The following is a 57,671-nucleotide window of genomic DNA, read 5'->3' as shown; positions in this document are numbered from 1 at the left end:
CTTTCGTAAACATAGGGTACATTAATTTTTTTATCAAATTCTTTTTCGTTATACCATTTTTGGGTTTCACCTACATTTATATCGTCAAAAGCAAAATTCCATATTCCATTTAAATTATCCCAAGCATCCCGTGCAAACTGTGGTCTTGGATATTCATCTAATACATATTTTTTATTTTCCATTATATTCTCCTTAATTTATGTCTTTTAACCTTTTATGCCCGACATTGTTACACCCTTAATTATCTGTTTTTCAAATAGGATAAACACAATGATTACGGGGATTGAGGCAATTGAATTTACCGTCATCGGAAGAACATATCCATTTGTGTAATTTGAATTAAAAATCGGTATTCCAAGTGGGATTGTATAAAGTTTTTCAGATGTTACACATAAGAACGGCCATAAGAAATTATTCCAGCTTCCTATGAAAGTCAATATTGCAATTGAGGCAAGGGCTGGTTTTGCAAGAGGAAGTACTATACTTGTAAAACTTCTAAATAAACCACAACCATCAATTGAGGCACTATCTAAAATTTCCGATGGAACTCCATCAAAAAAACCCTTTAATATTATAACGGCCATTGGAGATGCAAGACCAGGTAGTATTATGCCTGCATATGAGTCGAGTAGATTAAAATTTTTGATAATCTGGTAAAGTGGTATAATTGTAGCCTCACCAGGTAACATAAGTCCAAACAAAATGAATAACATAATGTATTTGTTATATTTACCTTTGATTACTTTAGAAAGAGCATAGGCAGCCATTGAAGATACAGTAACTGTTGCTATTGTGGATACAACTGAAATAAATAGACTATTAAATATCCAGGTTGTCATTCCAGAAGTACGCAAAACCTTTGGATAAGTCATTAGAGAATAAGGCGGTTTAAACCAACTTAATACATTATTAATTATATCGCCTTCATGTCTTAAGGACACAAACACCATCCATATTAGTGGGATTACGAAAACAAATGCCAATATTAATGAGAATATTGTAATAACAACACCAGAATAATTTCTCTTTGATTTCATAAGTCTAAACCTCCTTTTCTCTAGTTACTCTAAATTGGATTAAGGTTACAACAACTAGAATTAAAAACAAACCATAGGATAGAGCTGAAGCGTAGCCTAAACTAGATTTAGTAAAGCCTGTTTCATATATATATTGAATGATTGGCCTTGTTGAAGATCCTGGACCACCATTAGTAATAAGCAATATCTGTGAAAATACTTTAAACGAAGATAAAACTTGAAGCATTACTATGATTTTTGTTATTGGTTTAAGATGTGGTAGTGTTATACTAAAAAAGATCTGGGACTTAGTAGCACCGTCAAGGGACGCCGCTTCATATATTTCTTCAGAAACATCTTGCAGTGCCGATAAGTATAAGATCATATTAAAACCGACTGTCCACCATATTGTTGTAAGAATTATAGAAACCCATGCAAGATGTTGATTTGCAAGCCAAAAGGGCTCTCCTTTAATACCACAAAGATGTAAAAACGAATTTAACAAACCGGTATATGGTTGGAGAACAAAGATTGCTAAATAAGAAATCACTGATACAGTTAATACACTAGGTATAAAAAAGGTTACTCTAAATAATTTCATAAATTTTGATTTACGATTAGAAATTAATGCTAATAGTAATGCAATAATAACCATTGTAGGTGTTGATACTACAACAAAAAATGTTGTGTTTTGTAAAGCTCCCCAGAAATCACTATCACCTAGCATTTTCTGATAGTTTTGTAACCCTACAAAATCAATTTTTCTAATAATACTCCATTTGTAAAAACTCATATATAACCCTTGAAGCATAGGGTATATAGTAAATACTAAATACAATATTGAAAAAGGTAGTAGAAACAATGTACTGACAATTACGACCTTATGTTTTTTATTCAAATTGTAAAACCCCCTATAATTTATTTAATGGAAATATTCATTAGAATAAAAACCTTGCCGTGATTGATTAGCTCAACCATGGCAAAGGCTTTTACAATTAAATCTAATCTATTTTACAAGGTTGTCTATATCTGATGCCATTTTTGTAAGTGCAGTTTTTGAATCTTTGCTTCCATTCCATATAGTATCGAGGTCTTTTTTAATTACATCAAACATTGCCCAGTTAGTAGTACTTTTAGAGAAGAATACTACATGTTTAGCTGCCTCTGCGTAATCTTGTATATAAGGTAATTTTTTGAATTCTTCACTGGCAACAACTTTATCTGAAGCTGGAATATGACCAGCCTGAGCCCAAATTGGAGCACTATCTGCAACGAAACTAGCAAATTTCATTGCTGCTTCTTGTTTTTCTTTATCTTCATCTTTTTGAACTGGAATAATAATAGTATGTGAATCTCCCCAGGTAGCAGCTTTACCCATTAGTGTTGGAAGTTCACAAGCTCCAAACGATAAACCCTTAATTCCCTCAAATACAGGAGTACACCAACCACCAGTGAAGGTTATAGCTGCTTTTCCTGATGAAAAAGTTTTAACGAAGTCAGCAAGATTCTTTTGAACATATCCTTTTGTAAATAAGCTCTTAACAAAGTCAGCTGATTTAACTGCTTTCTCCATATCAATGCTAGATTTCTTGAAATCTTCACTTAAAAGTGTTGTTGGACCTTGTTGAACGTAAAGTGAATACCATAGCCTGTATATATCATCGCCGGAATTTGACTCTGCCAAAGGATACACACCTGCTGGTAGTTTTGATTTTAATGTTGATAAGAATTTCTCGAATCCTTCAACTCCAGGTTCCATAATAGGTTTTCCGTCAGCACTAAGTAATCCTGCGTTTTTTAACAATGTTTTATTATAAAACATTACGAAGGGATGGGTATCTAGTGGAACTGCATAATGTTCATCATCATAGACGGTTGATGATAAAATATTCTTATTGAATTTACCCCAATCCATTTTAATATCCGTCGCATATTTATCTAGTGGATAGACTGTTCCGCTTTCAACAAGTGCTGGAAGTTGTGAAATGTGTGCTGCGCCTATATCAGGTCCTTTTCCAGCAGCAACTGCTGCCGTAAGTTTTGTATAATATGGAGTACCCCAAGCTTGAATAACATTTTTAACTACTATATCTGATTGTGATTTGTTGTAATTATCAACAATAGTTTGCATGTAAGTACCTTCTCCACCACCAAAAAATGACCAGTAGGTAAGTTGAATCTTGGTACCTGCTGTTTTCTTAGTTGAAGCCGGTTCTGCTGTATTTTTAGCGGTAGAACATGAAATTGTTGTTAAAGACAGCATAAGACATATTACTGTGGCTAAAACTTTTCTTTTCATTAATTAATCCCCCATTAAATTTATTTATAATTTCATCAGCATATAACTGAATTAATTATCAAAGTTATAACTTAATTGTTTTGTTACAATAATCTTGTTTGAATACGATTTCATTATATTCCTAATTATATAACCAGTCAATAGCATTTTTGGATTATATTATACTTTGTTTATAATTAGATCTAAGTTAAATTAACAAATGGATAGTAGATATGAGTGGAGATTACTGAATTTTGAACATAATTATGCTATAATAATGAAAAGAACTAAAATAAAATAAGAGGTAATATTTTATGCCACTAATAAGACCAATAAAAGATTTGAGAAATACAAGTGAAATATCTGAGATGTGTCATAAAAAACGAGAACCTATTTTTATTACTAAAAACGGTTATGGAGATTTGGTTGTAATGAGTATGGAAACTTATGAATCACAACTTGCCATAGTAGGAGTCTACAAAAAACTAGCTGAAGCTGAAGCCCAGATTTCAGAGGGAGTGACTTTACTAGATGGCGAAGATGTTTTCAAGAAGTTGAGGAAAAAACATGCAAATAAATGAATACAAAGTAAAATTCACACCAGTTGCTGAGGATGACTTAGATCAGATTTATGAGTATATAGTTAATAAATTATTTGCAGAAACTGCCGCAAGTCGTTTGATGGAAAAAATAGAAACTGGGATAATGAGGTTAGGTCAGTTCCCTTTTTCTTGTAGTCATGTTTTAGACGAAGCATTAAAAATAAGAGGTTATCGTAAGTTCATAGTAGATAATTATATTGTATTTAACCTAGTGAATGAAACTGAAAAACAAGTGGTAATAATGCGGATTCTTTATGGAGCTAGAGATTATGAGAATTTAATGTAATAATATTATATAATATGCATAAAATAAACATGAAATACCATTGGGATTATGGAGGGTTTTATGCTGACTAAATTAATAGTTGGTGGATTATTTTGTATAACATTTGTTATGCATATATTATTCACTAAAATTGAATACAATAAGGGGAGATATTTTACTAAACCATTTTTAATGCCGCTATTATTAATTTATTATATATTAAGTGTAGCAGAAGTTAACAAATTGATTATAGTTGCATTAGTATTTGGATTCATGGGTGATGTGTTTTTAATGGGGCCAAAAGGGAAAAATAATTTTATTCTTGGTCTAGGGTCTTTCCTTATCGGAAATGTTTGTTATGTTTTGCTTTTTTTACAAGGGGTTTCTTTTGAAAGAGATGTACCAGAGTGGTTTTACATTATTATACTAGTATACGTTATAGGAGCCTACACTGTTTTAAAAAAATTAACAAGGTATTTAGGGGATATGAAAATACCTACTTATATATATACAGTAGTTATTTTATTAATGAGTTTTGCTAGTTTAACACGTATTTGGAGTGTGGGGATGAGCATATCGTTCTTTCTTCCTTTTATTGGCTCATTATCGTTTTTATGCTCAGACTATATGTTAGGATTTTACACTTTTAAAGGCAGATTTAAAAACGGGAATATATATATTATGTTGACATATGTTTTGGCTCAAGTTTTAATTGTTAGTGGATATGTTTAAATAAGGGTAACTACAGAACGTGATGCCAAATCACTTAAATATAATATAGCTCTGTTTCGATGTAGCTTAATTGAAACAGAGTTATATTATAAGAAATAGTAGAAGAATTATTCAATTTTTTTATTGATATCCCCAACAACATCAAGCATAGTAACTTTGCTTAGAACATTTTCCATTGATTCTTGAGCATCAAACAAAGTGCCTTCGATAACAGATTGAATGTTTGCGCCTATGGGGCAGTTGGGGTTGGGATTTGGATGAATTTGAAACAAACCACCATCTTCAACTACCTCTACTGCTTTATATACTTCTAGTAAAGTTATATCTTCAATATGCTTAGTAAGATATGAACCGCCTGTTCCACGTTTCATATCAACAAGCCCAGCATTTTTAAGCATTCCAAGTATTCTTCTAATTACTACTGGGTTGGTATTCACACTCCCTGCAATATAATCTGAAGTGGGCAATGGATTGGCGTAAATGGATAGAATCGATAGTATGTGGACTGCTACTGTGAATCGACTACTTATTTTCATGACCAAAACCCCTTTTATCTAAAGTCTGCTTTTTAATACTATAACATAGACTTTATTCATTTAGTAGAATATTATCAAGTTCATCAAAATTGGTATAGCCTTGAGCTATGATTGTTCTTTTATTTTCTTTTTCAAGAATAAGTGTTGGAAAACTTTCTACTCCTAGTTTTTGGCCTTTGTTAAAGTATTCGAAGACCTCTTCTTGCAATTCCTGTGAAAGAAATCTTTTCTCAAAGTCTTCTTTAGAAATACCAAAACTTTCGGCAATTTTAGTATAGACAGCAATATCATTCATATCGTCCCCGTTTACAAAAAAAGCTTCTTGTATTTTTTTTAGGAAGTTAAAGGACATATCTCTGTTTATTTTTTGAAATAGAGCCACTGCTTTTGCACCTGGCATACTATCGAGAACTCTACCGCTTCCATCTAATACGTTTTTATTAAAAGATTCACCGAAACGAATATTAGTTAAAGCTTCCACTCTAATATTGCTAGTTTTTATAAATTCACCTAAATGAGGGTCCATTTTTTTAACCTCATCGCCTACCCACATACCACCAGGTATGATTTCGAAGTCATATTTATCTTTATGTTTTTGATGGATTTTAGTAATAACATCACTAAAACCATAACACCAGCCACACATTGTATCCATAACATAATATATTTTGTTTTTCATATTTTTAAACCTCCTAAAATATTAGTATCCGATAGTAAATCTTTCACGAGAAAATTTTGGATTTGCAACTTCATCAAGAAGTGCAATTGCATAATCCTCAAAAGAAATTTTACTTGAACCTTGATCATCTACAATTAAATTATCTTTGCCAAGTTTGTATTTTTCAGTTTTATTTCCAGATTCAAATAGGGCTGCCGGACTTAAAACTGTCCAGTCTAGTTCAGTTTCATTTTTATAGAGTTCTAAGGCATCAGCATGTGCTGAACTTATTGGTTTCCAATCAGTAGGAAAGCTTGCTGAATCACTCAATTTCAATCCGGGAGCCACGTAAAGACTTCCTGCTCCGCCTATAGAGATAAGTCGATGTACTAGAGCTTTCTTTGTTGCATTTATTAGATTTTTAGTAACAGAAAGTAAACTATCTTCTGCGCCTAACTTAGGACCAAAGGCACTAATAACAACGTCATTTCCTTTTATCGCATTTATTAAACTTTTTTCATCAAATGCATCTGCCTGAGTTATTTTTAGTTTCTTGTGCCCATTTACATAGTTAGATTTATTATGGACAACTGCTGTAACGTCATAATTTCTTGATAGAGCTTCATTTAAAATCACTTTACCTACATTCCCATTTGCACCTATTATTACTATTTTCATATATATCATCCTTCCGATTTTAATTTTAAGCATTAAGTTATTAGAGTATACTTGTTGATGTAACTGTGTCGATTACAATTGCTGTTGTACTCATTATAGTTACAACGATAAAGTTTGTCAATAGTTTTTTTGATTTAATTTGGTGATAATAAAATAAGGTAGACGACATTAAGGCGGATATTTATCTTTAACAATAAGATAACCATACCTTAACCCAATCTAAATTAAATTTACATTAATTTGAGTTAAAATATAAGCATAGGGAGGTGTAATTCTATGATAGTTGATACCCACTTATTTATATCTCAAATCTTATACAAGCACATTTCAAAGCAAACGAATTTTAAACTAAACAGGTTAGCATTTGCATATGGCAATATAAAACCGGATTTCACTAATAAGGACATTAATATGGAACACACATTAGATGAAAGCTTAAACATTCTTAATAAATATTCAGAATTATTAATGAGTAAAAGTATTTCAAACAGGGAATTTTCAATAGCCTTAGGAGTAACATGCCACTTTGCATGCGATTATTTTTGTATATATCACAGAGATGGGAATGATAAGAAAGGTGCATTTGAACATTTGTTTTATGAATTAATCTTACATGTAAAGTTAATAATGCTATTTACTCGCGGTAAGATAAATCTTAACAATATTTATATGGATGGAAATAGTGTAGAAGAATTAGCGCTTACGTTACAAAAAAAATACAATTCAGAGCCAAAGAGCTTAACGAGAGACATAACTAATGCATTAATTGCCTCATCTCAAATATCAAAACTAATAGTATGTTCAAGTCAATTGCTTATCCAGCAAAAGAGAATTAATATTCCTGAAAAATTACTAAAATATACTTTATAATAGAAGACTGTTATTACAAAGCTTAGCAATGTAATAACAGTTTTTTTTATACGTTTTAACATAAACATATAGAAAACTTAACCTAATGTTAATTATTAAATTATATAGTAGATATAGGTCAAAATTTTAAGGAAGGCTATTTTCTGCTAATGAAGGAGGAATTAATTAATGAAAGAAGTACAAATAATTGGGACAGGAAGTTATGCTCCTCTAAACATAATGACTAATCATCAATTATCAGAAATTGTAGATACTTCTGATGAGTGGATTGTATCTATGACGGGCATTAAGGAAAGACACATATCACAAGGCGAAAATACTTCAGATTTAGCAACAAAGGCTGCTATTTGGGCTTTAAAAGATGCCAAGGTTAAAGCCACAGATATAGATTTAATAATTCTTGCAAGTACATCACCAGACCAGTTTGTACCAGCAACTGCGTGTATTGTTCAAGGGAACATCGGAGCAGTTAATGCTATGGCATTTGACATATCAGCAGCATGTACAGGGTTTATATTTGCCCTTAATATTGCAACGCAGTTTCTTAGAACGGGTAAGTGCAAAAGAGCTTTAATAATAGGGGCTGAAGTGTTATCAAAGATCGTTGATTGGACAGATAGAAATACTTGCATACTGTTTGGAGATGGTGCTGGAGCGGCAGTGCTTGAGTCAGGAAACACTCGAGGGATTATTTCTATTAATTCAGCTTCAGAAGGGTATAAAGGAGAGGTTTTAACTTGTCCAACTGTAGATGTGAAAAATACTTTTACTAAAGGACATGACAATTTTAAAGCTACAATAAGTATGGATGGTAAAGAGATTTTTAAATTTGCAGTAAAAACTATTGCCAGTAGCATAAGTGAAATTTTAGATGAAAATAATTGTACGCTGGATGATATTAAGTATGTTGTTTGCCATCAGGCGAATTTCAGAATAATAGAGTTTGTTGTTAGGAAACTTACGGCTGATAAAGATAAATTCTTTGTGAATCTAGATAGATATGGAAATACTTCAGCAGCAAGTATTGCTATAGCACTTGATGAAATGAACAAAAATAATTTAATTACAACTGGAGATAAAATTATACTTGTAGGATTTGGTGGTGGATTAACCTATGGAGCTTCATTAATAGAATGGACAATTAATAAATAAAATTTTAGGAGGAATTATTAATGGTATTTAAAAAAGTTAGAAGTGTAATAGTTGAACAATTAGGAATAGATGCAGCAGAGGTTAAAATGGAGGCAAAATTTGCAGAAGATTTAGGTGTAGATTCTCTTGAAATATTTGAAATAGTAATGTCACTTGAAGAAGCATTTGAAATAGAAATACCTAATGAAGATATAGAAAACATTAAGGATATAAAAGGAATAGTAAAATACATAGAAGGAAAATTATCAAATGTTTAATTCCATATTTTTTAAAGATTTAGGTGTAAAATATCCAATAATTCAAGGTGGCATGGCTTGGGTTGCAGATAGTAGCTTAGCATCGGCGGTATCTAATGCAGGTGGACTTGGTATTATAGCTGCAGCCAATGCACCAGTTGATTATATAAGAGATGAAATTAGAAAAGCAAAGAAATTAACAGATAAACCGTTTGGTGTTAACATAATGCTTTTAAGTGAGAATGCAGAAGGAATTGCACATCTTGTATGTGAAGAAGGTATTAAAGTGGTTACTACAGGTGCAGGAAATCCTGGAAAATATATGGATCTTTGGAAGTCTCATGGGATTAAAGTAATACCAGTAGTAGCTTCTGTTGCGCTGGCTAAGCGTATGGAAAGAGCAGGGGCAGATGCGGTTATTGCAGAAGGTTGTGAATCAGGAGGACATATTGGCGAACTTACAACTATGGCACTTGTTCCTCAAGTAGTTGATGGAGTTAATATCCCAGTAATTGCAGCAGGTGGTATAGGTGATGGACGTGGGGTTGCTGCTGTATTTATGCTTGGAGTACATGGAGTTCAAGTAGGAACAAGGTTTTTAGTAGCAAATGAATGTACAATACATGAAAATTACAAAAATAAGATACTTACTGCCAAGGATATAGATTCAGTTGTTACAGCAAGATCTACTGGTCATCCTATTAGGGTTTTAAAAAATAGGTTATCAAGGCAATTCCAAAAGCTGGAGAAGGAAAACGCCTCATTAGCAGCCTTAGAAGAACTCGGACGCGGATGTCTACCAAAAGCGGTAAAAGAAGGCGATATAGAAATGGGATCTATTATGGCAGGACAAATCGCAGGACTTGTAAAGAAAGAGCAGAGTTGCAAAGAAATTATAGAAGAAATGTTTAATGAGGCAAAAGAAACTATTAATAAATTTATATAGCAACTTAATATGTTATGTCAAATTCCTTTGGATTTGGTGGGCACAATGCTACTATAATATTAAAAAAATGGGATGGTAGATAATTATGGATTATAAAAATATTCAAGAGTTAATAAAGAGCGTTAGTGATTCGCAAATTACTTCTTTTGAAATCGACACAGAGGGTATTACAATAAAGATGGAGAAAAAGGAGCAACAGGTGGTGCTAGAAAGAATTCCGTTACATACTCCACCTGTAGAGCAAGTTATTAATGAAACATTAACATTGAGGAATATAGAAGCTCCTGAAATGTATATAGGAAAACTACAAAATGCTGCGCTGATTATACCCGAAGAAAATATATTTATAGTTAAATCGCCTATTGTGGGAACTATGTATTCTTCGCCTAGTGCTGAATCTAAGAATTTTGTAAAAGTTGGCTCTAAGATTAAAATTGGAGACACACTTTGCATTCTAGAAGCTATGAAGCTTATGAATCAAATTGAAAGTGAAGTAGATGGGGAAGTTGTAGAAGTGTTAGTTTCTAATGAAGATATTATTGAGTATGGACAACCATTATTTAAAATAATGCTTAAGTAAATAATTTAAGTGCAGGGAAGGTAAATAATATGTTTAAGAAGATATTAATTGCTAATAGAGGTGAGATAGCAGTAAGAATAATTCGGGCATGTAATGAAATGGGTATTCAAACTGTGGCAGTATACTCTGATATTGATAAAGATGCCCTCCATACCCAAATGGCAGATGAGGCTATATGTATAGGACCGGCTAAATCTAAGGATAGTTATCTAAATATGCAAAACATCTTAAGTGCTACAGTGCTTACAGGTGCAGAGGCAATTCATCCTGGTTATGGGTTTTTATCTGAAAATAGTAAATTCGCTCAAATGTGTGAGGAATGTAATATAAAATATATAGGACCAAGTTCTGAAAATATTGACAATATGGGCAATAAGTTAAAGGCGAGAGAGATTATGATAAAGGCTTGGGTTCCAGTCGTTCCTGGTTCTGATGGAGAGATTGCCACGCAAGAAGATGCAATAAGTTCTGCCGAGAAAATTGGGTACCCTGTTATGATAAAAGCTTCGGCAGGTGGTGGAGGACGAGGTATAAGAGTTGTTAAAAAAGTAGAAGATCTTATACTCGCGTACAATACTGCTAAAGCAGAGTCAAAAACTGCTTTTGGTGATGACACAATGTACATGGAGAAATTCATTGAAGAACCAAGACATATAGAATTTCAAATACTAGCAGATGAACACGGAAATGTTATTCATCTTGGTGAGCGTGATTGTTCCGTCCAAAGGCGAAATCAGAAGGTTATAGAAGAGGCTCCGGGATACTCTATGACGCAGGAACTTAGAAAACAAATGGGTGAGGTTGCAGTTAAAGCCGCAAGCTCTATTAATTATAAAAATGCTGGCACTATAGAGTTTTTATTAGATAAGTATGGAAAATATTATTTCATGGAGATGAATACACGCATTCAAGTGGAGCATCCAATAACTGAGATGATCACTGGAGTAGATTTGGTTAAAGCTCAAATAAGAATTGCATCAGGTGAATTACTTTCTTATAAACAAGAGGATATAAAAATTGAGGGTCATGCTATTGAATGTAGAATTAATGCAGAAAATCCCAATAAAAATTTCATGCCTTGCCCTGGAGTTATAAAATCAATTCATCTTCCAGGAGGATACGGAATCAGAATCGATAGTGCTGCCTATCAAGGTTACAAAATTCCACATACATATGACTCTATGATAGGAAAACTTATTGTGTTTGGAAAAGATAGAGAAGAAGCAATACGAAAAATGAGAAGGGCCCTCAGAGAATTTATAATAGAAGGCGTCGATACAAATATAGATTTTCAATTTAAAATATTAAATAACCAAAATTTTATAAATGGAAACTTTGATACTAGTTTCATTAATAAAGAGTTCCAAAATCTTTAAGAAATATATATTTTTCATTCCATAAATTATATTATAGGTATGTCTTTAGAAAGGGGTAGCAATATGTTTGAGTTTAAACGTATATTTCAAAGGAGCAAATACATTGAGGTTAAGAATTTAGGGAATGATGGTGAGAAAAAACCTAATATCCCATCAGGAATGTGGATTAAATGCGAAACTTGTGGAGAAATACTTTATATTAAGGATTTAGAGAGTAGTATAATGACCTGTGAAAATTGTAGAAATCACTTCAGAATTGGGTCTAGAGATAGAATAGATTATACAATAGATAAGGGTACTTTTATAGAATACGATGAATTCATGGTTTCAGATAACCCTATAGATTTTGAAGGGTACCCGGATAAACTCCAAAATCAACGTGTTAAAACTTTACTAAATGAAGCTGTAATAACTGGAGAAGGAAAGATAGGTGGTCGTGATATCGTAATTGCAGTAATGGATAGTAATTTTATGATGGGAAGCATGGGATCTGTTGTTGGAGAGAAAATTACAAGGGCTATAGAAATAGCAACAGAAGATGAAAAACCTATTATTATATTTACGGCCTCAGGAGGGGCTAGGATGCAAGAGGGTATTTTCTCACTAATGCAAATGGCTAAAGTAAGTGCGGCAATTGCAAGGCATAATGAGAGCGGATACCTTTATATAACTGTTCTTACAGATCCAACTACGGGTGGAGTTACAGCAAGTTTTGCTATGCTTGGAGATATAATTCTAGCAGAGCCTAATGCATTAATAGGTTTTGCAGGTAAAAGAGTTATAGAGCAGACATTAAAGCAGGAATTACCCGCTAATTTCCAGAGGGCTGAGTTTCTGCTCCAAAAGGGTTTCATAGACAAGATAGTGGATAGAAAAGATATGAGGGATACTTTAACAACAATATTAAAAATTCATTCGCAAATACCAGAGGAAGACAAAAGCAACGTATAGGGAGTGAGGTTTTATGGCAACTTTACCTTTTGAAAAGTACATTAGTGAACTTAAAAGTAAAATAGATGAACTAAAAAAATTAGCTGCGGAGCAAGATATGGACTTAGAAAAAGAAATAAATCAGATGGAAGATAAACTCTATAATATGCAAAAAGAATCTTATAAAAATCTAACTGCATGGGATAAGGTATGCATTGCAAGACTTGTAGAACGTCCAACCGCACTTGATTATATTAATCGAATATTTAGTTCATTTATGGAACTACATGGGGATAGGTATTATGGAGATGATGCAGCTATTGTTGGTGGAATCGCAGAATTCAACGGTATGTCTGTAACGATTATAGCTCAGCAAAAGGGAAATAACACAATTGAAAACATAGAGAGAAATTTTGGTATGCCTAGTCCTGAAGGATATAGAAAGGCTTTAAGACTTATGAAACAGGCAGAAAAATTTAAGAGGCCTGTTATTTGTATTGTAGATACTCCAGGAGCATATTGTGGCCTAGGAGCAGAAGAACGAGGTCAAGGCGAGGCAATTGCTAGAAATCTTATGGCCATGTCAAATTTAAAAACACCAGTAATTTCAATTGTTATAGGAGAAGGTGGAAGTGGAGGAGCTTTAGCTATGGCGATAGCTGATGAGGTTTGGATGCTTGAGCATGCAGTTTATTCTATTTTATCGCCAGAGGGTTTTGCCAGTATATTATTTAAGGATGCTAGCCTAGCTAAGCAAGCAGCTATTACAATGAAAATAACAGCGCAGGATTTAATTACCTTTGGAATAATAGATAGAATCATAAAGGAACCACTAGGTGGAGCTCACACTAATGTAGATGAGATGGCGTTATGCATAAAACGTAATCTAGAAGAGGCTATTAATAGGTTAACTCGGGAACCTATAGAATCTCTACTCACCAAGAGATATTATAAATTCAGGAAAATCGGTAAGGTAGTAGAATAATGTTTAATAATTCTTAACATAAACATATTGAAACCTTAACGTAAAATTAATTATTGAATTATATACTATAACTAGAAAAACATTCATTTTTACAGGAAACAAACAACTTACATTAAACGCCACCTCACAATTTTTAAGAATTTTTTAAATTACTTAATTTATGAAAGGGGAATATAAAATGTATACTAGAAAGATTAACCCTATTGATATCAAAATACAAGTATATGAGCTTATTTCTAATGTAACTGGACATAAAACAATAGATCTTGATTGCGAAATGTATCTTGAAAGTGACTTAGGAATTGATTCAATAAAAATGGTAACATTAATGAATCAGCTAATGAAAATTGTACCAGAGGAGTTACTAGAGGATTTTACATCTAGGTATCCTATAACATATTTAATGGCTCTTCAAACTATAGGTGAAATTGTTATTATGTTTGAGAGTTTTTACAATGTGGAGACATTGAGTAAAAATGAAAAAGAAGATCTAGTTATTTTGAATTCTCAATATCCATTTCTGGTATCTTATTGGTCTGTGGGAACATTGACTATTTGCTCTGGTGTAAAAATCGAAGGTCCTCTACATTTAAATTTCTTACAGGAGAGCTATCTTGAACTAGTAAAAAGACACCCTAGTTTATGTTCTGAGTTTAAAGCGGAGGGTGAAGCAAAAAGTTTTAAAGACTATAAACTCACTGTATATAGTAACCCTATATTGCCTGATATTGAGGTAGTTGATATAAGAGATTTTGCGAAGGAAGTTATAAATAAAACAATAAAGGAAACTATTGAAGAAATTTTGAATAAACCTTTTAATATTTTTGAATTCCCACTACATAAGTTTATGGTTATTCAAGTAAGTAATACCCAATATGAGTTAATATTTGCAAATAATCACTTGGTTTCAGATGGCCTTGGTAATCAGCAGATAATTAGAGAGATGCTAGAAATTTACTCGTCAAAGTTGAGGGGTGTTAGTGTTAAGCTACCTAAAATATTACAAGTGCCCGATTATAATCAAGTGGTTTCAGAAATAAATAGTTGGAATAATCCTAAAGAAAATGAAAGTCTAGAGAATTATATAAAAACTTATGGTAAAACAAAATACAAATTCAATCCTTTTAACGATGATAATGCTATAAATGAGATTGCAAGGGTTAAAACACAAAAATATTGGATAAGTAAGTCTGTTACTAGTCTCCTAATAGATAAATCAAAAGAACTTAGAGTTTCTTTATTTACGCTTTTAGTTAGTTCATATCTAAAATCCTTATCACAACTGGATGAGTCAAGTAGCAAAGCAATCTTAAATTTGCCTACTGGTGGTAAGGTATATCCTAGTATTGATGCAACAGGACTTATAGGTTGCTTTGCACAGAATATGTCATTATGTTTTAATTTGGAAGATACTAATGAGAACTGGGATACATTTGTAATGAAGGTAGATGCAGAAATTAAAGAAAAAATATCTTCAGGAATAGATAAAGCTCAAACCTATGTTACAGCCAAAATGGCAAAAGAGCAGGATATGCTTCAAAATGGAAAAATGCCTAAAACGACAGCGGCTATTGTGCGTTCAACTTTAAAATCAAATTTATATCTTTCTTTCGTTGGTAATACTAGAATTAATGAAAAATATGGTGATTTAAATATAATTGATTATGAAGCATATACATCTACTAATGTAGGTACTATAGATAATCTTATCGAACTATTTCAAAATCAAATTCTTATTACATCAAATTATGATAGTCTACACTTCAAAAAAGACAATATCGATCTATTAATCCATAAATTTATTGATAATCTTAATTCCCTTGCAAATCATAAAACAGAATCCAAGGATAAAAATCTAAAAACAAATAGTTTAAAAAATATAGCGTTACTCCAAGAAATTCTGAAAACAACTCAAGAAGTTTGTTGTACAACTATAAGTCAAGATGATGTAAATAGGGATTTGGAGTCAGATTTTGGCGTCGATTCACTGCAGCTTATCCGTATAATAACAAGAGTTTGTAAGGCACATGGAGGAGCCAATAAAAATTCTCTTTTTGGATGCAGAACAATAAATGAAATGGCATCATTAATTGAATTAGGTAACGACGTTCGATGGGAGAATGAAGCTATAATAAAAATTAATAAAGAAGAAGATATAGATCAAATTTCATACAAGCAAATTCCATACAAGCAAATCATGAAACAATGCATGCTTACGCCCAGTGCCCCAGCTATTATATACCAAGGTGAAATAATAACATACAAAGAGCTCGATAACTCATCAAACAGGATTGCTAATTATTTGAGAAATCAAGGTGTTAAAAGAGGATCTCTAGTTGGAATAATGGCACTTCCTGGTCCTATTATGATTATTGGTATGATTGGTATTATGAAATCTGGTGCGGCTTATGTACCGGTTGATCCTGCTTATCCAACTGAACGTGTTGAATATATACTTAAAAGCGCAGGTATAGAAGTTATGCTTACTGAGCATGCGTTAAAAGATAAGTTAAAAGATCTATTAAAGGAAAATGCTACTATAAATACCCTGACATACTTGGATTATGGCACTCCTATGGATTCAATATATAATTATAAGCAAGTTTTAAAGGAAGAATGGGAAAATACGGCTGATAGTGAACCTGAATTTATAAATTTACCTGATGATTTAATGGTGGTCCTATATACTTCAGGGTCAACAGGAAATCCTAAGGGAGTTATGCTTGGGCACAAAGGTTATATGAATAGGTTAAAATGGCATCAAGATACATTTAAGCTAAAACCAGGAGAACGTGTAGCGCAAAAAACATCATGTTGTTTTGATATATCTGTTTGGGAACTATTCTGGCCTTTAATGTATGGTGGAACTGTATGTCCAGTGCGCTCTGATGTCGTAAAAAATCCATGGGGCCTTGCGGAGTGGTTAATAGATTCAAAGATAAACATAATGCATTTTGTACCATCATTATTTGGTGAATTTGTGAATGCTTTAGAAGATGATAATTATAATTTTGTGGATTTAAGATGGCTAATTTTTAGTGGAGAGGCTCTTCCAATGTCAATAATGCAAAAATGGGTAGACAAACATAGTATGTCTATAGGTCTAGCAAACCTTTATGGACCTACAGAGGCATCTATTGACGTAACCTGCCACATAATTGAAAAGAGACCTGGAGCAGATGGAGAAAACAGCATTCCAATAGGTAAGCCAATTTCTAATGTCTTTATAAAAAATCTAGACGCAAATATGAAAGAACTTTCTGATGGAGATATAGGGGAACTTTGGATTGGCGGTATTCAAATTGCCAAGGGATATAAAAATAATAAACAAAAAACAGATGAAGCATTTAAATCTAATCCATTTAGTGATGTTCCAGGAGAATTTTTATATCGAACTGGTGATTTAACCACAAGGCGACAAGACGGAAGTTATGAATATCTTGGACGAATTGATAACCAGGTAAAAATAAGAGGATTTAGAGTTGAACTAGGGGAAATTGAATCAGTTCTTGGAGGTCACCCTAGCGTAAATGAGGCTGCGGTAATCGCGGTGGACTATATTGAGGGTCAGAAACAATTAATTGCGTGGGTTAGCGGAAATAAAGTAAATGATAACGAACTAAAAGAATGTATATCAAAGAAACTACCTTATTATATGATTCCTCACCATTTTGAGTGGATAAACATTTTGCCAAAAACTCCTAACGGCAAGCTTAATAGAAAGGCTTTGAACGAATTATCTCAAAGAAAGCTAAAAGGCGGGAATGTTAATAACTTAGAAATAAATGAAATACCTCTAGCACCAGCACAAAACTGGTTAATGAATTATTTCGATCATCCATATCAGTGGACTGGATATACAAGATTTTTGTATAAACAGCCTCTAGATTATACACTCTTTAATAAGGCGCTTTCTATATTAACTAATAGTCAGGATGTTTTAAGAAGTGTATTGGTTAGTAGTGATAGAAAGTGGACACAGAAATTTTTACCTGGGGATCAAGTGGTACAAGCAGATTTCTATGAAGGTACTAATATGAATGAAGAGGAAAGAAATAATGAGGTAAAAGATTTAACTGATAAAATTATTTTAGGACTCGAAGTAGACAAATGGCCTCTTTGGAAAGTGATTGTTATAAAGATAAATAATTCTACTTATGATATTTCTATAATTGGACATCACCTTATTTCTGATCTTATAACAAATCAAATTTTGTTCAAGGACATTTGGAAAATCTATGGACAACTAATGCTCGGGGCTCAAGATGTTGAACTTGAAAATTCAAAATCATATAGAGATTTTGTTAAACATGTTGAAGTGGAGAAAAAGAATAATTGCTATCAATATGTGGATTACTACAAAAAACAATTCCCATCAGAAATGTATTCTTTTAAAATCCCTACAGATTTTAACTTAGGTAATAATACTGAGGAATCAACTAAAGCAGAGTGTTTTACTTTAGATAAATTTGAAACAAGGCAGCTACAGACAACAGCAAAAAGATATTTTGGGGCAAATGTATATCCCATCATACTTGCTCCACTCTATAAAATGTTACAAAAGTTATATAACAAATCATGGGTTGTAGTTAGCCACAGAGTGAGTGGACGAGACCTAGGTGGCGATAACACTTTCTTTGAGACAGCAGGCAACTTTGCAGTTAACTATCCACTTGGAATTACCATTGGTCACAACGAAGAATGGACAGAGACGGTCCATAAGATAACAAAAGCAATAGATAGTGTCCCACTGAATGGTGTAAGTTATGATTTAGTTTCTGATAATTTACCTACCTATTTGTATCCTGATTTAAATATATCCTCTATACGGGCAAATTACTTAGGGAACAGAGATATTCCAAAGTATGATGTATTTGAGTTTTCTAAAGATGAGATTGATAAAAGGTATTCGCATCCTGAGCAAAAGAGAATTTCATCAATTGAGTTCTTTTTCTCTATATCAGGTGGTGAATTAAATTTAGAAATAGAATACTCTAAGAATATGTACAGTGAGGCTACTATTAATGCACTTGGTTGTGAATATATTAAATCTACCAAGGATATGATTTCTTATATTAATAAACAGGAAAAACCACAGGAACGTAGATCTTTAGAATCACTTTCAATAATTGACGAGAAACATGGTAGTTTATTTGGAAAAGTTGTGATTATAACTGGTGGAGGTAGAGGAATTGGAAGAACTATCGCTATTGAAATGGCTAAGGAAGATGCTCAAATAGCTATTATATCTAGAACGGGAAATGAGCTAAAAGAAACAGAACTAAAAATTCAAAAGATGGGCGGTAAAGTTATATCTATAACAGCGGATATTAGTGACTATAATCAAGTTCGCCAGGCTGTTAGTAAAGTTATTTCAGAGTTTGGGAAAATAGATATCCTCGTAAATAATGCAGGTATAACAAAGATGGAATCTTTTACTGAGGCTAATGAGGCTGAGTGGAAGAAAATAGTAGAAGTTAATTTATTTGGTACCTTTAATTTATGCCACTTGGTTGTTCCACACTTAGTTAAACAAAAGTCAGGGAAAATAATTAATTTAGGCTCTGATTCATCATTTATTGGATATCCACTAATGAGCGCCTATACTGCATCTAAGCATGCAATTATTGGACTAACCAAATCTCTTGCTGAAGAGCTTAAGCCAAGTAACATTCAGGTAAACTCAATATGTCCTGCTTTTGTGGATACTGATATGGCCCCAAGTGCATTTAGGAAGAAGGCTATGCCACCTGAGAAAGTTTCAGATCTAGTTATATTCTTAGCTTCGGGAAAATCTGACTATATTACTGGTGAAGCAATCAAGCTATTTGGCAAGCAAGATATGTATTGGTTTGGTTCAGGGCAGATAGAAGCAATTACAGCAGTACTTAAGAAAAGGTAAGGAGGTAATGCAGAATATTATGGAGTTAAGAGAGAAAATACATTTGGTGTTCGGAAATAATAAATGGGTTCTTTATATAGTAGGTTTATTAATTGGAACTGCACTGGGGATCATTAATCCCCTTGCGTCCACCCACTTAGAGAAGAACAACGTAGGGAATATATGGATTGGCACAATTTCTTCTTCTTTTTTTCTTTTCATGTCAATAGGTTCAATTATTATAAGTAAAAAAATGAAAGATAAGAATATTAAGGTATATATTTTAGTAGGTTCGTTAATTGCTGCTATGGCCTGTGGCATTTTTCCTCTAGTTTCAAATCTATATATACTGCTTTTACTTATGATAACTATGGGATTTGGGATAAGCTTCAATATAGTGGTAGTTCAAACAATGGTTCAGAATTTAGCCGAGGCTGGTACAAGAGGAATAGTAAGTGGATTATATTCATTCTATTTTGCTATAGGTTTTGTACTTAGTTCCATTATAGGTCCACAGCTGTATATATCTAAAAGTTGGATCCCTTTTATGATTCCTATAGTTACTCTCATATTATGTCCAATAATTTTAAATTATAATTTTAGTGAAGGGTTAATATTTCCTGAGAAATCAAAAGGAAATGTATTAAAAAAAGTATCTATTGGACTTCAGGGTGCCTTTGCATATGGATTTACAGAAACCACATTAATTACGTTATATCCTATTTTTCTTCTTCATCAAGAGTATAGCTTAACTAATCTTGGATATGCTTTGGGAATATTTGTAGTAGGAAGTATAGTCGGTACTATTCCTATGACTTATATTTCAGATAAGTATTCACGCGTGAATACTTTAATAATTATTATTTTTATATCGGTATTCACGATTTCAGGAATTATAATTTCTGATAGTTTTGTTATAAGATTAATTTTTTCGTTTTTATCTGGTCTTGTTATTGGACCTATATACCCACTATCGCTTGCAGTTACAGTCCAAAACCTTCGTAAAGAAGAGATACCGTATGGGACTTCATTATTTACTTCTTCATATGGAATTGGATCTACAGTGGGACCGCTAATTTCATCAACGGCTATGAGTTTGCTAGGAGATGGCTATATTTTTAGTGTATGTATATTAATTTTTGTTATATTTCTTTTTACAAGATATATGAAAAGAGGCAAATATGGATTAAAGGTAGCTGCCTAAATATTATTGTGGACTGAAAAACTATTATTAAGGAGATGCGCAAATGAATAATAAGAAAGTAAATAAAGCTAATAAGGATATGAAAATGTCAATTTCCAGTGGAAAACCTATTACGGGCGTGTATTGCGACAAAATGAACATTGGTAACTTACTAATAGAGGCCGCAACAAATCAAAAAGATAAGGGCATAATGTTTATCCAAAATAATGATGAAATCTTTATTACATATGAACAGTTATTAGAAAAATCTATATACTGTTTAGGAAAACTTCAAGAAAATGGGTTAAAACAAGATGATTATGCAATTCTGTCCTTTGAAAATAACATTGATTTTGCTGTTAGCTTTTGGGCTTGCATAATTGGAGGAATTATACCTGTACCAATTACACCTCCCTCATCATTTAAGGGTAAAAGTGCTTCCCTAGAAAAGATTATAAATGTATGGAATATACTAGAAAAACCACAAATAATAAGTGACGTAGCTATGATTAATGGTATGAAAAACAACAATGTATATTTAGACTGTGCAAGTATGTCAATACTCGATGTCGCAACTTTAAGACAAAGTTCGATTAAAGGAACAATCAATATGTCCTCCTCTGACACGCCAGCTTTGATACAGTTCAGCTCAGGGAGTACTAATACGCCTAAAGGAGTTATTTTAACACATAAAAACTTATTGACTAATATAGAAGCAATCATTGTAGCCGCTGATTTCACTACAGAGGATAGGTTTCTTTCATGGATGCCTTACTATCATGACATGGGTCTAATTGGTTGTCATTTAACATTAATTGCTTTAGGTATGTATCAGATAAATATGCATCCAGTAAGTTTTGTAAAAAGGCCAACCAGATGGTTTGATTTAATTTCAGAGCATAAAATTACTTTAACTTCTAGTCCTAATTTTGGATATAGATTACTTCTTAAAAAGTTAACAGATAAACATCTTAAAGCTTGGGATCTAAGCTCTTTGAAATTGATTTTTAATGGAGCGGAACCTATTTCTGTACCACTAGTTAAAGAATTTATGGAAAAATTAGCTGTATGTAATTTACATGAGACAAGTATGTATTTGGTGTATGGAATGGCAGAGGCATGTTTAGCAGTTACTTTTCCAATTGCTAGATCTATTCCTGAAAGTCATTGTATTAGCAGAAATAGTCTTATAAACAATTCAATAGCAGAGGAAATTGATGAGCTCGATATTGATTCTTATCAAGTGGCTAATGAGGGATATCCTGTTCCTGGGATGGAAGTTCGTATAGTAGATAAAAAAGGTAAAGTAGTAAAAGAGAAAAATTTAGGAGAAATACAAATAAAAGGTGACAATGTTACTTCTGGTTATATTAATAACCCAGAGGCAACCCTTAAATTCTTTCAAGACGGTTGGTTAAAAACTGGAGATATTGGTTTTATGATTGATAAGAAATTATGTGTAACAGGTCGTATTAAGGATATAATTTTTGTGAATGGACAAAATTTCTTTGCACATGATATCGAATCTAAACTAGAAGAAATTGATGGGGTAGAGCCTGGAAAAGTTGTGGTATGTGGATGGCATGATGAAAAGGAAGGACGAGAAAAGATTGCTATATTCTCTGCACTTCGCGTTAATAAGGATAATTTTATAAACTTTTACTCAAACATACTTAAGAAAATAAACGAAGCTTTTGGAATTGTTATTGAGTATGTTATTTTAACTAAAATTATTCCTAAGACTACAAGTGGTAAAGTTCAACGTTTTATGCTTGTAAAGTCATTTCTGAATAATGAGTATGAGGATGATACATTTACGAATGACGAATTATTATTTAATATAGAGGAAAAGGCTCAGGAAGATGAAACGTATAAACCTTTAATAAAAAGTGTTAATGCAGATAAAATACGTGAGATCTGGAGTGAAATATTAGATAAACCAGCAGTAAATATAGGATATAATCAACCTTTTTTAACACTGGGGGGAACATCAATAAAAGCAGTTCAAGTTTTAGGAATGCTGGAAGATGAGTTAGAAGTAACTTTAAGCCATGAACTACTTATTAATTGTAAAACTATAAATGATATGGATGAATATATTAGAAACTTGAATAATGTAAATATCTTAGAAAATAATATAACAAAACCATATCATGATTTAATGGACCAGGATGAGGATATAGCAGTAATAGAAATGTCTTGTCGTTTCCCTGATGCATCCAGTCCAGAAGAATTTTGGGATAATATAGTAAAAGGCAAGTGCAGTATTAGTGAAATACCAGAAGATAGATGGGATATAAATCAATACTACAGTCCTGATGTTGACCCTACAAAAACCAATTGTCGTACTGGTGCATTTCTAGATAATCCTTTTGAATTTGATGCACATTTTTTTAATATATCTGACGAGGAAGCGGCTGTTATGGATCCTCAACAACGGATTATCTTGGAATTAGCATTTGAAATACTCGAGAGAGCAGGATATTCTAAGCAAAAAATAAGTGGGAAGAGTTTAGCTCTATTTATTGGTGCTAGTACAAATGCATACTACGAATATCACTTAAATACTTTAAAAATGTTAAATTTAAAGAACTTTGATAGTATTACTTCACTTACTAATGAGCAACAAGAGTCCATACTTAAAGAATGGAAGAATAAATTTGGTGTAACTGATTTTCACCCTAATCTACTTGTAGATAATATTTTGAATATGATTGCAGCTAGAACTTCTCAAGAACTAAATTTAAAAGGACCTAGTATAGTGGTTGATACAGCTTGCTCATCTTCTATAGTAACTATTCATATGGCATGTGAATCTCTAAGGCGAGGCGAATGTGAGCTTGCGATAGCTGGAGGAATCAACCTTTTGCTTACGCCCACCCCATATATTTACCTTAGTAATGCTGGCGCTTTATCAACAAGCGGGGTATCAAGAGTTTTTGACGCTAAGGCTGATGGTCTTGTTCCTGGCGAAGGTGCAGGTTTAGTACTTCTAAAACCTCTTAAAAAAGCAATAGCTGATAATGATAAAGTTCTTGCTGTTATTAAAGCAAGTGCAATAAATAATGATGGACATTCTATAGGAGTTATGGCACCTAATCCTGATGGTCAGCGCGAAGTAATCGAATCTTTGTATGTAGATAATGGATTTGATCCTAAGGATATACAATATGTAGAAGCTCATGGTACTGGTACAAAAATTGGGGATCCAAGTGAAGTTAGAGCTCTAGACAGTGCTTTTAAAAGATGGAATCCTAAAGCTAATTCTATAGCCATAGGTTCAGTTAAAGCAAATATCGGACATCTTTTAAATAGTGCAGGTATAGCTAGTTTTATTAAGGTGGTACTTGCCTTAAACAATAAAATTATGCCTCCTAATGTGAATCTAAGTGAACTTAATCCATCCATTAAATTTGATAAAACTCCTTTTTATACTATTTTGGATGCAAAGAAATGGGATGTAGCACAGGGAGTTTCTAGAAGAGCGTCAATTAATTCCTTTGGCTTTGGTGGTACTAATTGTCATATGATTGTTGAAGAGGCAAAGGAGTTAGTTAAAACAAAGGTTGAAAATAAATTTGAAAGACCTAATAATGTTTTATGTCTTTCTGCAAATACAAAAAAGTCATTAGAACAAAAAATAGTTAATTTAGTCCAGTATCTTAAAATTAATAATGAAAAGAACCTAGGAGATATATGCTACGCTGAAAATCAATCAAGAAGTTTGTTCAAATACCGCGTTAGTATGGTTGCAGAGTCTTGCGATGATTTGTTAAATAAACTACAAGATGTGAATTTAGATAATACTAATGATAAGGCGCGTTGTATTGCATTGATGTTTACTGGGCAAGGTGCACAGTATGTTGGAATGGCAAGAGATTTATATGAGAACTTACCTATATTTAGAAGTTATATCCAAGAGTGTTCTAATGAATTTTACCCTTATCTTAACGAAAAGCTAACTGATTTAATTTATAGTGATAAAGCAGATAAAGACATTCTTGCTCAGACAAATATTACACAACCTGTAATTTTTGCTATTGACTATGCATTTGGAAAGCTTTTTATGGATCTAGGAGTAAGACCCGCATATATGATTGGTCATAGTGTTGGTGAATGGTCAGCCGCGTGTCTTTCAGGTGTAGTGAGTCTACATGACGCTGCAAAAATAGTAACTGCTAGAGGAAAACTTATGGATGAGTTAAAATCATCTGGTGGTATGTGTGCAGTATTTACAACAGGTGTCATTATTGAACAATTACTTAAAGATTTTGATGGTGATGTTTGGATCGCTGCTTACAATGGGACACATCAAGTAATATCAGGAGAACTTAATTCAATAGACAAATTTTGTGAATTGTTATTTAGTAAAGAAATAGGATTTAAAATACTAGATGTTTCTCAAGCTTTTCATACACCACTTATGAATCCAATTTTAGATGATTTTAGGAAAGTGCTTGAGACGATAACGTTTAATTCTCCTCAAATACCTATAGTGTCAAATATAACAGGAGAAATAATGGATAAACCTTTTGACGTAGATTACTGGATTAAACATATTCTTGCATCTGTAAAGTTCGAGCAAAGTATAAAATTTTTATCAGATAACTTAGTAGATGTTTTAATTGAATGTGGTCCTGGTAGTGTTCTCGCAGGAATGGCAAGAGGTATACAAACTAGCAATAATAAAACTATTTTGTTATCTTCGGATCGAAAGAAAGATGCTTTTGGTACATGTTTAGGAGCCCTAGGAACATTATTTTCTTTAGGAGTTAACATAAACTTTGAAAAATTGGAAACTGGTATTGGTTATGATAAAGTTCAATTACCATTATATCCATTCCAAAGGAAGACATATAAACCCGATTTCGGAACAGAAAGTGCTAAAGTTCCAAAAAATTGGTTTTATAATTGGAACTGGACATTAGAAACTGCAAAGCCTACTAACTCATTTCCTTTAGGAAATATAATAGTATTTGATGATGGAAACGGCTTTAGCGAAGAATTAACATCAATAATTGATTCGCAGGAAAACAGAATCTATGTTGTTAATTCGGGAGTTGAATATAGTTATGACTCTAATAGAAACTTTACAATTAATCCACTTCTAGAAAGTGACTATATTAAGCTTTTTAAAGATATACCTGGATCTATAGCTGCAGTAATACATCTTTGGAATTTAAAGAGGTTGAACTTCAATAAAGAATTTGTATTTGATGATATGGTAATGCAAGAAGATATTTATAGCGTATTAAACATTGGTAAGGAATTAGCAAAACTTGAGGCTAGCGATATTAAATTATTACTGGTTACAAACGGTGGTATACCAGTAAGTGAAAATTATAAAATGCTTAATCCTCATCAATCAGTTGCTGTAACTTTAGCACTTGCAATAGACGAGGAAAATACTTCTATAAATTCATATTGCATAGATATAGATAAAAAAGAGTATAAATCGAGTAAAGAACTTGCGTTAGCATTATTTAATGAGATGACATGTGAATTAAATAATGAAGGAATAGTAGTTATTAGAGATGGAGCTCGGTATATTAGAGATTTGATAAGCATAAAGCAATTAGATAAATTATCAAATATTGAATTTAACGATGGTGAAACTTACTTGATTACAGGGGGAGTTAGTCCTGTTGGTGGGGAAATTGCAAAAGCATTTGCAAAAAAAGCAAAAATCAATCTAGTTTTAACCGGACGCGAAATGTTACCACTCAGAGATGAGTGGGACAAAGAAGTATCTAATAATAGTAAATTCACGAAAAAGATAAATTTGATTTTAAAGCTTGAAGAAATTGGAGCAACTGTTACTTATGAAGCTGTAGATGTTACAAATATGGATGACATGGAAGCTCTTATAATAAGAGTAAATGATGTTTATGGACAAATTCATGGAGTTATTCATGCAGCGGGTACATGGGATTCTGTAACCTTTAAACTTATAGAAAAAGAAATGGATACTATAAATAAAGTGTTACAACCTAAAGTGCAGGGAACGGTAATAACCGATTTTGTTACAAGAAAAGAGCCACTTAAGTTCTTTGTTATGTTATCATCAGTGTCTTGCACGCGTAAGGCTTGGTCAGCGGGTCTTGGTGATTATGCTGCGGCAAATTCATTTATGCCAGCATACGGCTTTTATAGGGAATCCCAAAATGCTCCTGGAAGAACTTTAACATTAAATTATTCCTTATGGTCTAAAACCGGAATGGGATCGGGGCTTGGCGACATTGCATTAAATGCTATTAAAGCTCAAGGGTTAAATCCTCTTCCAAAAGAAAAAGCTGTGGAAGCTCTAATGATTGCACTATCAAATGAAAGCACGCGGGTGATACACATTATTGACAAGATTGAAATTGCAAAAGAGAATAAATACTCACATATTAAAGTTAATACAATTGAAGGTAATGTACTCAAAGTTAATACAATAGATTTTGAGAAAGTGAAAAATATTAAAGATACTGTTTATGGAGTTATTGCTAAGGAACTCGAAGTAGATATGGAAACCCTAGATATAGGACAGAATTTTGTTGATTTAGGTTTGAATTCACTTGGAGCGGTTAAAGTTATGGAAAGTCTAAGGAATTGTCTTGGGATAGAATTATATCCTACATTAATATTTGAATATCAGACTCCGGATTCATTAGCAGAGTACATTGAGAAAATCTATTCAGCAGGTTTTGAAGAAGTAGCAGCATCAAAAATAGATATTCTAGAAAAAAATAATCTTTCAGATGAAAAGATAAAGGATATAGCAATAATTGGTGCAAGCGTTAGAATACCAGGAGCGAATACTTTAAATGAATATTGGAACATTCTCGAGACTGGCAAATGTGTAATATCAGAAGTTCCAACTGGAAGATGGTCATCAAAAGATTATTTTAGCACCGATGTAAACTCTTCGCATACATCATATACAAAACATGGCGGATTTATTGATAAGCCATATGACTTTGATCCATTATTCTTTGGTATGTCCCCAAGTGAAGCTGAAGTTACTGATCCACAGCAGAGGATTTTCCTTGAAATTGCATGGGAGGCACTACAACAAGCTGGTTATGGAGGAAGATATAGATCAAAAGAGATTGGAGTTTTTGTAGGATGTGAACAAAGCACCTATGCAGAGCACTTTGCAAATTACAGAACTTATATGGAACTAAAAAAAGACTTATCGTTTAATACTAAGTTTAATAATATAAGCAGTGAAGAGAGAAATAGCATAATGAATAGCATTTTAAATGTTTTACAACCAGCAAAGATGGTGCCTGACGCAGTAGCCGGTAATAGTTTAAATGAGGTTGCAGCAAGGGTAAGTCATTGTCTTGATCTTACAGGTCCAAGTTTAACAATTAATTCAGCTTGTTCATCATCACTATCTGCATTACATTTAGCATGTGAAAGTATTAGATCAGGTAATAGTAAAATGGCCATAGTTGGAGGCGTAAACTTGAATCTTAGTCCTACTCCCTATGTGGGACTCAGCAGAATATCAGCCTTATCGAGTACAGGAATTTGTTACCCATTTGATAGTAAAGCTAATGGTATGGTACTCTCAGAAGGGGCAAGTGTTGTACTATTAAAGCCTCTGGCTGATGCGATTCGTGATAAGGATAACATAATGGCCGTAATTAAAGGTTCTGCAATTAATAATGATGGACATTCCCAGGGTATAACAGCTCCAAGACCTATGGGACAAGCAGAAGCAATACGGAAGGCATATCAAGATTCAAATATAAATCCAGAGACCATATCTTATGTGGAAACTCATGGTACTGGAACACCCTTGGGTGACCCTATTGAAATTGAAGGACTAACTCATGCTTTCCGCTCTTTTACAGCAGAAAAAGGATTTTGTGCTATTGGGTCAGTTAAATCGTCTATTGGGCATATGTTATCAGCATCTGGAATTACAAGTTTAATAAAAGTAGTTCTTGCACTTAAGAATAAAACTATACCACATACTATTAACTATGATAAGTCAAGCACTAACACTAACATAGATTTTGCAAATTCTCCTTTCTATGTTGCAAGTGGTAAGAAAGTGTTGTGGAAAGGTAGTGGCGATAATCCTTTAAGAGCAGGGGTAAATGCTTTTGGATTTGGAGGAACCAACGTTCATGTGGTCTTGGAAGAAGCTCCTATCCAAATGGAATATGAGGAGGAAAAGCCTCCATATATACTTCAGTTAACTGGTAGAAATAAAGATATTGTGAAACAGATAGCTATTAATTTAAGGAATCACGTTGAAGAAAATCAAGGCTTAAGTGTAGCTTCAATTTGCTTTACAATGAATAATTCACAAAAAGAATTAAGTACTAAGACAGCAGCAATAGTAAGATCCAGGAAGCATTTATTAGAGGTACTTACCTCAGTTGGAAACGGTGAAAATATAAATGGAACTTTTGAAGGACGATCGAATCCTAATCGTGAAACGAAGGCGTATCTTCTATTGGATGGTAATATAAAAATAGATGAAGATCATAAACATGACCTATGCTCGCGTTATGTTACCTTTAGAGATGCATACAAGGAATGTATGGATAAATACAAATCTTTTGAAAACAACAATGTTGAAGAGGCTGAGCGTATAAACTCTTTTGCAACTCAGTATGCACTCGGTGTTCTTTTAAGTGATTTTGATTTAAGAATTTATGGAATGATAACAAAAGGTACAGGTATCGCAGCTGCGGCAGTCCTAGCTGGGTTAATAAATCTAGACAAAGCTATGGAGCAAATTATCAGTAATAACATTACAGAGAATTTTACTAGCACTGATAAGAATAAAAATGCAGTTTATCTAAATTGTCCAATACTTACGCCTTCGGGAGTTATTGAAGAAAAGTTAGATATTCACGGTGTAGTTATTTACCCTGGTAACATTAAGCAAATCGAAAATAATGAATTGTGCGATGATAAATCATTTACCTTGGTTGAGATGAATATTAATGAAAATCCAGTGGAATCTATTATCACGGCATTAGCTAAGATTTATACACTTGGAAGCAGGTACAATCCGAACAAACTGTTTTCGAAGATGGAGAAAAAAGTTGCATTACCTACTTACCCTTTTGAAAATGAAACTTATAAAGTGTCTATTGAAGAAGAGGTAACTTTAGATAACTCTGATTTGGATAACACGAGTCAAAAGAAAATGTTAAAAATAGATATAAATCATACACTTTCTGATGTTGAAAGAAAATCAAGTAGTAATGAGTTAGCAAATGACTTAAAGATGTTTAGTTAGTTATATAAAAGGGAAGTTGTAATGGTGGCGGCTTCCCCTTTATTATTATTATTATTATTATATTATTGACATTTTAGACACAATGCATATACTTATAGTATACAAAGTAAACTTAAGGTTTATCTAGTGAAGTGGAGGAGTAGTTGCTATGAGTATTACACAACGTAAGGAAAAAGAACATTTAGTTCGTAAAAATGACATGATAAATGCAGCAGAAAGGGTTTTTTTCGAGAAGGGTTTTGAAAATTCAACAATGGATGATATAGCAAAGTCGGCTGGATTTACTAAAAAAACTATATATTCATATTTCAAAAGTAAAGAAGAATTATATTATGAAATTATGTTATTAGGGTTTAAAACATTAAATGATTTATATGATAAAACTATAAGCAAAAATACTGATAAAACTGAAATTGAAAATATAAAAGAATTAGGTCATACTTTTGTTAGTTTCAGTAGAGATTACCCCGGGTATTTTAAAGCAATTTCAGATTATGAAAACAAAGATTTTGATTTTCAGGTTAATGATAGCCATTCATTAATAAAAGACTGTTATATTGCAGGTGAGTATTCCTTTAATCTCTTAAATAATTGTATTATTAATGGAATAAAGAAGGGTGAGATATTAGCTAGTACAGATTCTAATTTAGTTTGTATTATGCTTTGGTCAACTATGTTAGGTCTTATTGGACTAATCAATAAAAAAGAAAAGTATATTAAAACTTATCATAATAAAGGAACTGAAGAATTAATGGATGATGGATTCGAACTTTTATTAAGAGCTATAAAAAAGTAGAGGAGAATTAATTATGTTGAATATAAAAAAAAATATAGGAGATATTGGTATGTCAAACAGGAAAAAAATAATCTTAGGTGTAGTTTGCGTAGTTATTTTAACTGCTGCCATATTTGGAGGGAAATATTTGATTTCTTTACAAAAGTATAAAAAAGTAACTAGTGAAATGAAAATTGGTAGTGTAGATTTGTCAAAAGTTGCAGATGGTAAATATCTAGGCTCTTGTGACGTTGTTTATGTAGGTGCAACAGTTTCAGTTACAGTTAAGGATAGCAAAATTATAGATATAGTCCTAGTTAAACATAAAACGGATAAAGGAAAACCAGGAGAAGCAGTTACAGCTGAGGTAATAAAGGAACAAAGTTTGCAAGTAGATATGATAACAGGTGCAACAAATAGCAGCAAAGTAATTCTAAAATCCATTGAAAATGCATTAAACTCTAGAAAATTATAAAGTGAAAAGAACAAATTAAAGAACCCTAGATCTTTTAGGGTTCTTTTTGTTTGTAAAAAACATGGGGTTGTTCTTTCTAATATCAGCATATTTTATGCCTTTATCTTATGATAAAAAAGGTGCTAAAAAGTTTTTAAAATCGAGATGTAATATGTATTTAATTCCAATGATATTGGGCTTGTTTTTTATTATCTTACCATTACATTATTTTTATAATGTGAATTTTAGACATAACAGCTACAATTTTTTAGAATATGCTAAATACATATTTTTTGGGCTTCGTGATAAACCACAGAACTGGTATGATAAGTGGCTTACAGTATGGCCTGATTTGAAATTTGCACATCTTTGGTTTTTAGAACACTTGTTAGTTTATTCCGTGGCTTATACTTTAATAAGAAAGATTGTAAAGAAAACAATTATTATAAGTAATCCAGACACAAAGCCACCAACTTTACCAATAATTTTATTGTGTGTAGCGTTATTGTCTATAGTTACATTCGTTGTTAGAATCTGGTATCATCTAGATTTTTGGGGAGCTCTTTTAGGATTTATACAGTTATAATATGCCAATGTTCCCAAATATTTAATGTTCATATGTATAGGTATGTTAGCGTATAGATTAGAATGGTTTTCTACTTTTTCGAAATCACAAGGTGAAAAGTGGTTAATTTTAGGAATTATCCTTCTTTTTCTTACATTTATAGGCAAAGGAAAGTTTGATTTTATATTAGCTAATGGGGGATTAAATTGGGAATCGTTTGTTTGGTCGTTCTGGGATTGTTTAATGTGTATGGCATTAAATATAGGTCTTATTGTGTATTTCCGTGAGTCACTTAACATTACATCCTCATTTATAAAGGTATTATCACAGAATACCTTTGGGGTCTATATTTTCCATGTTCCAGTTATTGCTATTATGCAATTTGAATTAGCTTCAATTAATTTACCTATTGGAATTAAGTTTGTTATAGAACTTATCCTGGATATTGTTCTGAGTTTTACAATATCTTATTTAGTAAGATGTTTATATTACTCAAATAGGTATTTTAATAGATTATTAGTTAAAAAAAGAACAGTGGATGTAGATGTAGATGTAGATGTAGAGTTAAGTGTGTAGGTATTTAAACAAGTATTAATGATTGGTTACACAATCAGTATACTTTATATACCTTTAGTATATATCATTTTGGAGTAATGTCAATATTAATATTTAATATTAAAGAGTATTTATATAAAAAGGGAGTTATGTAAACTGTAGCTGCCTTTTTAAGAATAGAAATATTGGGTTTTAACATAAACATATTGAAATCTTAACAGAGCGTTAACTATCCAATTATATAATATATTTAGAAAAACTTTATATATAAGGATAAAGTGAGGTAGTTAATGAAAATTTATGCAGTCAAAATATTGGATATTAACGAAGAGGAATTAGAAGATTTATGTTTATTCATTAGTCCAGATAAAAAACTTAAAATCAATAGATATATTAATAAACAAGATAAAATTAGAACCTTAATCGGTGAAATATTGATTAGAAGTATTATTGTAGAAAAACTCAAGATTAAAAATAAAAATATAGTATTTGGAACAAATAAATATGGAAAACCATATCTCAAAGATTACCCATTAATGAATTTTAATATATCTCATTCTAGTGAGTTTGTAGTATGTGTTATTGATGATAAATCAATAGGAATTGATATTGAAAAAGTTAAACATATTAAATATGATGATATAGCTAAAAATTTTTTCTCGTTAAGTGAATTCGAATATATTATTGGACAAACTTTAGATTTTCAGCTAAGTAAATTTTATGAGATATGGACGCTTAAGGAAAGTTATATAAAATGTTGTGGACAAGGTTTATCAATACCGTTACAATCATTTTCAATCAATATGAATCAATCTGAGAAGATTAAAGTAGTACATAACAATAAACATAATGAACATATATTTAAAATCTTTGATATACAGTTAGGTTATAAGATGGCAGTGTGTTCACTAAATAAAGATATTTCAAATAATATAATAACAATAGATCAGAATAGCTTAATAAATAACTATTCTAAACTTGATCTAGAGTAAAGGGAGTTATAGTAATGATATTATTTTGTTTACCATATGCAGGTGGGTCCGAAGCAATATATTATAAATGGAAAAAAGAATTAAATACCTCAATTAAATTAATACCTATATCATTAAAGGGAAGGGGAAAAAGATTTAATGAAGATTTTTATGAAAGTATAGAAGAAGCAGTAGATGATATATTTCTAAATATCAAAGATAAGATAGTAAATGAGGATTATGCTATTTATGGACACAGTATGGGTAGCCTTTTAGGCTATGAATTATATTATAAAATAAGCAAGTTAAAACTTAGAAAACCAACACATATATTTTTTTCAGGGTATAAAGCACCAAGTATTATAAGGAAAAGAGAAGATACATGTAATTTGTCTGATAGTGATTTCATGAAAAAAATAATGGAACTTGGTGGTACACCAGAAGAGTTAATGAACAATCAAGAAATATTTAAAATGTTTCTCCCTATAATTCGAAGTGATTTTAAAATGTTAGAAACCTATACATATAAAAAAAGAGAAGCAAAAATTGAATGTGATGTTTCAATTTTAAATGGGAAGCAAGACACTATTAATTTAAAAGAGATATTAGATTGGAAAAATCATGTATGTCGAGGGTTCAACATTTATAACTTTGAGGGGAATCATTTTTACATAAATAATAATATTGAAAATATAACAAATATTATAAATGATACTTTAGCTCTACAAATTAATACTAATGGATATATAAAGCATGTAGTGTAATGAGAAATAATTGTATAATTAACTAAAATAAGATCTAAAATGGATTTTCCATTTTAGATCTTATTTTAGTTACATGTTAGTTGTTTACTTTATTTTTTTTTTTTAGATTTCTTTTCTTTAATATCATTTTGAGGTTTTTCATCTAGATATACTTCACTTATGTTATTTGACACAACATAAATTGTTGGAGAAATTTCAAAAACTTGCTCAGTTTTAATTTTTTGAACCCAATCTTCTAATGTTCCCTCTACTTTAAACTTATTTTTGTTATTCATTAATATACATACTGACATATTAAATTCCTCCCTTAATTTTTGTATTATAGCATATTATAGCATAATATAAATAATTATGGTAAAATGCATTCCACATTTATAGGAATATTATATAACTGTATAAATAATTTAGATCTCTTTTTAACTTTTTTTGATATTATATTAGATGCATCTCCCTTAATTTGTATATTTAAGGTATGGTTCTTAATTTCTACTGTTTCAAGTGAGACACCAAGATTATGTTTATGATCAAGCGCATCTGCAATTCTAAGGATAGATAATAATTTTAAAGCAGTATCTTTTTCTTTTTGTGAATGAAAAACTAAAGTTTCATCAACAAATTTACCATGACCACTGGCAATAAATGCTAAATTGCGTCTAAGATCTTTAGGAATATCATCTAAAAGTGGTTCATTTAGAATAATATATTTGGTGTGGTTATGATGGCTTTCTTTATTAATAAAATATCCAATATCATGAAGAAGAGAAGTATAGTTAAGAAGATTTCTTTCTTCATCTCTAAAACCATAATAGGGATTCAATGAATTGAGTAAACGCAAGGCATAAATTGAGACCTTATGTTCATGGGTTGTTATGTCAAATACATTATATTTATTTAACACTTTAATAAGGTCATTTTCATTCAAATAGTTTACAATATTAAGCATGCTATTCTCCTTTATATATAAGGCATCTTGTTTCATACAATTAAACTTTATTAAATATATGAAAAGATTTTGAATAGCATGATTATATTTTATTAATTATATAATAATTAATTTTTTATTGAATGTTTTTTCAAATGAAGAGGCACAGTCTATTGCTGCACTTACTTCTAGAATAGGGTCAGCTATGGAATCAACTGTAATGGTTACAGTATCTATATCAATAATACAATTAATCATCTTTATATTGCCATTTAAGCATCTATCTAGGTTTTCACTAATACGCAATAATATGCTTAACTTATCAATAGTCTCCAAGTCTTGCTGCGTTATTAAATTCTGATATACTTTGAAGTTTATTTTAAATTCATTTTTTCTATGAAGTGCAGCTATATATGATGCCATTAATTGTTCTTTGTGAGTAAGTCCATTAATTTTAGAGTTTGCTATCATATAAGAGGAGTGTTTATGGTGGTCATAATAGCTAATTACAATGCCTATATCGTGAAGCATTGCAGCAGTTTTTAAAATTTTATAGGGATTTATAGTTATGTTAATAATCGGTTTAAGTTGGTTATACAAGGTTCGGGTTAGCATCCATACATGGTTTGGATGTTGAAGATCTATTTCGTAGTTAAGTAAATTATTTTTTAACGAAAAATCAAGAACATCGATTATAGGTTTTTTGTTTTTTAAAATATATTCGTATAAGAATCCATCTCTAAGTCCACTTCCACAAACATGAAGTTCTTTTATATTAAGGTATTCAATTAAGGTAACTAAAACGGTAGCTGCACCCACAAAAATATCTGATCTTTCTTTTGAAAGGCCCTTAAGTTTTTTTCTCTGAGATGCATCTTTGACCTTAACTTGATCATAGATAGCGATTACCTCATCTGTAGGAATTCTGTAATTATGGAGATTATCTATAGGATAACCAGTTTTTTTCTTATGGAGTTTACCAATATTTCTTATAGTACCTCCGATTCCGATTATTGGAACATTCTCGACTTCCTTAAGCCAAGGGATTTCTTTATACATTGAAGTTAGGAACTCTTTAATTGCAGTTTCACTTTTAATATTCATTGTTTTTTGAAGAGAAAATTTTTCAGTAAGATTTATGGCTCCATAAGGCAAACTTATTGAAGCTTTTAATTTACCTTGTTTTACAAAAATTAGTTCTGAACTACTTCCACCTATATCAATTATAAGTGCATCAGAAAAGTCCATGCTATTTATTGCTCCAAAATAATCATAATAAGCTTCTTCTATTCCAGTTAAAACACGAATTTCTATAGAAAGTTCTGATTGTACACGATTTAAGAATTCTATTTGATTAGATGCTTTGCGGACAGCTTCTGTAGCAACCGCTAAAATTTCAGTTATATTTTGAATAATACATAGTCGTTTAAAGAAAGCTAAAGTATAAATAGCGTTATTAATTCTGGTAGGATTTAATGCGCCATCTTCAGTCATATCTTTGCCTAATCGAACACTTTCCTTGATTTCATCTACTACTCTAAAAGAATTATCTTTGTTTATATGAACAATAACTAAACGTATTGAGTTTGATCCTATATCAATAATGCCTATTCTTTTCATTCTTATTATTCCCCTTTAAAATCAAAATTTTTATTCAACTTATGTCTATAATAGTTAATAGTTAAAACATTTGCAAGTGATAATAAATATGAATCTACCACAGAAATATTTTTTTGTTGTTAAAGTTTGGTTAAGGTTAAGTTTAAGTTAAATAAAATGTAGATTATTGTATAAAAACAAACATTATAGTAGTATAAATATATATGAATTTAGATATACAAAGGAGATTTTTTATGAGAATCGCACAAGCATGGAAAATAATTGCGGCTATTGATGTAGGTTCTAACTATTTAAAAATGACAATTGGCGAGATAAATCCGCAAGGGGAAGTAAATATATTAGAAGATGTAGTAAAAACCACAAAAATAGGTAAGGATACATATTCTAAAGCTAGAATTTCTGTGCAGACAATACATGAAACTTGTGACGATTTAAAAGGATTTGTTAGGCTTATGAAAGATTATAAAATTAAGTTTTATAAAGCAGTAGCAACTAGTGGTATTCGCGAAGCTGAAAACAAACAGTATGTTTTAGAACAAATAAGGCTCAGAACAGGGTTAATTATAGAATCAATAAACATTGCAGAAGAACAATTTTTTATGTTAAAGGCAGTTAGAAACCATGTAAACTCTATAGACATTAAAAAATCAGAACAATATTTAATTGTGAATATTACATCGGGAGCAGTTGAGACTTCGATTTATGAAGAAGGTATATTGAAGTTTACAGAGCATGTTAAGATTGGATCTCTAAGAATAAGAGAATCTTTATCCGATTTAGAGACAAAGACAATTGAATTTTCACGAACTATGGATCAGTATATAGAAAGTAAGATATATGCTCTAAAACCTCAAATTAAAAAGTTTGAAATTAATCACTTTCTAGGTCTAGGTGGAGAACTAAATGCAATTTGTGGAATTATAAGAAAAAAGAAAGGAATTAATAAGAAAGATTATTACATTAAAAAGGAAGCTCTATCAGCACTAATAGAAGAAATTAGTAAAATGGATAATTTTCAAATAAAAACAACCTTTGGACTTTCTAATAAAACAGCAGAACTTCTGTTACCTTCAATACTTATTTTTAATTGCTTTCTTAAAATGACTAAGGCAGAAGGAATCCAAGTTCCTAAGTTATCACTAAGACAAGGAATTCTATATGATTTATCTGACACAATACTAAATATTCCAAGAAGAAAAGAATTAATAAATGATATCATTAGTTCGGTCTGGTATATAGGAGAAAAATATCAAATTGATAAAGAACATGCTATTTTTGTTGAAAAATTTTCGCTTGAGATTTTTGATCATACTAAGAGATTACATAAACTAGGTGATAGAGAGAGGCTTTATTTGCAGGTTGCAGCTATACTTCATGATGTGGGTGGATTTATAAGTGCTAATGATCATAATCTTCATTCTTATAATATAATAAAAGCTCAGAGTATTATTGGATTTTCAGATATAGCACTTGAACTTATAGCAAGTGCAGCAATGTACCACTCGGATGATATTCCTATATCATCACATGAAAATTATAGGTACTTAAGTGATGGGGATAAAATGATTGTATCTACATTATCTGCAATATTAAAACTTTCAGAAGCTTTAGATATATCGCATATGCAAAAGATAAAAGAAATCAAATTAATAGGAACTAAAGATAGTATGTTTTTTAATATAAAATCTGAGGAAGATATTATCTTAGAAGAATGGAATTTTTTAAAGTATGTTGATTTTTTTGAAGAAGTAATTGGCGTAAAACCAATAATATAAAAGAGGGGATAAAAAAATGACCGACTATTCATTATCTGACTATACACTACCTGAGTATTTTATTAGTAGGGAATTAAGCTGGATACAGTTTAATGAACGTGTTCTTGAAGAAGCACAGGATAAAACTAATCCATTGCTAGAAAGGTTAAAATTTGCAGCAATTGTAAGCTCAAATTTAGATGAGTTTTTTATGGTTAGAGTCGGTTCTCTTTCTGATCAAATTACAGCTCAATTTGATAAAAAAGACCCGTCAGGACTTAAACCAACTGAGCAGATGAAGCAAATAGGAATATTAGTACATAAGCTTGTTCATAATCAGTTTAATTGTTATAACCGTTCATTAAAAAAAGGACTTGAAAAAGAAAAAATAAAGTTTTTAAAATTCTATGAATTAAGTCAAGAACAAATTAATTATGTTGAAAATTATTATTCGAAAACAATTTTCCCAGTACTAACACCTATGGTGGTTAACCAAAGTAGCCCATTCCCCTTGATTTCCAATAAAAGCTTAAATATAGCAGTTCTTCTTAAGGATGATAAGGGCGAAGATATATTCGCAACAATAAAGGCCCCTTCTGTTTTTGATAGACTTGTAAAAATTCCAGATGAAGAAGGAATTGCCTTTATCTTTTTAGAAGATATAATCAAGATGAACTTAAGTTCTCTTTTTAGTGGACATCAAATTATAGATGCATATTGTTATCGCATCACCAGAAATGCAGATATGGCATTAGATGAAGAAGGTGCAGAAGATTTGCTTGAAGCAATTGAAGAATCATTAAAGCAACGAAGATGGGGTAAGGCTGTTCGTCTTGAAATAGAGAAAGGTATGAATCTGAAACTCCTTGAAATTCTAGAGAGGGAGCTTGAAATCTCAAAGGAGCAGGAGTATACAATAAATGGACAAATTGATTTAACTTTTTTAATGAAACTGGGAAGAATTAAGGGGTATGAAAGACTAGAATATGAACCTATAAAACCACAGTTACCTAAACAATTTTTAAAATATGATAATATTTTTGAAGCAATAGCAGAGAAGGATATATTATTGCATCATCCTTATGAATCCTTTGACCCTATTATTGAGTTAGTTAAGCAAGCGGCTATTGATCCTAATGTTCTTGCAATAAAACATACATTATACCGTGTAAGCGGAAATTCACCTATTATAGAAGCATTGGTAAAGGCAGCAGAAATGGGAAAGCAAGTTACAGTACTTGTGGAACTTAAGGCAAGATTTGATGAAAGCAATAATATAGTTTGGGCAAAGCAATTAGAACAATCAGGCTGCCATGTAATCTATGGACTTGTTGGATTAAAAACACATTGTAAAATATTACTTGTAGTTCGAAGAGAAGAAGATGGAATTAAGCGTTACGTTCATATGGGTACAGGAAATTACAATGATGTAACTGCTAAACTTTATACGGATATAGGCTTATTTACATCAAATCCTTATTTTGGATCAGACGCATCAGCCCTATTTAATATGTTATCAGGTAATTCTAAGCCAACATCTTTATATAAGTTTAGTCTCGCTCCATTACAATTAAGAGACAGATTCTTAAACATGATATTTGAGGAAGCTGAGAATGCTAAAAAAGGTAAAAAATCTAGAATTATTGTAAAAATAAATTCATTAGTTGATATTGAAATTATTAAAGCTTTATATGTAGCATCATCTGCGGGAGTGAAAATAGATTTAATAATACGTGGTATTTGTTGTCTTAAGCCAGGAATACCAGGTGTAAGCGAAAATATTACTGTAAGAAGCATCGTGGGAAGATTTTTAGAACATAGTCGTATTTTTTATTTTTATAATGATGGTCAGGAAGGCATTTATTTATCAAGTGCAGATTGGATGACTAGAAACCTAGATCGAAGAGTAGAACTATTATTTCCAATTGAAGATAAAAAAGCACGAGAAAGAATAAAAGAAATTTTAGATATCTCTTTATTAGATACGAAAAAAGCTAGAAGTTTAAATAAAGATGGGATTTATACAAGGATTGATAGAAGAGGCAAAGAACAAATGAATAGTCAAGAGGCAAATTATGATCTTGTACTCCCAAAAGATAACAAAATCAAGAGAAAGAATTATCATATGAAGGAATACTGGGAAGAAAATGGTTTTGTACCAAGGGTATCAGAAAAAATATAAAAATATATTAATTATAAGTGATTATCAAAGACAAATACTAATGGAGAATAGATTTAAAAATCTATTCTCCATTAGTATTAGTCTTGTTTTAATTTTTTAATAAGTTTTTCTACACTATCAGCTGAGATAAATTCACCATGGTTTTTCGCAAATGGACCTTTATGGCACATACCGCATTTGCTTAAACATTTTTTATGCTTATATTCCATATTATTATCTTTTAAAGACTTACTTAACTCTTTGTAGTTATCACTTGATTTACAAATTTTAATCATTATATATCACATCCTTATAATCATTTGTTTTTACTGTTCACTAAGGTTTAACTTCATATTAATAGATTACCCTGTCTTGAACATTTTTACAAGTAATTAAGACATATTCGTGTATTATACCTTAAAGGATATTATAAGAAGTCTGTCGAATTATTAACATATTAGAAAAGATAATGAGGTGGAATTTATGACAAAGGAAGAGTTCAATAATCTAAATGTATTAGAGCAACTAGGATATATAAATGACTTACTTGAAGAAGGTAAAAGCTTAAGAAATATTAGTAGTAGTTTAGGTATGAGTAAGACAACATTTAGAGAGAGGTTTACCAAAATAGGGTATTTATATGATGCAAATACAGGCCAATATGCTAAATCTAATACTCTAGATATCCAAATACACCAAGATAATACTAAGGTGCCACAGAAATCTATTATGTCTAATAAAGGATATATTAGAGAGATTGAATTAAAAGAGTTACAAAAGTATAAATATGATTTAATTGAGTTAGTTAATCACAAGGATGATATTCTAGAAATGCTAGAAAATTATAAAAATAGTTCCAATGTAATAGCTTCACAATTTGACATTGATAATCTACCTAAAGACCTTCAGAAGGACATTATAAATAAATCTGTTAAGGTATATAAGCCAGTATATAAACTATTTAATGAACTATGTAAGAGTTACTCTGGATATAAAAAGCAAGATCTAGTTAGCGTAGCACTTTTAGAATTTTACAATAAATATAAAAAGTAATTTAAAGAAGGAATTTATAAAAACAAGGAATGCAGAAAAAGATGGCTAGACGGAGGGTAAAATGATAAATAAATTTACTATTAGTTCAAGTGACAAAAAGTTAAGTTTGAAAGAATTTAAACAAGATGATACTGATAAACTAACCAAAGATGATATAAAAGAAGAATACGCTAAGTTAAAAGAGAAATTCATTGAACTTCAAGAGAGGTTCTATGCCTCTAAAAAATATGGGTTACTAATTATACTTCAGGGTATGGATTGTAGTGGTAAGGATGGTACTGTTAAAAAGGCACTAATGGGCGTGAATCCTAATGGGTTTAATGTTGAGAATTTCAAAGTGCCAACTCAAGAAGAATTAGGTCATGACTATCTTTGGAGGATACATAAAAAAATTCCAATGAAAGGTAACATTACGGTTTTTAATAGGTCTTATTATGAAGATGTTCTTGTTACACGGGTTCATAAAACTATCGATGATGATACCGCTTTAAGTCGATTCCAGGAAATTAATGGATTTGAAAAATATCTTGTTAATAACAACACAATTGTATTAAAGTTTTTTTTACATATTTCAAAAGAATTCCAAAAAGAAAAACTGGAGAATAGATTAGAGTCCCCAGAAAAGAATTGGAAGTTTTCAGAAGCAGACCTAAACGAGAGAAAGCTTTGGGAGAGGTATCAAGAATGTTATTCCGATGTGATATCTAATTGTAGCACAAAAGAAGCCCCCTGGCATGTGATTCCTTCGAATCATAGATGGTTTAGGGACTATATTATATTGAAAATTATAGTAAAAACTATAGAGGATTTAAAATTGGAGTATCCAGGCTTAAAAGGTAATATGGAAGCATTAATACAGGAACTTAAAGAAAGTTAAATATAAACTTGTAGGCTTACCTACAAGTTTATATTTTTAATGTTGTAGTAAAAAGTTGTTGTTTTCTTTTATAAATTTTAGTATAACAGCTGCTATTAATGATTGACCTTCAATATTTGGATGTATCCCATCTTTGCATAAAAACTGACTGTAATCACTGTATTCTAAAAATGCTGTTCTTACATCTATAAGTACAGTTTCTGTTTCTTTAGCTACTTCAGTAATTATTTCACTATATGTATTCTGAAAGGTAAAAAGATTATCCTTTGTACCTAACCAATGCAAAAGATTCTCCTCAGCAAAAGAATCCTGTCTTGTAATCCATTTGAAATATTTTAAGTGATCTATTGGAGGTAAAGTCATAAGTACAGGGGTTATGTTATTAGTTTTCAATATATCTATCATTTTAAGTAGTGTTTCGCGAAAACTAGATATATTAGTATTTGGTTTGTAGTCCATGTCTGGATTTTTAGCTATGTCATCCCATTTATATGCACAGTCATTACCACCAAATTCTATTAAAACTATATCAGGAGATTTTTTAATAACATTATTGTACATTTTACGCATACCTCTCATAATTGTATTGCCAAATTGACCAGCATTGTATACTGATCCGTTTATTTTATTTTCAATGATGTAAGAAAAATTTTCTTTTAAAAATGCATATTTAGATTTTTCATTATCGTATATAACTCCTTTTGTAATAGAATCACCATAAGCTACTATAATATAGCTATTTTTTATTTTCATAATTTCCCTCCCTATAAATTAAAAATTGTATTTTTTATACAGTGCATTGTTCATTATTTATAAAAACCTAATTTGGTATACCGTGAGTGTTATTGGTATACTGCTAGTATACATTCAAACAGGAAATAGTCAAGGTCACATATTCTTATTAACTAAATGAAATCCCAGTTTTTCAATTTATGTTATTAATTTATGTCTAAATTTCATTTTTTATAATTTGAGTAATGTAGTGTTATTGGCGTCTTACAGAGCTTTTAGAGTGTAACTAATTATAGTTGTGTTACCTAGTGTTAGGTTTTGGTTATGTTTAAGATTCTTGCTTAAATTCATGATACAATGCAGGGAACTGGTTCTTATATTATAATAAGGGGTGTGTAATGTGGAAGATATAAAAGAAAATAAAAGCATAGTTAAGATAATCAATGATGATTTAAGACTAGAAATATTAGAGTCAAAATACAAAAATATGCTTTCTGATAAAGATGAGTATATTGCACAACAAAAACAAGAGCTGAAAAATGTTTACTGTGATTTAATTGCATTACAAAAGGTAAATGCGAAGAATATTGATGAATTAATAAATATTAAAATTGATAATAACAAACAAATGGCACAATTAGAGGGTAGAGTTTATTCCTTTTAAGAGTGCCTTTATTAAGAATCATAACAGTAATGTAAAGAGTAGGTTAAATTGACTGAATAAAATTAAGTCTATGATATAATTTAACTATACAGACATACATAATTATTAAGGAGGTGAAACTTTATTAAACAAGGACGCCTTTGCAACTTTGTTTAATGAGGCTACTAATGATTAAAAATTATATTATTGACACAAATGTAATGGTTCATGATCCTGATTTTATCTACAATTTTGAGGACAATAATATTATCATTCCAATAATATGTATAGAGGAGTTAGATAACCTTAAAAAAAGAGAAGGTATTGTAGGTTATCATGCAAGAAATGCAGCTAGAGAGATAAATAAACTTAGAGTGATTGGTAATTTGCATGAAGGCATCACGCTTGCCAATGGTGGAACAATAAGAATAGAGTTAAACAATAGTGACACAAGCTGTTTGCCAAACGGGTTTGATTTTAACAAAAATGATACTAAGATATTAGCAATAACAAAAAATATTTCTGAAAGTAATAAAGACATTTCTACAATACTGGTTACTAAAGATTTATACATGGCTATAAAAAGTGATGCATTAGGGATAGTAACGCAAGATTATAAAAATGATAAGGTTACTACTGAAGAATTATATAAAGGGCATAGGAAAATTACACTTTCATCAAAGGATATGGATGAAATACAAAAGGGTGGAATTGCAATGCCTAGTGATTTTGAATTTACTTTATATCCGAATGAATTTTTAGATATTACTAGTGAAGATGATGAACAATATAAGTTGATTGGTAAATTTAACGGTAAGGCAATAGTACCTTTAAAGTACGCGAATGATTTTGCTTTCGGATTAACTCCAATTAATAATGAGCAAAAGATGGCTTTTGAGTTATTAATGGACCCAGCAATACAATTTGTAACGATTTCTGGTGGAGCAGGATCGGGTAAGACAATTATTTCAACTGCAGTTGCTCTTAAAAAGGTAATAGAAGAAGGATCATTTAGAAGAGTTATTTTTGTTAAACCAGTTATTCCAGCAGGGGATGATATAGGTTTTTTACCTGGAACGGAGGAAGAGAAATTAAAACCTTGGATGGGAAGCTTTTATGATGCTGTAGAAAATTTAATGGATGCAAAAGATAAGGCTAAAAAGGACAAACTTAAAGAAAAAAAGGATAAAAAAGATAAAAAAATCGATACTCATGAGATTAAGAGAACCGAGGTGTCAGTAGATAACTTCATTGAAAGATTCCGCAAAAGTGGACAAATAGAAACTAAAACATTTGTTTACATGAGAGGTAGAACACTATCAGATGCATTGGTTATAGTTGATGAATCACAGCAGACGACTCCTCATCTAGCAAAACTTATGCTTACTAGAGCTGGATTTGGGTCTAAATTTGTATTTATAGGTGACCCATCAGATAATCAAATTGATAACACTTTAGTTGATGAAAAATCTAACGGATTAGTTTATACCATTGAAAAAATGAAGCCTTTTGACATCACAGGACATGTAACCCTTGAGCAAGTAGAAAGAAGTCCATTGTCTAAACTTGCAGAAAAATCTATGTAGGAAACCTTAATAATAAAGGGAGTAAGGTATGGAAAATCAAATAGAAAACATAATTATTGACAAACTTATTTCAGAAATTAATGACGATAAATATGAAATTCATGAAAAATTACCATCTGAAAATGTTATGGCAGACTTTTATAAGATCCCAAGAATTACTGCTAGAAAAGCTTATAAAAGATTAGAAGAGATGGGATATATATATTCAATACAAGGAAAGGGAAGATACCTTAAAGGGAAACAACAATATATTGAATTGCATTTAACGGGAGATAAAAGCTTTAGCCAAAAAATGTTAGAGACAGGTCGAGAGCTGGTAACTAAGAATATTATTTTCGGTAAAATTCAGTATGATAAAAAAATTTATGATGAATTAGGAATAAATAAAGATGATGAGGTCTATAAAGTAGGTAGGGTAAGAATTATAGATAAAAAACCTAGTGCAATTCACATGTCATATTTAGCAAAATCAGTATTTAAGAATATTGCAGAAGATGGGAAAAGTATAGAATCTATCTTTAGTTATTATGAATTAAATGGATATTTAGAGTTTACATCATCTAAAAGTATTATCAGCATTTCGTATCCAACAGCAGATGAACGAGACATTTTAGGCTGTCCTAGTTTAGTGCCACTTTTAATTCTAGAAACTAATTGTATTGACATTAAAAAGAAAAAGGTATTAGAGTATACGAAAATTATATATAGAGGTGATACATTTAAATATGTATTATCCACCAAAAGATAAGGTCACTATTTCTAAAAGAAATAGTGACCTTATCTTTTATTTAATGAGATTTATATGAAGGTGATTTAACTTACTTAACTTAACCTTAACTGTTACTAACTTGGCAACAAGATATACTTAAAATTGTAGAAGGGAGGAATACGATGTGAATAGGAAGAGAAGAACAGAAATATTAATTAAGGGATCTACTGAAATTGCAAAAAAAATATCTTCAGAAATAGAAGAGAACTATATAGTAAAAATCGTTGAAGAACCAAACTATGGATTAGTAATGGTTAAAATTCGAGAAGGTGCAAAAAAAACATTATTTTACATTGGTGAGGTCTTTGTAACGGAAGCTAAGGTGTTAATTGAAGGGAAGCTAGGAATAGGAATTATTAGTGGGAATAATACAGAACTTGCGTATTGCCTAGGGGTAATTGATGCTGCATACAATGCATCATTAAAAGAAACTAAGGCATGGGAAGAAATTCTTATTTGCGAGGAAATAAATATAAAGAGAGAAATAAAAAAACGAGAAGCTAAAACTTTATTGACAAAGGTAAACTTTGAAAATATGGGTGAGTAAATTAATTTTAGAGATTAAATTAATTTTGGAGGGGAAGGGAAATGAAGTTAGATTTAGTTCATGACACTCAGAAGGCTTATAGAAAATTGCTGAATTGTATGTCTAGACCAGGGGTTATAGAGAGTATAAAAGAACAAAGTGAGAAAATAGATTTTGATATTAGTTTTTATAAGGGAACTTTAATTAATATGTATATGTTATTAGATGGAGAAGTTACTTTTAATATAGTATCTAATAATACTGAAGAGATAACAAAATTTGTAAACCAACTAACATATGCTAAGGCAACAACACTTGAAGAAGCAGATTTTATATTTATTTTAAGGGATGCTAGAGAAAACAGTTTAGGTGATGCTTTTAAGAATGCAAAGATAGGAACTTTAATTGATCCACATAAGGCAGCGACTATAATTGTTGAAGTAGAAAAATTAACAACAGACAGAAAATATTTATTGAAAGGTCCAGGAATTGAGGATCTATGTCAAGTGAATATAATAACACAATGCTTATTTGTAGAAGAAAGAAAAAGTAAAAATATTGAGTATCCTCTTGGTGTGGACACTGTTTTTATCGATAAAGAAGATCAAATTATGTGTTTGCCAAGAACAACAAGTATATTTGAATGAGGTGGTAAATTAGATGGGTTATGTTGCAGTAAAAGGTGGAACCATTGCTATAGAAGAATCAATAAAAAAATTAAAATATGAGAGATTAAAGAATAAAAGAATTTTAAATGTTGAAGACATAAGAGGTGGGATGAGAGGACTTATTGATCAGGTTATGTCTGAGTCCAGTCTATACTCTGAGGAACTTGCAGCTATAGCTATAAAGCAAACTCAGGGAAATGCAGAAGAAGCAGTATTTATCCTTAGGGCATATAGATCAACATTACCTAGAAAGCATTACACTAAAGTCGTTGATACAAACAATATGTTTGTGGAGAGGCGGATATCTGCAAGTTTTAAAGATATTGTAGGAGGACAAATATTAGGTGCATCATACGATTACACCCACAGACTTATCGATTTTGATTTAAGTAATGAAACTATAGATGAAGCGTTAAATTGGGTAAAAGAGTTTGAAGCACAGTATATAGAGAAAGAAGATAACACTAACCTAGGAAAACTTCCTAAGGTAGTTGACTATCTAAGAAAAGAAGGTTTAATCAAAAGTTGCGTCGACGACAATAGTGAACCATTAGATATTACAAAAAAAAGTCTAGAGTTTCCTAGCCATAGAAGTGAGAGGCTTCAAATACTTACAAGAGGGCAAACTGGTGCAGTAACATCCCTGGGGTACGCCGCACTTAGGGCGTATGGAGCAACACATCCTACGGTAGGAGAACTAAGAACTGGAAAACTTGATTTATATATTGATAATCCGTTAAATTCACCTGATGATGATGATGAGAATGATGATTTTTATATTGGAGATATTTCTGTAACTGAAGTAGAGTCCTTTATACCTAATATGATTGAAAAAAAATATGGAAAAAAAGAGCTTGAATTTGTAATAGGTTATGGAATATGTTATGGGCAAAATGAAACAAAAGCTATTGCGATGAGCATTATTGATAATTGTTTGGAGAACCCAGATGATAGATACCCTACTAGTAATGAAGAATTTGTTTTATATAACATAGATAGTGTTGAATCAACAGGTTTTATTTCTCATTTAAAATTACCTCATTATGTAACATTCCAATCTAAATTGGATAGTGTTCGTAAAACTAGAAAGGAGAAATAAAAGAATGAATATAAACTATAATTTTGCCTATTTTGATGAGGGATCTAAAAAAGAAATTAGGAGGACCTCTTTAAAGGCGGTAGCAATTCCGGGATATCAGGTGCCTTTTGCTTCTAGAGAAATGCCTATTGCTAGAGGGTGGGGAACTGGTGGATTACAATTAACATTATCATTAATTGGTAGTGAGGATATTCTAAAGGTAATAGATCAAGGATCAGATGAATCAGTAAATGCCGTTAATATTAAAAAGTTAATAAGCAAAACTACTGGAGTTAGGATTACAAAAGATACAAGTGAAGCTACGCTAATACAATCAAGGCATAGAGTACCAGAAATACCTTTAAATGAAGATCAAATATTAGTACTCCAGGTACCTATGCCAGAACCCTTAAGGCTAGTAGAACCAAGTGAATTTGTTACTAAACGTCTTCACTGCGAAATGGAGTACAGTGGAGCTTGGCTAATGCTTTTCGAAAAAATAATGAAGTTTGGAAATATGGCAACTGGGCCAGATCACCCAGTTTACGTTCATGATAGGTATGTTATGTCACCTAGCCCTATTCCGAGGTTTGATAATCCAAAATTAAACTATTCTAAAGCTCTAATCTTGTTTGGAGCTGGTAGAGAAAAAAAAATATATGCGATTCCACCTTACACTAAGGTTGTCTCCTTAGGATTTGAAGATTTTCCTTTTGAAGTTGAAGATTTTGGTGATAAGTCCTGTAAAATTTGCGGAGCTAGAGGCGTTTATTTGGATGAGATAATTGATGAAGACACGGAAAACGCTTTTTATCAATGCAGTGATACAAGCTATTGCATTGATAGGCTTAATGTGAAAGCAACAGATGAAGGTGGTGAACCATAAATGGAGAATAATATTAGTCCTTTTGAAAAACCAATATTAAATGTTAAGAACTTGACAAAGCAATATGGAAAAGGATGTGAGTATTGCTTAAAGATAGATACAAATGTGTTGATAAAAAATTATTGTCCACATTGTGGAACTGTTTATGCTTGCAAAGATATATCTTTTAAACTCCATAGCGGTGAAATCCTTGGAGTGGTAGGCGAGAGCGGAAGTGGTAAATCTACAATGCTTCAAAGTCTATATTTTGATGGAGAGGTAACAAGTGGAGAAGCCTATATTAGCAGTTATAAAAATGGAGAAACAAATATATTTAATGAATCCTCCCAAGCTAAAAGATTTCTAAAAAACAATGTTTTAGGTAAAGTTTATCAAAATCCGATACTTGGACTTAAAATGGACTTTTCTTCAATTGGCAATATTGCAGAAAAATTAATAGCTGCAGGATCAAGAAACGTATTTGAAATGGAAAGCCGCGGGAAAGAATTACTAGAGCGCGTTAATATCCCGCTTTTTAGAATAAAGGAAGCTCCAAAGAATTTTTCTGGAGGAATGCAACAACGTGTTCAAATAGCAAAGGCACTATCAAACAATCCACCTATTTTATTGCTTGATGAAGTTACAACAGGTCTGGATTTATCAGTTCAAGCCAATGTACTTGATTTGATTAAGGAACTTCAAAGAGAACTAGGTATTAGTATGTTAGTTGTGTCACATGATTTAGCGGTAATAAGAATGCTTGCAGATAGAACAATAGTAATGCTCGATGGAAGAGTTATTGAGGAAGGGTTAACTGATCAAATATTAGAGGATCCTCAAAATCCATATACTCAGGAGTTAGTACATTCATTGATATGAGGTAATGCATTATTTTATTTGAGATGTTTATGAGGGGGTAAAAAATTGTATTTAATAACAAACGGCCAAATAGTTAGAGAGAATGGAATTCTAATTAACCATGACTTATTACTTGTTGGAGATAAAATAAAAAACATAAGACCCAGGGGAGAAATAGAAATATCAGATTCTATAGAAATAATAGACGCTAAAGGCGGTTTTGTTTCACCAGGGTTTGTTGATATACATTCAGATTTTATTGAAACTATGGCAGTACCAAGGCCGACGTCAATGATAGATTTTAATCTTTGTTTAAGAGAAAGTGAAAAAATACTCATAAATCAAGGAATAACCACAATGTTTCACTCACTTTCACTTTACAAACCAGATGGATTTTCCCATAAGCCTATAAGATCATCAAAGAATGTAAAAAAAATGGTGGACCTTATAAGTAAAACTCATGAAAGTAATCATTTAATTCGTCATAGGTTTCATGCTAGATTAGAAATAGATAATTTTGAAGAAATAGAAAATATAAAAGGGTATATCGAAGAAAATAAAGTTCATTTAATTTCTTTTATGGATCACACACCAGGTCAAGGTCAATATAAAGATTTAGAGGTATATAGAAATACAATAAAAGGGTATAAAGATGTAAGCGATAATGAAGTCAACAATATAATAGAGAAGCATCAAGGGAAAGAAAAAATGACATTAGAACTAATTAAGGAGATAGCAGATTTTGCTAGATCTAAAAATATTAATGTAGCATCTCACGATGACGATTGTAATGAAAGACTAAATTTGGTTAAAAGTTTTGGAGCTAGCATTAGTGAATTCCCTATAACACTAGAGGTTGCAAAGTGTGCTAAATCAATAGGTATGCTTACAATCGCTGGAGCACCTAATATATTACAAGGTGGTTCGCATTCAGGAAACCTATCGGCAATAGATGCAATTAATAATGATTTAATAGATATTTTGTGTAGTGATTATTATCCAGCAGCGTTACTACATTCTATTTTTATAATGCATGAAGAACATGGCCAAGATTTAGGGAAAATGTTTAATTTAGTAACTATTAATCCAGCTAAGGCAGTAAATATGGATAATGAGATTGGATCCATAGAAGAAAATAAAAAAGCTGATATTATTATAATAGAAAAAATTGATAAAAATTATCCAGTTATAACCTCAGTATTTGTTGATGGAAATTTAGTATCAAGTATGAATTACAGAATATGATTTCAGAGAAAAAAAGATTATACAAGCAGCCGTTTATAAGCCGAGATTGCAATATCAATAATTCGAAATTAGGTGACTATACTGAGGTGGGAATCTTTAATTTCTTTGAAAATGTAAATTTCGGTGATTTCGCGTATACTGGTCAGTTTTGTTTTGTTCAAAATGCTGAAATAGGAAAGTTTTGTAATATAGCACCAATGGTGAGAATTGGAGCTACAAGTCATCCTGTAGAAAGACCAACTATGCATCACTTTACCTATAGACGAGAGATGTTTGGATTTGATGATAAAGATGATGATGAGTTTTTTCAAAGAAGAGAGAGTAAGAAAACTTATATTGGACACGATACCTGGATTGGTCATGGGGCAATAATTATGCCTGGAATTAAAATTGGAAATGGAGCAGTAGTTGGGGCTGGTGCGGTGGTTACAAAGGATGTTGAAGCTTACTCAATTGTAGCAGGAGTACCTGCTAAAGAAATAAAAAAAAGATTTGAGGCGGTCGTTATAAAAAAGCTTGAGAGCATAGAATGGTGGAATTGGTCCTATGAAAAAATAAAAGATAATTTTAATGATTTTTTACTGGACATAGATACTTTTGTAGATAGGCATTATGAAGGAAGTGGATATAATGAATGATTTAATAAGAATAGAAGATTTATGGAAAACTTTTAATATTCATAACATAGGAAAACATATAAAGGCTTCACAAAATATTAGCATAACAGCAAAAGCAGGAGAGTTTATTGGAATTACAGGAAGAAGTGGTAGTGGAAAATCCACAATTCTTAAATGTATTTATAGGACATATTTACCTGAGAAAGGCGACATATGGTATGATTCAAAGAAATTTGGGTTAATTAATCTAGCAAAGGTTTCTGAAAGGCATATTATTTATCTTAGAAAATATGAGATAGGTTATGTATCACAATTTTTAAATTCTATGCCAAGGACTACAGCGAGAGAAATAGTTGAACAAGCAGTTATAGAAATGGGTTTCGATAAGGAGACTGCATCAAGGGATGCACAAAAAATGTTGTCCCATTTTGAGCTAGATAAAGAGTTATGGGATAGCTATCCAAACACTTTTTCTGGGGGAGAAAAACTTCGCTTAAATATTGCAAGAGCAATGGTGAAACATCCAAGATTACTGCTTTTAGATGAACCAACTGCAAGTCTTGATGAGCAGTCAAAGTATAAGGTAAAAGAGCTTATTCAGCAGCTTAAAAAAGAAGGCACTACAATGATAGGAATATTCCATGACATTGATTTTATGACAGGACTTTGTGATAAAAAGTACAATATGCAAGCAGGGCAATTTATTTAAGATTATTTTAGCGCTGAAGTTATGACTAAGTTTAAAGGTGATAATTAAATTTAGAGGAGATGGAATATGAAAGCTGATTTACATGTTCATACAGATATTTCTGACGGTTCCTATGATTTGAAACAAACCATTAGCATTGCAAAGGCTAATGGAGTCAGTCATCTAGCAATTACAAATCATGACACAATAAAAGGAATAGATGTGGCAATTGTTGAAGGCAAAAAGCAAGGTATAACTATTATTCCAGGTATAGAAATATCAGCTTGTGATGTGCTAAGTGGGAAAAAGATTCATATATTAGGTTATTGTTATGACTTATTGGGGGAAAACATTAAAAAGTTATGTGATCCAATATTAGAAAGAAGAAAAGCAAATTCTCTTTGGCAAGTTGAGTTATTAATTAAAAAGAAATTTAAAATCGATCTTGAAAAAGTACAGCAGAGAGCAAAGAATAGCGGAATTATATATAAACAACATATTATGGCAGAGCTCATACCTGAAAATTATATGGATGAGAAATACAAAATGTTATATAAAGAAATATTTAAGGGCATGGGTATGTGTTCAAGAGATATAGAATATGTTTCTATGATCGAGGCTGTAAAGGCTATAAGGGCAGATAATGGTCTAGCAGTACTTGCTCATCCAGGGCAGCTAGATTCATATGAGTTTATTGAAGAATTGGTAGAGGCAGGCCTAGATGGCATAGAGCTAAATCATAATGACCATACAGACGAAGATCATTCGAAAATAATGGAGTACGCTAGTAAATACGGACTAATATTAACTGGTGGTAGTGACTTTCACGGAAAGTATGGGCAGGCAGTAAATATTGGTGATGAAGAATGTCCGACTGAATATAATTATATTTTTAAAGAAAATTATAAACTTATAAATAATAAAATAAGTAAATTAATGTAAAGTTAACATGAAATTAGTTTATTCATAACATTACTAAGTTAAAATTTAATTATAGTAAAATAAAAAATAATATAAAGAGGTGTAAAAAATGAAAAAAAATGTTTTAGCACTTATAACAGTATTAATTTTAGGAACTGTATTAACTGGTTGTTCAAGTAAAGACGCAACATTATCGGCAAAACCTGCAAAGGCTCAATCAGTAAAGGATTATGATAAAATTACAATTGTATGGTATCCGAATGAATCAGGAGAAAACTTAAAAGAGACCCGTGATGAATTAGGTAAAATCATAGAAAAGGCTACAGGAAAACAAGTTGAACAGAAAATCACAACAGATTATTCAATTGCAATTGAATCTATAGCTAATGGTAATGCTCAGATTGCATTTATGGGTGGTCAGGGTTATGTGGAAGCGAACAAGAAAAACCCAAAAATACTCCCGCTGGTAGTAAACGCAGGTAAGTCTGGAACTTTAGATGATGCTATATATTACAGTTGGCTTTCAGTTAAAAAGGGAAATGAAGCTGGATATCAGAAAGACGGAAAATATAGTATTGATAATATACAGGGAAAAAAAATGTCTTTTGTATCTAATAGTTCAACTTCAGGATTTAAAGTCCCTACAACAAACATAATCAGTAATTTTTCAAAAGTTGATAAGTGGAAAGATTTAACATCAGAAGATTTAACTGAGGGTGGAAAAGATAAATTCTTTGATGAAGTATTGTTTGGACAATCACATCAGGGATCAGCTGTTAACCTTTTAACAGATAAAGCAGACGTAGCTGCATTTTGTAATACCGCTGTAGATAGTTATGTTGAGGTTAAGACCGGAGAGGCTAACACAGTTGGAGCAGTTTACGATGTTAAAGCAGATGCAGTAGCGCCTTTTGATGCATTAGTAGGGAAAGAATATGTTATTATTCAGTCTACACCAGTTTTAAATGGACCATTTGCAGTAAATACAGCTGCTCTTAAACAAGAAGATATTGATAAAATTACAACAGTATTAACTTCAGATGAAGTAACAAATAATTCGAAAATATTTTATACAAAAGGTAAATCTTCAGGTCTAGTTGAAAAAGCTGGAAAAGAACATTTTATGAAGGTTGAAGATGCTTGGTATAATCCAATTAGAGATCTTTCGAAGTAATATTTAATTAGCAAAATTTAATTAGTAATATTTAAACATTGGGTTAAGATTTTATATAAAGGGGAGATAGTTATGACAATTTTGGAAGTAAGCGGTCTGTCCAAGCAGTATAAGGGCGGAACTAAAGCACTAACAAATGTCAACTTCTCTGTTAAAGAAGGAGAGTTTGTTTCCATAATAGGTCCATCAGGGGCTGGGAAATCAACTCTCCTTCGATGCATTAATAGAATGATTGATGTAACAGAGGGTGATATAGACTTTAACGGCGAGAATATAAGGAAATTTAATAAAAAGGATTTACGAAAGCTTAGAACAAAAATAGGAATGATATTTCAACATTATAATTTAGTTAATAGATTAAGTGTTATGGAAAATGTACTTCATGGTAGACTTGGATATAAATCAACATTTCAAGGAGTACTTGGAATGTATAATGAAAGTGAAAAGAAGAGTGCATTTGAGATATTAAACAAACTTGGTTTAAGTGATCAGGCCTATAAAAGATGTGATCAACTAAGTGGTGGTCAAAAGCAAAGAGTGGGTATAGCAAGAGCTTTAATTCAGGATCCTAAAATGATACTTTGTGATGAACCAATAGCATCTCTTGACCCAAATGCTTCAAAAATAATAATGGATCATATGAAAGATATAAATACTCAAATGGGTATAACTTGCATATTTAATCTTCATCAGGTTGATGTTGCAGTAAGGTATTCGGATAGAATTATAGGAATTAATAACGGTAAAGTTATATTTAATGGAAAACCATCGGAATTAACTAAAGATAATATTCATCTGATATATGGATCACAGATAGGTGAATTAATTACTGATTGATTAGCATAAAAGGATATTTTAGGGAGGGTTAAATATGGATATCGATATATTTCAAAAGAAGAAAAAGAAGTTAGTTATATTTTGGATAGGCATAATATTAATAAGTGTAGGAGCTATGACTATAACCCAATATGATCCAGTGCTAGGTATAACATCTATTCCTAAGGCTATCATTTGGGCATGCTCAAATTTTTATCCTAATGTTGAATCTTTGTCAAGATTACCAAAAATATTAATTAAGCTTAAGGAGACAGTATTTTTATCTATTGCTGCTACAACAACTGCAAGCGCACTTGCGTTGTTATTCAGCTTGCTTGGATCAAAGACAACAAATGATAGTACCATAATAAGTACAATAACACGTTTAATAGCTTCGGTATTTAGGAATGTACCGGATACTGTATGGGCTATGGTATTATTATTTTCATTTGGACAGAATGCTATGACAGGGTATTTTGCTTTGTTCTTTACCACCTTTGGAATTCTTACAAGAGCATTTATTGAATCTATAGATGAAGCCAGTCGTGACTCGGTTGAAGCTCTTAAATCAACTGGTGCATCATATTTCCAAATAGTATCACAAGCAGTTATTCCGTCATGTATTCCACAACTTATTAGCTGGGTATTATTTATGCTTGAGACAAATATAAGAAGCTCTACATTAATTGGCCTACTTACGGGTACTGGCATTGGTTATACTTTTAGCATGTATTATAAAAGTATGCAATACAATGCTGCAAGTCTTGTAGTCATTTCTATAGTCTTGTCTGTATTTATAATTGAGTTTATTTCAAATTATGTTAGACGGGTGATTTTATAATGGAAATATCAAATTCAATTAAAAAAGATGTGTTTAGCGGGCTAGAAAATCATATTCAAAGAAGTAAAAATGGGAAAATCAAAACTAAAATAAGTGGGGGAGCTCAATATGCAGTTAATATAACAATTTTTATATTGCTTATACTTACTATATATGGATTTTACACATTTGATTATAAAAATTTAATTTTCGCAGATGCTAGTTTAAAACTCTTAGATAATTTAAAAACAGTATTTTTACATCCTAAACCCACACATTTTACTCTAGTTGAAGGAGTGTATCAAGTAATTATTACATTAGGACTAGCATTTTTAACAACTCTAATTGGTGCAGCCATAGCATTAATTACTGGTTTGTTTGCAGCTAAAAATCTTTCAAATGTTCATATATCAAACTCAATAAAAGCCTTTGTAGCTTTTATAAGGGCTGTGCCAACAGTATTGTGGGTATTAATATTTGCTGTAGCTGCAGGACTTGGTAGTGTTGCAGCAGTTATTGGGTTAAGTCTACATTCAGTTGCATATTTAACAAAAGTCTATTCGGAAAGTTATGAAGACGTCGACAGTGGAGTTATTGAAGCGTTAAAAGCCAGTGGTGCAAACTGGTGGCAAATTGTTTTCCAAGCGGTTTTGCCTTCAACATTCACTTCACTTCTTGCTTGGACCTTTATGAGATTTGAGATTAATTTCACTAATGCTGTAGCAATGGGTGCGGCTGCTGGTGCAGGTGGGATTGGTTTCGATTTATTTATGGCTGGAAGTTTTTATTACTATTTACCTTCAGTAGGAGTAATTGCCTATCTAATTCTAGCTTTTGCGTTGCTTCTTGAAGTTTTCTCTACAAGAATGAAAAATAAATACTTAGCTTAATAAAAAAACACCAATTAAGAAATAAAAAGCATCTAATTTGATATGATACCTCTAAAGTAGACAGTTTAAATATAAAAACTGATACTTTGGAGGTATTTTTAATGTCAAAACCTAAATGTCCTGCTGAACAAAAATTACAAGCTGTCG

General features: G+C 31.4%; 50 protein-coding genes and 1 pseudogene (1 of these 51 running past the window's edge). 39 read left to right on the top strand and 12 right to left on the bottom strand.

Annotated features, from left to right (window positions below):
- The 4 genes from KPL55_RS13700 to KPL55_RS13685 form a co-directional block, all read right to left on the bottom strand.
- Positions 1-182 carry the 5' portion of a glycoside hydrolase family 2 protein gene (locus KPL55_RS13700; RefSeq protein ID WP_216307295.1) on the bottom strand. The gene continues 1,600 nt to the left of window position 1, outside the view, so the window shows 182 of its 1,782 coding nt (coding positions 1-182); the start codon lies at positions 180-182; its stop codon lies off the left edge, out of view.
- 24 nt (positions 183-206) lie between these two features.
- The gene (locus KPL55_RS13695) at positions 207-1,037 is read right to left on the bottom strand and encodes a carbohydrate ABC transporter permease (RefSeq protein ID WP_216307294.1); all 831 of its coding nucleotides are present in this window, start codon (positions 1,035-1,037) and stop codon (positions 207-209) included.
- A gap of 4 nt (positions 1,038-1,041) precedes the next feature.
- Entirely contained in the window at positions 1,042-1,914 is an 873-nt protein-coding gene (locus tag KPL55_RS13690) for a carbohydrate ABC transporter permease (protein WP_246599498.1), read from the bottom strand.
- 108 nt (positions 1,915-2,022) lie between these two features.
- A complete protein-coding gene (locus KPL55_RS13685; RefSeq protein ID WP_216307293.1) occupies positions 2,023-3,315 on the bottom strand; it encodes an ABC transporter substrate-binding protein in 1,293 nt (430 codons plus the stop codon).
- A gap of 293 nt (positions 3,316-3,608) precedes the next feature.
- Here KPL55_RS13685 and KPL55_RS13680 point away from each other — a divergent pair, with 293 nt between their 5' ends.
- The 3 genes from KPL55_RS13680 to KPL55_RS13670 are packed head-to-tail and all read left to right on the top strand — an operon-like array spanning position 3,609 to position 4,893.
- A complete protein-coding gene (locus tag KPL55_RS13680) occupies positions 3,609-3,875 on the top strand; it encodes a type II toxin-antitoxin system Phd/YefM family antitoxin (protein ID WP_216307292.1) in 267 nt (88 codons plus the stop codon).
- On the top strand, positions 3,862-4,182 hold the full coding sequence (locus KPL55_RS13675) for a type II toxin-antitoxin system RelE/ParE family toxin (protein WP_216307291.1): 321 nt from the start codon (positions 3,862-3,864) through the stop codon (positions 4,180-4,182). Before KPL55_RS13680 ends, KPL55_RS13675 begins: the two co-directional genes overlap by 14 nt.
- Positions 4,183-4,242: 60 nt before the next feature.
- Complete coding sequence (locus KPL55_RS13670) at positions 4,243-4,893, top strand: lysoplasmalogenase (protein ID WP_216307290.1); 651 nt, start codon at positions 4,243-4,245, stop codon at positions 4,891-4,893.
- A 107-nt stretch (positions 4,894-5,000) separates the two neighbouring features.
- Here KPL55_RS13670 and KPL55_RS13665 read toward each other — a convergent pair whose 3' ends face one another.
- From KPL55_RS13665 to KPL55_RS13655, 3 genes are read right to left on the bottom strand one after another with little or no spacing between them, the layout of a single operon-like run.
- Positions 5,001-5,429: an Rrf2 family transcriptional regulator gene (locus tag KPL55_RS13665; protein ID WP_216307289.1), complete on the bottom strand. Its 429-nt coding sequence runs from the start codon at positions 5,427-5,429 to the stop codon at positions 5,001-5,003.
- A 52-nt stretch (positions 5,430-5,481) separates the two neighbouring features.
- A complete protein-coding gene (locus KPL55_RS13660; protein WP_216307288.1) occupies positions 5,482-6,108 on the bottom strand; it encodes a DsbA family protein in 627 nt (208 codons plus the stop codon).
- A 21-nt stretch (positions 6,109-6,129) separates the two neighbouring features.
- Positions 6,130-6,765 (bottom strand): NAD(P)-dependent oxidoreductase, encoded by a 636-nt coding sequence (locus tag KPL55_RS13655; protein ID WP_216307287.1) that lies wholly within the window; start codon positions 6,763-6,765, stop codon positions 6,130-6,132.
- Positions 6,766-7,041: 276 nt separating this feature from the next.
- Between KPL55_RS13655 and KPL55_RS13650 the strand changes: the two genes are divergently transcribed.
- The 16 genes and pseudogenes from KPL55_RS13650 (at position 7,042) to KPL55_RS13570 (ending at position 34,241) form a co-directional block, all read left to right on the top strand.
- Positions 7,042-7,635, top strand: a complete 594-nt coding sequence (locus tag KPL55_RS13650; protein WP_216307286.1) for a zinc dependent phospholipase C family protein — start codon at positions 7,042-7,044, stop codon at positions 7,633-7,635.
- Between the two features lie 168 nt (positions 7,636-7,803).
- Entirely contained in the window at positions 7,804-8,787 is a 984-nt protein-coding gene (locus KPL55_RS13645; protein ID WP_216307285.1) for a beta-ketoacyl-ACP synthase III, read from the top strand.
- Positions 8,788-8,807: 20 nt separating this feature from the next.
- Positions 8,808-9,044, top strand: coding sequence for an acyl carrier protein (gene acpP / locus KPL55_RS13640; RefSeq protein WP_216307284.1), 237 nt, complete (start codon positions 8,808-8,810; stop codon positions 9,042-9,044).
- A complete protein-coding gene (gene fabK, locus KPL55_RS13635) occupies positions 9,037-9,969 on the top strand; it encodes an enoyl-[acyl-carrier-protein] reductase FabK (RefSeq protein WP_216307283.1) in 933 nt (310 codons plus the stop codon). Before acpP ends, fabK begins: the two co-directional genes overlap by 8 nt.
- Before the next feature lie 85 nt (positions 9,970-10,054).
- Positions 10,055-10,549, top strand: a complete 495-nt coding sequence (accB, locus tag KPL55_RS13630; protein ID WP_216307282.1) for an acetyl-CoA carboxylase biotin carboxyl carrier protein — start codon at positions 10,055-10,057, stop codon at positions 10,547-10,549.
- Between the two features lie 29 nt (positions 10,550-10,578).
- On the top strand, positions 10,579-11,925 hold the full coding sequence (locus KPL55_RS13625) for an acetyl-CoA carboxylase biotin carboxylase subunit (RefSeq protein WP_216307281.1): 1,347 nt from the start codon (positions 10,579-10,581) through the stop codon (positions 11,923-11,925).
- A 63-nt stretch (positions 11,926-11,988) separates the two neighbouring features.
- Positions 11,989-12,876: an acetyl-CoA carboxylase, carboxyltransferase subunit beta gene (accD, locus tag KPL55_RS13620; RefSeq protein ID WP_216307280.1), complete on the top strand. Its 888-nt coding sequence runs from the start codon at positions 11,989-11,991 to the stop codon at positions 12,874-12,876.
- Between the two features lie 13 nt (positions 12,877-12,889).
- On the top strand, positions 12,890-13,840 hold the full coding sequence (locus KPL55_RS13615; protein WP_216307279.1) for an acetyl-CoA carboxylase carboxyltransferase subunit alpha: 951 nt from the start codon (positions 12,890-12,892) through the stop codon (positions 13,838-13,840).
- A gap of 178 nt (positions 13,841-14,018) precedes the next feature.
- Complete coding sequence (locus KPL55_RS13610; RefSeq protein WP_216307278.1) at positions 14,019-19,742, top strand: non-ribosomal peptide synthetase; 5,724 nt, start codon at positions 14,019-14,021, stop codon at positions 19,740-19,742.
- Positions 19,743-19,761: 19 nt separating this feature from the next.
- Complete coding sequence (locus KPL55_RS13605) at positions 19,762-20,925, top strand: MFS transporter (RefSeq protein ID WP_216307277.1); 1,164 nt, start codon at positions 19,762-19,764, stop codon at positions 20,923-20,925.
- Positions 20,926-20,968: 43 nt separating this feature from the next.
- A complete protein-coding gene (locus KPL55_RS13600) occupies positions 20,969-30,157 on the top strand; it encodes a type I polyketide synthase (RefSeq protein ID WP_216307276.1) in 9,189 nt (3,062 codons plus the stop codon).
- A 148-nt stretch (positions 30,158-30,305) separates the two neighbouring features.
- Entirely contained in the window at positions 30,306-30,953 is a 648-nt protein-coding gene (locus KPL55_RS13595) for a TetR/AcrR family transcriptional regulator (RefSeq protein WP_216307275.1), read from the top strand.
- Positions 30,954-31,002: 49 nt separating this feature from the next.
- Complete coding sequence (locus KPL55_RS13590; RefSeq protein WP_216307310.1) at positions 31,003-31,407, top strand: FMN-binding protein; 405 nt, start codon at positions 31,003-31,005, stop codon at positions 31,405-31,407.
- A 61-nt stretch (positions 31,408-31,468) separates the two neighbouring features.
- Positions 31,469-32,527: pseudogene (locus KPL55_RS26030) on the top strand (acyltransferase family protein).
- A gap of 269 nt (positions 32,528-32,796) precedes the next feature.
- On the top strand, positions 32,797-33,498 hold the full coding sequence (locus KPL55_RS13575) for a 4'-phosphopantetheinyl transferase family protein (RefSeq protein WP_216307272.1): 702 nt from the start codon (positions 32,797-32,799) through the stop codon (positions 33,496-33,498).
- A gap of 14 nt (positions 33,499-33,512) precedes the next feature.
- The gene (locus tag KPL55_RS13570; protein ID WP_216307271.1) at positions 33,513-34,241 is read left to right on the top strand and encodes a thioesterase II family protein; all 729 of its coding nucleotides are present in this window, start codon (positions 33,513-33,515) and stop codon (positions 34,239-34,241) included.
- An 89-nt stretch (positions 34,242-34,330) separates the two neighbouring features.
- On the opposite strand, the gene KPL55_RS13565 is transcribed toward KPL55_RS13570, so the two are convergent.
- From KPL55_RS13565 to ppx, 3 genes are all read right to left on the bottom strand, one after another.
- Positions 34,331-34,534, bottom strand: coding sequence for a hypothetical protein (locus KPL55_RS13565; RefSeq protein ID WP_216307270.1), 204 nt, complete (start codon positions 34,532-34,534; stop codon positions 34,331-34,333).
- 56 nt (positions 34,535-34,590) lie between these two features.
- On the bottom strand, positions 34,591-35,184 hold the full coding sequence (locus KPL55_RS13560) for an HD domain-containing protein (RefSeq protein ID WP_216307269.1): 594 nt from the start codon (positions 35,182-35,184) through the stop codon (positions 34,591-34,593).
- 96 nt (positions 35,185-35,280) lie between these two features.
- Positions 35,281-36,783 (bottom strand): exopolyphosphatase, encoded by a 1,503-nt coding sequence (gene ppx / locus KPL55_RS13555; protein WP_216307268.1) that lies wholly within the window; start codon positions 36,781-36,783, stop codon positions 35,281-35,283.
- 233 nt (positions 36,784-37,016) lie between these two features.
- On the opposite strand from ppx, the gene KPL55_RS13550 reads away from it, so the two are divergent.
- Entirely contained in the window at positions 37,017-38,558 is a 1,542-nt protein-coding gene (locus KPL55_RS13550) for a Ppx/GppA phosphatase family protein (RefSeq protein WP_216307267.1), read from the top strand.
- Between the two features lie 16 nt (positions 38,559-38,574).
- Positions 38,575-40,719 (top strand): RNA degradosome polyphosphate kinase, encoded by a 2,145-nt coding sequence (locus KPL55_RS13545; protein ID WP_216307266.1) that lies wholly within the window; start codon positions 38,575-38,577, stop codon positions 40,717-40,719.
- 77 nt (positions 40,720-40,796) lie between these two features.
- On the opposite strand, the gene KPL55_RS13540 is transcribed toward KPL55_RS13545, so the two are convergent.
- Positions 40,797-40,994, bottom strand: coding sequence for a DUF1450 domain-containing protein (locus tag KPL55_RS13540; RefSeq protein ID WP_216307265.1), 198 nt, complete (start codon positions 40,992-40,994; stop codon positions 40,797-40,799).
- Positions 40,995-41,181: 187 nt separating this feature from the next.
- Between KPL55_RS13540 and KPL55_RS13535 the strand changes: the two genes are divergently transcribed.
- Positions 41,182-41,751, top strand: coding sequence for a DNA-binding protein (locus KPL55_RS13535; protein WP_216307264.1), 570 nt, complete (start codon positions 41,182-41,184; stop codon positions 41,749-41,751).
- A gap of 61 nt (positions 41,752-41,812) precedes the next feature.
- Positions 41,813-42,628: a PPK2 family polyphosphate kinase gene (locus KPL55_RS13530; RefSeq protein ID WP_216307263.1), complete on the top strand. Its 816-nt coding sequence runs from the start codon at positions 41,813-41,815 to the stop codon at positions 42,626-42,628.
- A 36-nt stretch (positions 42,629-42,664) separates the two neighbouring features.
- On the opposite strand, the gene KPL55_RS13525 is transcribed toward KPL55_RS13530, so the two are convergent.
- Positions 42,665-43,381 (bottom strand): SGNH/GDSL hydrolase family protein, encoded by a 717-nt coding sequence (locus tag KPL55_RS13525; protein ID WP_216307262.1) that lies wholly within the window; start codon positions 43,379-43,381, stop codon positions 42,665-42,667.
- A gap of 379 nt (positions 43,382-43,760) precedes the next feature.
- Between KPL55_RS13525 and KPL55_RS13520 the strand changes: the two genes are divergently transcribed.
- The 16 genes from KPL55_RS13520 (at position 43,761) to KPL55_RS13445 (ending at position 57,524) form a co-directional block, all read left to right on the top strand.
- Positions 43,761-44,024, top strand: a complete 264-nt coding sequence (locus KPL55_RS13520; RefSeq protein WP_216307261.1) for a hypothetical protein — start codon at positions 43,761-43,763, stop codon at positions 44,022-44,024.
- A 167-nt stretch (positions 44,025-44,191) separates the two neighbouring features.
- Positions 44,192-45,589: a PhoH family protein gene (locus KPL55_RS13515; RefSeq protein ID WP_216307260.1), complete on the top strand. Its 1,398-nt coding sequence runs from the start codon at positions 44,192-44,194 to the stop codon at positions 45,587-45,589.
- Between the two features lie 28 nt (positions 45,590-45,617).
- On the top strand, positions 45,618-46,337 hold the full coding sequence (locus KPL55_RS13510) for a GntR family transcriptional regulator (protein WP_216307259.1): 720 nt from the start codon (positions 45,618-45,620) through the stop codon (positions 46,335-46,337).
- 145 nt (positions 46,338-46,482) lie between these two features.
- The gene (phnG, locus tag KPL55_RS13505; protein ID WP_216307258.1) at positions 46,483-46,905 is read left to right on the top strand and encodes a phosphonate C-P lyase system protein PhnG; all 423 of its coding nucleotides are present in this window, start codon (positions 46,483-46,485) and stop codon (positions 46,903-46,905) included.
- Positions 46,906-46,946: 41 nt separating this feature from the next.
- On the top strand, positions 46,947-47,531 hold the full coding sequence (phnH, locus tag KPL55_RS13500; RefSeq protein ID WP_216307257.1) for a phosphonate C-P lyase system protein PhnH: 585 nt from the start codon (positions 46,947-46,949) through the stop codon (positions 47,529-47,531).
- Between the two features lie 13 nt (positions 47,532-47,544).
- Positions 47,545-48,651, top strand: coding sequence for a carbon-phosphorus lyase complex subunit PhnI (locus tag KPL55_RS13495; protein ID WP_216307256.1), 1,107 nt, complete (start codon positions 47,545-47,547; stop codon positions 48,649-48,651).
- A 4-nt stretch (positions 48,652-48,655) separates the two neighbouring features.
- Complete coding sequence (locus tag KPL55_RS13490) at positions 48,656-49,516, top strand: alpha-D-ribose 1-methylphosphonate 5-phosphate C-P-lyase PhnJ (protein ID WP_216307255.1); 861 nt, start codon at positions 48,656-48,658, stop codon at positions 49,514-49,516.
- Positions 49,517-50,374, top strand: coding sequence for an ATP-binding cassette domain-containing protein (locus tag KPL55_RS13485; protein ID WP_246599497.1), 858 nt, complete (start codon positions 49,517-49,519; stop codon positions 50,372-50,374).
- Between the two features lie 45 nt (positions 50,375-50,419).
- On the top strand, positions 50,420-51,598 hold the full coding sequence (gene phnM / locus KPL55_RS13480) for a phosphonate metabolism protein PhnM (protein ID WP_216307254.1): 1,179 nt from the start codon (positions 50,420-50,422) through the stop codon (positions 51,596-51,598).
- Positions 51,595-52,236, top strand: a complete 642-nt coding sequence (locus KPL55_RS13475; protein ID WP_216307253.1) for a DapH/DapD/GlmU-related protein — start codon at positions 51,595-51,597, stop codon at positions 52,234-52,236. Before phnM ends, KPL55_RS13475 begins: the two co-directional genes overlap by 4 nt.
- Positions 52,229-52,924 carry a phosphonate C-P lyase system protein PhnL gene (gene phnL, locus KPL55_RS13470; protein ID WP_216307252.1) on the top strand — a complete coding sequence of 232 codons (696 nt, stop codon included), beginning with the start codon at positions 52,229-52,231 and terminating at the stop codon, positions 52,922-52,924. Before KPL55_RS13475 ends, phnL begins: the two co-directional genes overlap by 8 nt.
- Positions 52,925-52,990: 66 nt before the next feature.
- A complete protein-coding gene (locus KPL55_RS13465; RefSeq protein WP_216307251.1) occupies positions 52,991-53,845 on the top strand; it encodes a PHP domain-containing protein in 855 nt (284 codons plus the stop codon).
- Positions 53,846-53,933: 88 nt separating this feature from the next.
- Positions 53,934-54,998 (top strand): PhnD/SsuA/transferrin family substrate-binding protein, encoded by a 1,065-nt coding sequence (locus tag KPL55_RS13460; protein WP_216307250.1) that lies wholly within the window; start codon positions 53,934-53,936, stop codon positions 54,996-54,998.
- A gap of 72 nt (positions 54,999-55,070) precedes the next feature.
- On the top strand, positions 55,071-55,835 hold the full coding sequence (gene phnC, locus KPL55_RS13455; protein ID WP_216307249.1) for a phosphonate ABC transporter ATP-binding protein: 765 nt from the start codon (positions 55,071-55,073) through the stop codon (positions 55,833-55,835).
- Positions 55,836-55,869: 34 nt separating this feature from the next.
- Positions 55,870-56,655, top strand: a complete 786-nt coding sequence (locus KPL55_RS13450; protein WP_216307248.1) for a PhnE/PtxC family ABC transporter permease — start codon at positions 55,870-55,872, stop codon at positions 56,653-56,655.
- A complete protein-coding gene (locus tag KPL55_RS13445; RefSeq protein WP_216307247.1) occupies positions 56,655-57,524 on the top strand; it encodes a PhnE/PtxC family ABC transporter permease in 870 nt (289 codons plus the stop codon). Before KPL55_RS13450 ends, KPL55_RS13445 begins: the two co-directional genes overlap by 1 nt.
- The last annotated feature ends 147 nt before the right edge of the window (positions 57,525-57,671 follow it).

The organism is Clostridium lacusfryxellense, assembly GCF_018861735.1.
In the GTDB taxonomy this organism is placed as follows: domain Bacteria; phylum Bacillota; class Clostridia; order Clostridiales; family Clostridiaceae; genus Clostridium_AD; species Clostridium_AD lacusfryxellense.
Note: the sequence above shows the minus strand (reverse complement) of the source record. Positions and strands in the feature narration are given on the sequence as shown.

Coding starts and splice junctions, on each gene's coding strand:
- KPL55_RS13695 (WP_216307294.1), bottom strand. CDS start 1,037: ATGAAATCAAAGAGAAATTATTCTGGTGTTGTTATTACAATATTCTCA.
- KPL55_RS13685 (WP_216307293.1), bottom strand. CDS start 3,315: ATGAAAAGAAAAGTTTTAGCCACAGTAATATGTCTTATGCTGTCTTTA.
- KPL55_RS13680 (WP_216307292.1), top strand. CDS start 3,609: ATGCCACTAATAAGACCAATAAAAGATTTGAGAAATACAAGTGAAATA.
- KPL55_RS13675 (WP_216307291.1), top strand. CDS start 3,862: ATGCAAATAAATGAATACAAAGTAAAATTCACACCAGTTGCTGAGGAT.
- KPL55_RS13670 (WP_216307290.1), top strand. CDS start 4,243: ATGCTGACTAAATTAATAGTTGGTGGATTATTTTGTATAACATTTGTT.
- KPL55_RS13665 (WP_216307289.1), bottom strand. CDS start 5,429: ATGAAAATAAGTAGTCGATTCACAGTAGCAGTCCACATACTATCGATT.
- KPL55_RS13660 (WP_216307288.1), bottom strand. CDS start 6,108: ATGAAAAACAAAATATATTATGTTATGGATACAATGTGTGGCTGGTGT.
- KPL55_RS13655 (WP_216307287.1), bottom strand. CDS start 6,765: ATGAAAATAGTAATAATAGGTGCAAATGGGAATGTAGGTAAAGTGATT.
- KPL55_RS13650 (WP_216307286.1), top strand. CDS start 7,042: ATGATAGTTGATACCCACTTATTTATATCTCAAATCTTATACAAGCAC.
- KPL55_RS13645 (WP_216307285.1), top strand. CDS start 7,804: ATGAAAGAAGTACAAATAATTGGGACAGGAAGTTATGCTCCTCTAAAC.
- acpP (WP_216307284.1), top strand. CDS start 8,808: ATGGTATTTAAAAAAGTTAGAAGTGTAATAGTTGAACAATTAGGAATA.
- fabK (WP_216307283.1), top strand. CDS start 9,037: ATGTTTAATTCCATATTTTTTAAAGATTTAGGTGTAAAATATCCAATA.
- accB (WP_216307282.1), top strand. CDS start 10,055: ATGGATTATAAAAATATTCAAGAGTTAATAAAGAGCGTTAGTGATTCG.
- KPL55_RS13625 (WP_216307281.1), top strand. CDS start 10,579: ATGTTTAAGAAGATATTAATTGCTAATAGAGGTGAGATAGCAGTAAGA.
- accD (WP_216307280.1), top strand. CDS start 11,989: ATGTTTGAGTTTAAACGTATATTTCAAAGGAGCAAATACATTGAGGTT.
- KPL55_RS13615 (WP_216307279.1), top strand. CDS start 12,890: ATGGCAACTTTACCTTTTGAAAAGTACATTAGTGAACTTAAAAGTAAA.
- KPL55_RS13610 (WP_216307278.1), top strand. CDS start 14,019: ATGTATACTAGAAAGATTAACCCTATTGATATCAAAATACAAGTATAT.
- KPL55_RS13605 (WP_216307277.1), top strand. CDS start 19,762: ATGGAGTTAAGAGAGAAAATACATTTGGTGTTCGGAAATAATAAATGG.
- KPL55_RS13600 (WP_216307276.1), top strand. CDS start 20,969: ATGAATAATAAGAAAGTAAATAAAGCTAATAAGGATATGAAAATGTCA.
- KPL55_RS13595 (WP_216307275.1), top strand. CDS start 30,306: ATGAGTATTACACAACGTAAGGAAAAAGAACATTTAGTTCGTAAAAAT.
- KPL55_RS13590 (WP_216307310.1), top strand. CDS start 31,003: ATGTCAAACAGGAAAAAAATAATCTTAGGTGTAGTTTGCGTAGTTATT.
- KPL55_RS13575 (WP_216307272.1), top strand. CDS start 32,797: ATGAAAATTTATGCAGTCAAAATATTGGATATTAACGAAGAGGAATTA.
- KPL55_RS13570 (WP_216307271.1), top strand. CDS start 33,513: ATGATATTATTTTGTTTACCATATGCAGGTGGGTCCGAAGCAATATAT.
- KPL55_RS13565 (WP_216307270.1), bottom strand. CDS start 34,534: ATGTCAGTATGTATATTAATGAATAACAAAAATAAGTTTAAAGTAGAG.
- KPL55_RS13560 (WP_216307269.1), bottom strand. CDS start 35,184: ATGCTTAATATTGTAAACTATTTGAATGAAAATGACCTTATTAAAGTG.
- ppx (WP_216307268.1), bottom strand. CDS start 36,783: ATGAAAAGAATAGGCATTATTGATATAGGATCAAACTCAATACGTTTA.
- KPL55_RS13550 (WP_216307267.1), top strand. CDS start 37,017: ATGAGAATCGCACAAGCATGGAAAATAATTGCGGCTATTGATGTAGGT.
- KPL55_RS13545 (WP_216307266.1), top strand. CDS start 38,575: ATGACCGACTATTCATTATCTGACTATACACTACCTGAGTATTTTATT.
- KPL55_RS13540 (WP_216307265.1), bottom strand. CDS start 40,994: ATGATTAAAATTTGTAAATCAAGTGATAACTACAAAGAGTTAAGTAAG.
- KPL55_RS13535 (WP_216307264.1), top strand. CDS start 41,182: ATGACAAAGGAAGAGTTCAATAATCTAAATGTATTAGAGCAACTAGGA.
- KPL55_RS13530 (WP_216307263.1), top strand. CDS start 41,813: ATGATAAATAAATTTACTATTAGTTCAAGTGACAAAAAGTTAAGTTTG.
- KPL55_RS13525 (WP_216307262.1), bottom strand. CDS start 43,381: ATGAAAATAAAAAATAGCTATATTATAGTAGCTTATGGTGATTCTATT.
- KPL55_RS13515 (WP_216307260.1), top strand. CDS start 44,192: ATGATTAAAAATTATATTATTGACACAAATGTAATGGTTCATGATCCT.
- KPL55_RS13510 (WP_216307259.1), top strand. CDS start 45,618: ATGGAAAATCAAATAGAAAACATAATTATTGACAAACTTATTTCAGAA.
- phnH (WP_216307257.1), top strand. CDS start 46,947: ATGAAGTTAGATTTAGTTCATGACACTCAGAAGGCTTATAGAAAATTG.
- KPL55_RS13495 (WP_216307256.1), top strand. CDS start 47,545: ATGGGTTATGTTGCAGTAAAAGGTGGAACCATTGCTATAGAAGAATCA.
- KPL55_RS13490 (WP_216307255.1), top strand. CDS start 48,656: ATGAATATAAACTATAATTTTGCCTATTTTGATGAGGGATCTAAAAAA.
- KPL55_RS13485 (WP_246599497.1), top strand. CDS start 49,517: ATGGAGAATAATATTAGTCCTTTTGAAAAACCAATATTAAATGTTAAG.
- KPL55_RS13475 (WP_216307253.1), top strand. CDS start 51,595: ATGATTTCAGAGAAAAAAAGATTATACAAGCAGCCGTTTATAAGCCGA.
- phnL (WP_216307252.1), top strand. CDS start 52,229: ATGAATGATTTAATAAGAATAGAAGATTTATGGAAAACTTTTAATATT.
- KPL55_RS13465 (WP_216307251.1), top strand. CDS start 52,991: ATGAAAGCTGATTTACATGTTCATACAGATATTTCTGACGGTTCCTAT.
- KPL55_RS13460 (WP_216307250.1), top strand. CDS start 53,934: ATGAAAAAAAATGTTTTAGCACTTATAACAGTATTAATTTTAGGAACT.
- phnC (WP_216307249.1), top strand. CDS start 55,071: ATGACAATTTTGGAAGTAAGCGGTCTGTCCAAGCAGTATAAGGGCGGA.
- KPL55_RS13450 (WP_216307248.1), top strand. CDS start 55,870: ATGGATATCGATATATTTCAAAAGAAGAAAAAGAAGTTAGTTATATTT.
- KPL55_RS13445 (WP_216307247.1), top strand. CDS start 56,655: ATGGAAATATCAAATTCAATTAAAAAAGATGTGTTTAGCGGGCTAGAA.